The sequence below is a fragment of the Mycobacterium kansasii ATCC 12478 genome, assembly GCF_000157895.3.
In the GTDB taxonomy this organism is placed as follows: domain Bacteria; phylum Actinomycetota; class Actinomycetes; order Mycobacteriales; family Mycobacteriaceae; genus Mycobacterium; species Mycobacterium kansasii.
In genome coordinates this window covers 5,355,220-5,411,820 of the sequence record NC_022663.1, presented here as the reverse complement: position 1 = coordinate 5,411,820, position 56,601 = coordinate 5,355,220, and the positions used below count along the sequence as shown (strand labels likewise).

At 66.7% G+C, this 56,601-nt stretch carries 53 protein-coding genes and 2 pseudogenes (2 of these 55 cut by a window edge); 15 read left to right on the top strand and 40 right to left on the bottom strand.

Annotation, left to right across the window (positions count from 1 at the left end; genetic code table 11):
• The 4 genes from MKAN_RS23365 to MKAN_RS23350 form a co-directional block, all read right to left on the bottom strand.
• Positions 1-549, bottom strand: partial view of a phosphatidate cytidylyltransferase gene (locus MKAN_RS23365; RefSeq protein WP_023372357.1) — the 5' portion only. It extends 348 nt beyond the left edge of the window; 549 of the gene's 897 nt are visible here — the first part of the coding sequence; its start codon is at positions 547-549; the stop codon falls past the left edge of the window.
• 31 nt (positions 550-580) lie between these two features.
• Positions 581-1,138, bottom strand: a complete 558-nt coding sequence (frr, locus tag MKAN_RS23360) for a ribosome recycling factor (RefSeq protein WP_023372356.1) — start codon at positions 1,136-1,138, stop codon at positions 581-583.
• Between the two features lie 30 nt (positions 1,139-1,168).
• Positions 1,169-1,975 carry a UMP kinase gene (gene pyrH, locus MKAN_RS23355; protein ID WP_023372355.1) on the bottom strand — a complete coding sequence of 269 codons (807 nt, stop codon included), beginning with the start codon at positions 1,973-1,975 and terminating at the stop codon, positions 1,169-1,171.
• Positions 1,976-2,152: 177 nt separating this feature from the next.
• Positions 2,153-3,664: an FAD-dependent oxidoreductase gene (locus MKAN_RS23350; protein ID WP_023372354.1), complete on the bottom strand. Its 1,512-nt coding sequence runs from the start codon at positions 3,662-3,664 to the stop codon at positions 2,153-2,155.
• Between the two features lie 397 nt (positions 3,665-4,061).
• On the opposite strand from MKAN_RS23350, the gene MKAN_RS23345 reads away from it, so the two are divergent.
• The gene (locus MKAN_RS23345; protein ID WP_036391333.1) at positions 4,062-4,790 is read left to right on the top strand and encodes a winged helix-turn-helix domain-containing protein; all 729 of its coding nucleotides are present in this window, start codon (positions 4,062-4,064) and stop codon (positions 4,788-4,790) included.
• Between the two features lies 1 nt (position 4,791).
• Here MKAN_RS23345 and MKAN_RS23340 read toward each other — a convergent pair whose 3' ends face one another.
• Positions 4,792-5,727 carry a lysophospholipid acyltransferase family protein gene (locus MKAN_RS23340; protein WP_023372351.1) on the bottom strand — a complete coding sequence of 312 codons (936 nt, stop codon included), beginning with the start codon at positions 5,725-5,727 and terminating at the stop codon, positions 4,792-4,794.
• 110 nt (positions 5,728-5,837) lie between these two features.
• On the bottom strand, positions 5,838-6,299 hold the full coding sequence (locus MKAN_RS23335) for an MPT63 family protein (RefSeq protein WP_172836705.1): 462 nt from the start codon (positions 6,297-6,299) through the stop codon (positions 5,838-5,840).
• Positions 6,300-6,644: 345 nt separating this feature from the next.
• On the opposite strand from MKAN_RS23335, the gene MKAN_RS29995 reads away from it, so the two are divergent.
• The 4 genes from MKAN_RS29995 to MKAN_RS23320 all read left to right on the top strand — a co-directional run bounded on the left by MKAN_RS29995 (position 6,645) and on the right by MKAN_RS23320 (position 9,260).
• The gene (locus MKAN_RS29995) at positions 6,645-6,851 is read left to right on the top strand and encodes a hypothetical protein (protein ID WP_080674140.1); all 207 of its coding nucleotides are present in this window, start codon (positions 6,645-6,647) and stop codon (positions 6,849-6,851) included.
• Between the two features lie 54 nt (positions 6,852-6,905).
• The gene (locus tag MKAN_RS23330; protein ID WP_023372349.1) at positions 6,906-7,745 is read left to right on the top strand and encodes an SDR family oxidoreductase; all 840 of its coding nucleotides are present in this window, start codon (positions 6,906-6,908) and stop codon (positions 7,743-7,745) included.
• A gap of 98 nt (positions 7,746-7,843) precedes the next feature.
• On the top strand, positions 7,844-8,914 hold the full coding sequence (locus tag MKAN_RS23325) for a hypothetical protein (protein ID WP_023372348.1): 1,071 nt from the start codon (positions 7,844-7,846) through the stop codon (positions 8,912-8,914).
• A gap of 7 nt (positions 8,915-8,921) precedes the next feature.
• Complete coding sequence (locus MKAN_RS23320) at positions 8,922-9,260, top strand: hypothetical protein (RefSeq protein WP_023372347.1); 339 nt, start codon at positions 8,922-8,924, stop codon at positions 9,258-9,260.
• Here the strand turns inward: MKAN_RS23320 and MKAN_RS23315 are convergent.
• The 5 genes from MKAN_RS23315 to MKAN_RS23295 all read right to left on the bottom strand — a co-directional run bounded on the left by MKAN_RS23315 (position 9,226) and on the right by MKAN_RS23295 (position 15,617).
• Positions 9,226-9,579 carry a hypothetical protein gene (locus MKAN_RS23315; protein ID WP_023372346.1) on the bottom strand — a complete coding sequence of 118 codons (354 nt, stop codon included), beginning with the start codon at positions 9,577-9,579 and terminating at the stop codon, positions 9,226-9,228. The genes MKAN_RS23320 and MKAN_RS23315 overlap by 35 nt on opposite strands.
• Before the next feature lies 1 nt (position 9,580).
• Positions 9,581-11,071, bottom strand: coding sequence for a molybdopterin-dependent oxidoreductase (locus MKAN_RS23310; protein ID WP_023372345.1), 1,491 nt, complete (start codon positions 11,069-11,071; stop codon positions 9,581-9,583).
• Between the two features lie 23 nt (positions 11,072-11,094).
• Positions 11,095-11,595 (bottom strand): hypothetical protein, encoded by a 501-nt coding sequence (locus MKAN_RS23305; RefSeq protein ID WP_036391990.1) that lies wholly within the window; start codon positions 11,593-11,595, stop codon positions 11,095-11,097.
• 235 nt (positions 11,596-11,830) lie between these two features.
• Positions 11,831-13,618 carry an Hsp70 family protein gene (locus MKAN_RS23300; RefSeq protein WP_023372343.1) on the bottom strand — a complete coding sequence of 596 codons (1,788 nt, stop codon included), beginning with the start codon at positions 13,616-13,618 and terminating at the stop codon, positions 11,831-11,833.
• Positions 13,619-14,438: 820 nt separating this feature from the next.
• Positions 14,439-15,617, bottom strand: coding sequence for a phosphatidylserine decarboxylase (locus MKAN_RS23295; protein WP_023372341.1), 1,179 nt, complete (start codon positions 15,615-15,617; stop codon positions 14,439-14,441).
• A gap of 406 nt (positions 15,618-16,023) precedes the next feature.
• Between MKAN_RS23295 and MKAN_RS23290 the strand changes: the two genes are divergently transcribed.
• On the top strand, positions 16,024-17,583 hold the full coding sequence (locus tag MKAN_RS23290) for an aminotransferase class I/II-fold pyridoxal phosphate-dependent enzyme (RefSeq protein ID WP_080674139.1): 1,560 nt from the start codon (positions 16,024-16,026) through the stop codon (positions 17,581-17,583).
• Positions 17,584-17,697: 114 nt separating this feature from the next.
• Positions 17,698-19,065 carry an HNH endonuclease signature motif containing protein gene (locus MKAN_RS23285; protein WP_023372339.1) on the top strand — a complete coding sequence of 456 codons (1,368 nt, stop codon included), beginning with the start codon at positions 17,698-17,700 and terminating at the stop codon, positions 19,063-19,065.
• A 75-nt stretch (positions 19,066-19,140) separates the two neighbouring features.
• Here the strand turns inward: MKAN_RS23285 and MKAN_RS23280 are convergent, their stop codons facing one another.
• A complete protein-coding gene (locus MKAN_RS23280; RefSeq protein ID WP_103797799.1) occupies positions 19,141-20,013 on the bottom strand; it encodes a cyclopropane mycolic acid synthase family methyltransferase in 873 nt (290 codons plus the stop codon).
• A 381-nt stretch (positions 20,014-20,394) separates the two neighbouring features.
• On the opposite strand from MKAN_RS23280, the gene ngg reads away from it, so the two are divergent.
• Positions 20,395-22,185, top strand: coding sequence for an N-acetylglutaminylglutamine synthetase (ngg, locus tag MKAN_RS23270; RefSeq protein WP_036391330.1), 1,791 nt, complete (start codon positions 20,395-20,397; stop codon positions 22,183-22,185).
• 16 nt (positions 22,186-22,201) lie between these two features.
• Here ngg and pdxR read toward each other — a convergent pair whose 3' ends face one another.
• Positions 22,202-23,572, bottom strand: a complete 1,371-nt coding sequence (gene pdxR / locus MKAN_RS23265) for a MocR-like pyridoxine biosynthesis transcription factor PdxR (protein ID WP_023372335.1) — start codon at positions 23,570-23,572, stop codon at positions 22,202-22,204.
• A gap of 124 nt (positions 23,573-23,696) precedes the next feature.
• Between pdxR and MKAN_RS23260 the strand changes: the two genes are divergently transcribed.
• Positions 23,697-24,656 carry a class I SAM-dependent methyltransferase gene (locus MKAN_RS23260; protein WP_042313943.1) on the top strand — a complete coding sequence of 320 codons (960 nt, stop codon included), beginning with the start codon at positions 23,697-23,699 and terminating at the stop codon, positions 24,654-24,656.
• Between the two features lie 422 nt (positions 24,657-25,078).
• Positions 25,079-26,209: a glycoside hydrolase 5 family protein gene (locus MKAN_RS23255; protein ID WP_036391981.1), complete on the top strand. Its 1,131-nt coding sequence runs from the start codon at positions 25,079-25,081 to the stop codon at positions 26,207-26,209.
• A 645-nt stretch (positions 26,210-26,854) separates the two neighbouring features.
• On the opposite strand, the gene MKAN_RS23245 is transcribed toward MKAN_RS23255, so the two are convergent.
• The 5 genes from MKAN_RS23245 to rpsB form a co-directional block, all read right to left on the bottom strand.
• A complete protein-coding gene (locus MKAN_RS23245; protein ID WP_023372331.1) occupies positions 26,855-27,268 on the bottom strand; it encodes a ChaB family protein in 414 nt (137 codons plus the stop codon).
• A gap of 18 nt (positions 27,269-27,286) precedes the next feature.
• On the bottom strand, positions 27,287-27,823 hold the full coding sequence (locus MKAN_RS23240) for a DUF1360 domain-containing protein (protein ID WP_023372330.1): 537 nt from the start codon (positions 27,821-27,823) through the stop codon (positions 27,287-27,289).
• Between the two features lie 206 nt (positions 27,824-28,029).
• Positions 28,030-29,439 carry an amidase gene (locus tag MKAN_RS23235; protein WP_023372329.1) on the bottom strand — a complete coding sequence of 470 codons (1,410 nt, stop codon included), beginning with the start codon at positions 29,437-29,439 and terminating at the stop codon, positions 28,030-28,032.
• A 9-nt stretch (positions 29,440-29,448) separates the two neighbouring features.
• Positions 29,449-30,264 carry a translation elongation factor Ts gene (gene tsf / locus MKAN_RS23230; RefSeq protein ID WP_023372328.1) on the bottom strand — a complete coding sequence of 272 codons (816 nt, stop codon included), beginning with the start codon at positions 30,262-30,264 and terminating at the stop codon, positions 29,449-29,451.
• Positions 30,265-30,276: 12 nt separating this feature from the next.
• Positions 30,277-31,122 carry a 30S ribosomal protein S2 gene (rpsB, locus tag MKAN_RS23225; RefSeq protein WP_023372327.1) on the bottom strand — a complete coding sequence of 282 codons (846 nt, stop codon included), beginning with the start codon at positions 31,120-31,122 and terminating at the stop codon, positions 30,277-30,279.
• A gap of 246 nt (positions 31,123-31,368) precedes the next feature.
• On the opposite strand from rpsB, the pseudogene MKAN_RS23220 reads away from it, so the two are divergent.
• Positions 31,369-31,890, top strand: a pseudogene (locus MKAN_RS23220) (M23 family metallopeptidase); the annotation flags it as partial.
• A 215-nt stretch (positions 31,891-32,105) separates the two neighbouring features.
• Here the strand turns inward: MKAN_RS23220 and MKAN_RS23215 are convergent.
• The 8 genes from MKAN_RS23215 to MKAN_RS23180 all read right to left on the bottom strand — a co-directional run bounded on the left by MKAN_RS23215 (position 32,106) and on the right by MKAN_RS23180 (position 40,194).
• On the bottom strand, positions 32,106-33,014 hold the full coding sequence (locus MKAN_RS23215) for a tyrosine recombinase XerC (protein ID WP_023372325.1): 909 nt from the start codon (positions 33,012-33,014) through the stop codon (positions 32,106-32,108).
• A 31-nt stretch (positions 33,015-33,045) separates the two neighbouring features.
• On the bottom strand, positions 33,046-34,218 hold the full coding sequence (locus MKAN_RS23210) for a lactate 2-monooxygenase (RefSeq protein WP_023372324.1): 1,173 nt from the start codon (positions 34,216-34,218) through the stop codon (positions 33,046-33,048).
• Positions 34,219-34,241: 23 nt separating this feature from the next.
• Entirely contained in the window at positions 34,242-35,090 is an 849-nt protein-coding gene (locus tag MKAN_RS23205) for a siderophore-interacting protein (protein ID WP_023372323.1), read from the bottom strand.
• Between the two features lie 33 nt (positions 35,091-35,123).
• The gene (dprA, locus tag MKAN_RS23200) at positions 35,124-36,290 is read right to left on the bottom strand and encodes a DNA-processing protein DprA (RefSeq protein ID WP_023372322.1); all 1,167 of its coding nucleotides are present in this window, start codon (positions 36,288-36,290) and stop codon (positions 35,124-35,126) included.
• A complete protein-coding gene (locus tag MKAN_RS23195; RefSeq protein ID WP_023372321.1) occupies positions 36,287-37,798 on the bottom strand; it encodes a YifB family Mg chelatase-like AAA ATPase in 1,512 nt (503 codons plus the stop codon). The genes dprA and MKAN_RS23195 overlap by 4 nt, the downstream gene beginning before the upstream one ends.
• Positions 37,798-38,175, bottom strand: a complete 378-nt coding sequence (locus tag MKAN_RS23190) for a YraN family protein (protein WP_023372320.1) — start codon at positions 38,173-38,175, stop codon at positions 37,798-37,800. Before MKAN_RS23190 ends, MKAN_RS23195 begins: the two co-directional genes overlap by 1 nt.
• 119 nt (positions 38,176-38,294) lie before the next feature.
• On the bottom strand, positions 38,295-39,116 hold the full coding sequence (fdhD, locus tag MKAN_RS23185; RefSeq protein WP_023372319.1) for a formate dehydrogenase accessory sulfurtransferase FdhD: 822 nt from the start codon (positions 39,114-39,116) through the stop codon (positions 38,295-38,297).
• A gap of 97 nt (positions 39,117-39,213) precedes the next feature.
• Positions 39,214-40,194 (bottom strand): NAD-dependent epimerase/dehydratase family protein, encoded by a 981-nt coding sequence (locus MKAN_RS23180; protein WP_023372318.1) that lies wholly within the window; start codon positions 40,192-40,194, stop codon positions 39,214-39,216.
• A 117-nt stretch (positions 40,195-40,311) separates the two neighbouring features.
• Here MKAN_RS23180 and MKAN_RS23175 point away from each other — a divergent pair, with 117 nt between their 5' ends.
• Both MKAN_RS23175 and MKAN_RS23170 read left to right on the top strand, forming a co-directional pair.
• On the top strand, positions 40,312-41,670 hold the full coding sequence (locus MKAN_RS23175) for a WS/DGAT/MGAT family O-acyltransferase (RefSeq protein WP_023372317.1): 1,359 nt from the start codon (positions 40,312-40,314) through the stop codon (positions 41,668-41,670).
• 126 nt (positions 41,671-41,796) lie between these two features.
• A complete protein-coding gene (locus MKAN_RS23170; protein ID WP_036391326.1) occupies positions 41,797-42,495 on the top strand; it encodes a GAF and ANTAR domain-containing protein in 699 nt (232 codons plus the stop codon).
• A 52-nt stretch (positions 42,496-42,547) separates the two neighbouring features.
• Here the strand turns inward: MKAN_RS23170 and MKAN_RS23165 are convergent, their stop codons facing one another.
• The 4 genes and pseudogenes from MKAN_RS23165 to rplS all read right to left on the bottom strand — a co-directional run bounded on the left by MKAN_RS23165 (position 42,548) and on the right by rplS (position 45,001).
• Positions 42,548-42,853 carry a DUF2469 domain-containing protein gene (locus tag MKAN_RS23165; RefSeq protein ID WP_012393608.1) on the bottom strand — a complete coding sequence of 102 codons (306 nt, stop codon included), beginning with the start codon at positions 42,851-42,853 and terminating at the stop codon, positions 42,548-42,550.
• Between the two features lie 81 nt (positions 42,854-42,934).
• A pseudogene (locus MKAN_RS23160) lies at positions 42,935-43,703 on the bottom strand (ribonuclease HII).
• Between the two features lie 13 nt (positions 43,704-43,716).
• A complete protein-coding gene (gene lepB, locus MKAN_RS23155; protein ID WP_023372314.1) occupies positions 43,717-44,580 on the bottom strand; it encodes a signal peptidase I in 864 nt (287 codons plus the stop codon).
• 79 nt (positions 44,581-44,659) lie between these two features.
• Positions 44,660-45,001 (bottom strand): 50S ribosomal protein L19, encoded by a 342-nt coding sequence (gene rplS, locus MKAN_RS23150; RefSeq protein WP_023372313.1) that lies wholly within the window; start codon positions 44,999-45,001, stop codon positions 44,660-44,662.
• 342 nt (positions 45,002-45,343) lie between these two features.
• On the opposite strand from rplS, the gene MKAN_RS23145 reads away from it, so the two are divergent.
• Complete coding sequence (locus MKAN_RS23145; protein ID WP_023372312.1) at positions 45,344-46,291, top strand: serine hydrolase; 948 nt, start codon at positions 45,344-45,346, stop codon at positions 46,289-46,291.
• Positions 46,292-46,403: 112 nt separating this feature from the next.
• On the opposite strand, the gene trmD is transcribed toward MKAN_RS23145, so the two are convergent.
• The 5 genes from trmD to MKAN_RS23120 all read right to left on the bottom strand — a co-directional run bounded on the left by trmD (position 46,404) and on the right by MKAN_RS23120 (position 49,206).
• Complete coding sequence (gene trmD, locus MKAN_RS23140) at positions 46,404-47,096, bottom strand: tRNA (guanosine(37)-N1)-methyltransferase TrmD (RefSeq protein ID WP_023372311.1); 693 nt, start codon at positions 47,094-47,096, stop codon at positions 46,404-46,406.
• A gap of 15 nt (positions 47,097-47,111) precedes the next feature.
• Positions 47,112-47,645, bottom strand: a complete 534-nt coding sequence (gene rimM / locus MKAN_RS23135; RefSeq protein WP_023372310.1) for a ribosome maturation factor RimM — start codon at positions 47,643-47,645, stop codon at positions 47,112-47,114.
• A 25-nt stretch (positions 47,646-47,670) separates the two neighbouring features.
• Positions 47,671-47,913 carry an RNA-binding protein gene (locus tag MKAN_RS23130; protein ID WP_003878715.1) on the bottom strand — a complete coding sequence of 81 codons (243 nt, stop codon included), beginning with the start codon at positions 47,911-47,913 and terminating at the stop codon, positions 47,671-47,673.
• A gap of 8 nt (positions 47,914-47,921) precedes the next feature.
• The gene (gene rpsP / locus MKAN_RS23125) at positions 47,922-48,428 is read right to left on the bottom strand and encodes a 30S ribosomal protein S16 (RefSeq protein WP_023372309.1); all 507 of its coding nucleotides are present in this window, start codon (positions 48,426-48,428) and stop codon (positions 47,922-47,924) included.
• A 358-nt stretch (positions 48,429-48,786) separates the two neighbouring features.
• Entirely contained in the window at positions 48,787-49,206 is a 420-nt protein-coding gene (locus tag MKAN_RS23120) for a nuclear transport factor 2 family protein (protein WP_036391976.1), read from the bottom strand.
• 322 nt (positions 49,207-49,528) lie between these two features.
• Here MKAN_RS23120 and MKAN_RS23115 point away from each other — a divergent pair, with 322 nt between their 5' ends.
• Positions 49,529-50,413 (top strand): D-alanyl-D-alanine carboxypeptidase family protein, encoded by an 885-nt coding sequence (locus MKAN_RS23115; protein ID WP_023372307.1) that lies wholly within the window; start codon positions 49,529-49,531, stop codon positions 50,411-50,413.
• A 77-nt stretch (positions 50,414-50,490) separates the two neighbouring features.
• On the opposite strand, the gene MKAN_RS23110 is transcribed toward MKAN_RS23115, so the two are convergent.
• From MKAN_RS23110 to ffh, 5 genes are all read right to left on the bottom strand, one after another.
• On the bottom strand, positions 50,491-51,078 hold the full coding sequence (locus tag MKAN_RS23110; RefSeq protein ID WP_023372306.1) for a TetR/AcrR family transcriptional regulator: 588 nt from the start codon (positions 51,076-51,078) through the stop codon (positions 50,491-50,493).
• A gap of 1 nt (position 51,079) precedes the next feature.
• A complete protein-coding gene (locus MKAN_RS23105; protein WP_042312883.1) occupies positions 51,080-52,900 on the bottom strand; it encodes an N-acyl-D-amino-acid deacylase family protein in 1,821 nt (606 codons plus the stop codon).
• Positions 52,901-52,963: 63 nt separating this feature from the next.
• The gene (locus tag MKAN_RS23100; protein WP_023372304.1) at positions 52,964-54,661 is read right to left on the bottom strand and encodes a serine/threonine-protein kinase; all 1,698 of its coding nucleotides are present in this window, start codon (positions 54,659-54,661) and stop codon (positions 52,964-52,966) included.
• A gap of 59 nt (positions 54,662-54,720) precedes the next feature.
• On the bottom strand, positions 54,721-55,809 hold the full coding sequence (locus MKAN_RS23095; protein WP_023372303.1) for a metal-dependent hydrolase family protein: 1,089 nt from the start codon (positions 55,807-55,809) through the stop codon (positions 54,721-54,723).
• 7 nt (positions 55,810-55,816) lie between these two features.
• On the bottom strand, positions 55,817-56,601 hold the final stretch of the coding sequence (gene ffh, locus MKAN_RS23090; protein WP_023372302.1) for a signal recognition particle protein. The gene runs 811 nt beyond the window's last position; 785 of the gene's 1,596 nt are visible here — the last part of the coding sequence; the start codon falls outside the window, past its right edge — the gene reads right to left on this strand; the stop codon is at positions 55,817-55,819.

Genomic DNA, 56,601 nt, shown 5'->3' with positions numbered 1-56,601 from the left:
GACGTCGGAGGCGATGACCGCGATCATCATGGCAAACACCCAGCCGGCGCCGTGGTAGACCAGCAGCGCAGCGAAGGAGCCGAACAGCACCACCCACGCGGCCAGAAAGATGGTGGCCGACGTGTCACGCAGGTAGTTCCCCGGCGCAGCCCGCTCGGCGCCGCCGTCCGACCGCTTGTCCTGCATGAACAGCCGCCAGATCATGCAGACCACGACCATGGCGCCGAAGCCCGCCAGCACGCCTCGAGCGCCGTAGGGCCAGCTCAGCCAGATTGTCACCTGCCCGCCGACCAGCAACGGGATCACCGGGATCAGATACCCGGCTTCACGTAGTCGCCGCACCACCTCATGGCTGGCGACGGCCATGGCCAGCGCGCAGATTGCGACCCAGCCGCGCGGAGCGAGCAACAGCGTCGCCACGAGGACCGCGCCGATGCCCGAGCCCACCGCGATGGCCGCGGGCAGGTCGCGTCCGGCCCGGGAGGTCTTCTTCGGCCCGTGCGGCGGGTCGTCGGCCGGGGTGCCGGTGCTGGCATCGGTGGTTGCCACGGATCTGTACGGACTTGGCTGCTGAGCGGTCCTAGACCTCCAGCAGCTCGCCTTCTTTGTGTTTCACCAGTTCATCGATCTGGGCGACGTAGTGGTGGGTAGTCTTGTCGAGGTCCTTTTCCGCGCGGCCGACCTCGTCCTCGCCGGCCTCGCCGTCCTTGCGGATGCGGTGCAGTTCTTCCATCGCTTTGCGACGGATATTGCGTACCGAGACCCGGGCTTCCTCGCCCTTGTGCTTGGCCTGCTTGACCAGCTCCCGCCGGCGCTCCTCGGTGAGCTGCGGTATCGCCACGCGGATCAGGGTGCCGTCGTTGGTGGGGTTGACTCCGAGGTCGGAGTTGCGAATCGCGGTCTCGATGGCGTGCAGCTGGTTGGCTTCATACGGCTTGATGACGACCAGCCGTGCCTCGGGAACGTTGATGCTGGCCAGCTGGGTGATTGGGGTATTGGTGCCGTAATAGTCGATGACGATCCGGGAGAACATACCCGGGTTGGCGCGCCCGGTCCGGATGGTTGACAGGTCGTCACGGGCGACCGATACGGCCTTCTCCATTTTCTCTTCGGCATCGAAGAGAGCATCATCGATCATCGCGTCTTCCCCTTAGGTGGTGACCAGCGTTCAGGTGGTGACCAGCGTTCCGATCTTCTCACCAGCGACCGCACGGGCAATATTCCCATCGACCAGCAAGTTGAACACCAGAATCGGCATGCCATTGTCCATACACAAGCTGAATGCGGTGGTATCGGCAACTCGCAACCCCCGGTCGATTACCTCCCGGTGACTGATCACGGTCAGTAGTTCGGCCGCAGGATTCTCGCGTGGATCCTCGGCGAACACACCGTCGACCGCCTTGGCCATCAAGACCACGTCCGCGCCGATCTCCAGCGCCCGTTGCGCTGCCGTGGTGTCGGTGGAGAAGTAGGGCAGCCCCATGCCGGCGCCGAAGATCACCACCCGCCCCTTCTCCAGGTGACGCACCGCCCGCAACGGCAGATAGGGCTCGGCCACCTGGCCCATGGTGATCGCCGTCTGGACTCGGGTGACGATGCCTTCCTTCTCCAGAAAGTCTTGCAGCGCAAGGCTGTTCATGACGGTACCGAGCATGCCCATGTAGTCCGAACGGGTGCGTTCCATACCGCGCTGCTGCAGCTGCGCGCCACGGAAGAAATTGCCGCCACCGATCACGACGGCGACCTGCACCCCACCGCGCACCACCTCGGCGATCTGCCGAGCGACTTGGGCCACCACGTCGGGATCCAGTCCCACCTGGCCGCCGCCGAACATTTCGCCGCCGAGCTTCAGCAGCACCCGCTTATACCTCGACGGTGGGTGCGGAACTGCCGAAGCCGGTACGCCGTTGGTGGTTGTCGCCTCCGGCCGGGGAGCCGTCGAGCCGGCGACGTCAGTTTCCGGGGACTCCGCCATAAGACTCCTCGCATGACAGTGCCATCCCGGCGACCACGCGGGACGGCATCTGACATCCTGCCTCATCGCGGTGCCGCGGGGTAGCCGGGGTGGTTCACCTCGCCGGCGGACGGCCGCCGACGCCGGAGCCCGGACCTCGGTGGCCGGTGCGAGTTCCAGAACCCGCCTAAGACTCGCCTAAGACGAGGCGTTCAGGCCCCGGCTGGCGGGCCCCTCCAGCAGCGCGCCGTCCGGCGCAAACCGCGACCCGTGTAACGGGCATTCCCAGGCTTGAGTGGCCTCGTTCCAGTTCACGATCCCGCCGAGGTGTGGGCAGACCGGCGAAACCCGATGCTCGACGCCGTCGACCGCACACCTCGCCTGCAGGTGCCACGGTGGCCCGGTGACCACACCAGCGTCGCCGTCACCATTGGCGTCGATGCCATCGGATCGCCGGACGGCCGGCGCCAGCCAGCCTTTGGCCAGGTGATAAGCGACCTCGAGGTTGGCGGTGAGAGCCGTGGTGACCCCGCTCAATTCATGCGGACTCCACGCCGCGAACGCACGCGCCCAGTCCATCCGTCCGCCGAGAATGCGCGAACTGAGCAGCAACGCCGCGGCCACTCCGTTGGTCAGTCCCCACTTGTTGAATCCTGAAGCAACGAGCACCTTTTCATCACCCGGCAGGATGGGCCCGACATACGGCAGCTGGTCGACGGGCGTGTAGTCCTGAGCCGACCAGCGATGCGTCGCCACCGCGCCCGGGTAGTGGCGTCGTGCCCATGACATCAGCTCGTCGAGTTCGGCGATGGGACTCTTTCGCCCGACGACATGGCTGGCTCCGGCCACGATCAGCCGCTCACCGTCGCCGAACGGCGCGTAGCGTACGGATCTGGTCGGCGAGCCGGCCGAGATGAACATCGACCGGGTGATGGGGCCGGGGACGTCGAAAGCCGTGCAATAGGACCTGTTGGGTTTGAGCCGGGCGAAGAATCCGCCGCGGTCGAAGACGGGCATGCCGGTGGCCAGGATGCAGTGTCCCGCGTCGACGTCGGCGTCGCCGTCGCTCGTCCGCACCGCCAGGCGGACGCGGCCCCGGTGGTGCGACAACCTGCGCACCCGGGCCCCTTCCACAAGAAGGCCGCCACGGTCGGTCAGCTCCCGGATGAAGCTGTCCAGCAACGGCATCGGGTCGATCTGCGCCTGATCGGACAGCCGCACTCCCCCGTGGTACGGGAACGGCACGTCGGCCTCGTCGGCCCACTGCGCGCCGACTCCGGCCCGGTCGCAGGCGGCCAGGACGGCGCGCGCCGACGCCACTTCGTCGGGGCTTTGGGCATAGGTGTAGTCGTCTTCGCGCTGTACCGGAAGCTGGTTGGCGGCGCAATGCCGCAGCAGCCAGTCCTGGCCCTCCCGATTGCCGCGCACATAGTCGGCGGCCAGCCGGTCGCCGTGGCGAGCGACGATCTTCGACAGCGTGGTTCCCTGCAGCAGGCTGAGCTTTCCGGTGGTGTTGCCGGTGGTCACCGCGCCCGCGGTGCGGGCTTCCAGCACCAGCACCTCCTTGCCGGCGCGGGCCAACAGCACCGCGCTGACCAGCCCGGTGATACCGGCGCCGACGACCACCACGTCGGCCGATGTCAGCTGGCCGTTCAGCCGATCGGATTGCTGCCGGAGCCGATTGCGGCCGGCCAGCCATAGCGATGTCATTGGTCCCTAATTGCCCGCTGCGAGCAAACCCAAACGATGTCGGTGATCACACCGCTGCAGCACACAGCCGCGGCAGTTTCCGTCGGCACCCGATTGCCGATGTTTGACCAGCCGGTGCGGCGGGGAATCCGGCGCGCAGATCGAAACGCAGCCGCGCAGCGCCGGCAGGCCGACCCATAGCTTGAGGGTCCATAGCTTGAGGGAAGGGTGGACCCGGCCCGGGATACGGGCCGGGTTCATCGAGTGCGCCGAATCTCAACCGAACCGGTGGCGCTGACAGCCCGGGAATAATTTTCTTCCCAGCGGGTATTCAGGGCTTCGCTGTGAGACATCTCCCCGGGAGGTGCCTACGGATAGAGGGTGGCGGGACCGTCGCGAAGGGGTTGGGAGACGTCTGTTGGAAGTGCTGCTGATCAGCAACGAAGCCGACTTCCCCTCGGTATTGCCGAGATTGGAATCATTCGCGCGCTCGGTGCGGCGTGCCCCGCTGGACGACCACCACGCATGGCAGCTCGACGGCGCCGACGTCGCGATGATCGATGCGCGCACCGATCTGGCTGCGGCTCGCCGGGCATGCCGGCGGCTGACGGCCGACGTGCCCGCACTTGCGGTGGTCGCCGTTGTCGCGCTAGCCGATTTCATCGAGGTTGACGTCGACTGGCATTTCGACGATGTGCTGCTGGAGGCGGCCGACGCGGCCGAGCTGCGGGCGCGGTTGCGGCTGGCGATCACCCGCCGGCGCCACGCGCTGGAGGGCACCCTCGAATTCGGCGACCTGGTGCTGCACCCCGACAGTTATACGGCGTCGCTGGGCGGCAAAAACCTGGGCCTGACCGCCACGGAATTCAAGTTGCTTGCGTTTCTCGTGCAGCACGCCGGTCGGGCGTTCACCCGGACGCGGCTGATGCATGAAGTGTGGGGATATGACTGCGCCGGTCAGGTCCGTACCGTAGACGTCCACGTGCGACGGCTACGCGCCAAGCTCGGAGCCGAGTATGCAGCGCTGGTGGAAACCGTGCGCAGCGTGGGCTACCGGGCGGCGACGCCACCACAACCCCGGTGGATTGTCCGCGAGCCGGAGGTGAGTCCCGTGGCTACGGCGGCCCGGGACTCCGTCGCGCAGTAGTTCAGCCGAACAGCGGCAGGGCGCGCTTGCGTGTCAGGGCGTCCATGCCGCGCTGAATGGTGTCCTCGACTTCGCGGTACTTGCTGTCGACATAGGCGTCGTCGTCGGCGCGGGCGGGGTCGTGGTCCAAGTCGACCGCGGGCATGAACCGGGTCCGGATTTTGGCGGGCAATGGCAGCTGCGGAAGCGCCGCCGGTGCAATACCCCACGGCAGTGAGATCGCCAGCGGGAAGACCTTCAGCCGCAACAGCCGATCGAGCTGTAAGGCCCGGGATAGGCGGTCGCCGCGAATCAGCACCGGCATGGCGTCGGCGCCGCCGACCGTCGCGATCGGCACGATCGGCACCCCGGCCAGAATCGCCATTTTCACGAAGCCTTTCCGCCCGGCGAGGTTTGCCCGGTCACGCTCGGTCCAGGGCCGCAGCGAATCCACCTCACCGCCGGGCCACAACGCCACGTCACGCCCCTCGGCCAATGCCGTCGCGATGGCATCCGGGGCCGCCGGAAGGACCCCCATCGACCGGAAATATCGCCCGATTCCCGGAATCGCCATCAGCGCGTCGTGCGCGGTGCCGTGCAACGGGCGCTCCGGTCCGAACCGTCGCCACCATTGCAGACCCACGGTCCACGCGTCCCAGACGAACGGAGCCCCCGAGTGAATGCCGACCAGCAGCACCGGCGGCTCGGGAATGTTGTCCCAGCCGTCAATCTCCATCCGGAACCAATAGTCGACAAGCAAGTTCCACACAAACTTATGGCGGTGCAGAGTGGTCTCGTCCTGGCCGTCGAGATCCCATTTGCCGGCCCGTTTGGCTACCCAGCCGCTGAGACCACCATCCTGCTTGTCCCGCTTGTCCCCCATCGTCGCCCGCGCTTGATCGGCGTGGCGCCGCGCCTGTTGGCGGACTTCTTCGGGCCTGAGATCGCTAGCACTCATGGCGACGGGGTACCCGATTGAATCGGCGCCGATGCAGGCCGGCCAATTCGATTGGTAACGAGACCTCCCCGCGTCGACATTGACGCGGGGAGGTCGATGACAAGCAGCGGTTAGACGTTGCTGGTCCAGATGAGGACGTCTTGCACTCCGTCGTTGTAGACCACGCCGTTGGGCGGCTGGCCGGTCACGTCGAAGTAAATCAATCCGCTACGTTGGTCACCCTGATTGATCGGCGCCGGATTCAGCCCGTTGGGCACCGGCACCGTGTCGATCACCCGGTAGTTCTGACCGCTGGCGGAGCGGGCGTTGAAGTCAGAGACCACCGGGGTCACGACTCCGCTGACGGATTTGGCGGTGACCTCGGCCTGGTAGAGCTTTCCGTGCGGGGTGTAACCCGGAATGGTCACGTTGCTCGGCTGCAGATTGGCAACCGTGTAGGAGGTGACCATCGGCCCGTCTACCAGCTGTTCGGCGGTACCGAAGCTCTCGATGGTCGGAGGTGCCGCCGTCGCCGTCGCCGCGCCGAAGACACCCGCTGCCGCGATCGCCGCGGCACCGATACTCGTTTTCATCACCGTCGTTGTGAACTTCACGCTTATCCCCTCTCGTTCGTGTCGTTCAAAGCAGTTGTTCCCTTATTCGGGGCCCTAACCACTCCCAACGAATAACCCCGCCGTCGAAGGCCCAAACCGGGTCATCTGACAAGTTGCCTTGATCGGCGGGTCTACCTGCACGGACCATCGGGTTGACTTTTGCTCGACAACATCATTGGCAACAGTCATTAACATTCATTAACAGCGGTATCAGGTGCCACTGCACCGACCGCATTCCGCCGGAAGACGAAATGGTTGATTAGCCCGTGGTGGCCACGGGTAGCCCGTCTGCAGCAGGGGCCGCTCACGAACGGGGAGCCTGCTATGGAACGTGGGAACGCCAAGCACAGCCCGCGCGACGACGATGAGCTCAAGCATGAGCTGAGTGGCACCCTGCAGGGAAATCGATCCAGCAGGAGGGAAGAATGGCGCGATCCGGAGCCACCGGCTGACGACGATCCTGACGTGCCCACGGCCGGCCCGGGAACGCCGGAGATCCTGAACTGCTGGCACTGCTCACCAGTCAGTTGAACATTTGCGGCGCTTGACAATTGGTCAGCATGAATTACCGGAAAGGAAGTTGCCATGAGCTTTGCGGCACAGCAACAAAGCGTGCCCGGAGTGCAGGGCCGGATGAATCCTGTTCCCGACTGCGGCGAGAATAGCTATCGCGGTTCGGGAAAACTCACCGGTAAGCGCGCGGTCATTACCGGCGGGGACAGCGGCATCGGCCGGGCGGTGGCGATCGCGTATGCGCGAGAAGGCGCCGATGTGCTCGTCTCTTACCTCAACGAGCACGACGACGCGCGCGAGGTCGCACGCTACATCGAAGAGGCCGGCCGACGCTGCGTCCTGGTTCCGGGTGATCTCGCCGATCCGGCGCACTGCCGCGCGGTGATCGACCGCGCCGTCGAGGAATTCGGCGGCATCGACATCCTGGTCAATAATGCCGCCTACCAGATGATGCATGAAAGCCTCGGCGAGATCAGCGACGAGGAGTGGGACTACACCTTTCGGCTCAATGTCGGCGCATACTTTCATCTCGCCAAGGCGGCATTGCCGTACCTGGGCCCCGGGTCCTCGATCATCGGCAGTTCCTCGGTCAACTCCGATACGCCCAACCCCACGCTGGCGCCCTACGCCGCAACCAAGGCAGCCATTGCCAATTTCTCGGCAAGTCTCGCTCAACTGCTCGGCGCCAAAGGGATTCGGGTCAACAGCGTGGCGCCCGGTCCGATATGGACACCGCTGATCCCGGCCACGATGCCCGCCGACAGCGTGGAGTCCTTCGGGGACAACGTGCCGCTGGGCCGCGCCGGCCAACCCGCCGAACTAGCGCCGATCTACGTCCTGCTGGCATCCGATGACGCGAGTTATATTTCGGGCGCCCGGGTGGCCGTCACCGGAGGCCGGCCGATTCTGTAACCGCTCTCACCGGAGCCGTCGATCGTTTCCCGAAGCGACACGTGTAGCCGGACGGTTGCGGGGGTACTGCCCTTGGGGCGGTGGTGAAAGGACGGCGAGTGATCGTGGCCATCGGTACTTCTCACCAGCGGCGGTGGCGTTGGTCTGGTGCATCTGGCGCATTAGCCGCCGGACTGGTGGCAGCCGCCGGGTGTTCCGCTCCCGGGGCCACGCTGGAGAGCGCGCCGGCGGTGGAGCTGACCGCGATCGGCGCCTCGGTGCGTGATCCCGTCTGGTCGTATCGCGACCGCTCACTGCTGGGACTCACCGACGATCACCGGCTCGCCAAGATCACGGTCACCGGTTCGCCCACCGCCGACACGCGCTTCTCGGAACCGATGGACGTCGGGCGCAACCTGCAGATCAGCCAGAAGGACGATCGACACGTCTTCGTGCCACAGCCGCTGCGTGACCGGGTGACTGTCGTCGACATCGAGAGCCTGCAACGCGTCGACGAGTTCGACGCCGGGCCGGCGCCGGCTTATCTCACCGAAGATGCCGGAATGCGGGTGTTGCTGGCGCTGTCGGCGGACGGGTCTTCGGTGACGCCGGTGGATCAATACGGCTTTCGAAAATTACCGAGCGCCAATATCTCCGCAGCACCCGCAGACACCATCGACGGCGCCAACCGCGGACGCCAGATCGAGTACCACCTCTACGGACCATCCGGAATTCGCTACTACAAAGGACCGTCGTCGCCTCCGGAAGAACGCGGCTCGTTGCACATGGATGTGGCCGTGTCGGCAGGGGACGGAACGGCCGTGACGCGCAGCTACGTCGCCGGGCGCAATGACAGCGTGCTATACGCGGTCGATTCGCGGCGCGGCGGGCACGGCATGGAAGTGCTTGGCTGCGCGCAACTCTCGGCGCCGATTCGCTACCTGGGCACTGACGAAACCCGCATCTACGCCGCCACCGACCGCGACGTGGTGGTGCTGCAAACGGAGAGCTTCACCGGTTACTCGGACGGGATCATCCCGGTGCTCCGCACGATCGACTATCGGGCAGCTCTTCCGGGCGGTCCGCTCGCCACGGCGCCGCTATCCGGGATGGCGATCGGGCCGAAGCGGGTGTATCTCACCCTGCGCGGTCAGCCGTATCTGGTCAGCGTGGCCAAACCGCACCTCTAGGACAGCCATGGCAACGAGTACAGCAGCAGACACACCCCAACCGCTCGGTGTCGACGATGACCTCGAACTGCTCACCGGGCAGATCGAGGCGCTCAAAGAACTCGGCCGCTGCGACGAGGTCGACGACGGCCAGACCTACGACTTCAGCATCCGGTGGGGGGCGGCGCTCGCCGGACGACTGCGCCGGCTGGTGCATTACAGCTGCCTGGGGATGTTGGGCGAGGCTGACGAACGCCGCTTCCAATCGGTGTGTGACGAACTGCGCTCGGTGTCGGATCTGATCGAGAGGTTCGATCTGGCCCGGCCCCGGTTCACCGACACCCCGAGCCACCCCAGGTGGCGCTAGCCTGTGCCGCCCGGGCGTGGCCGGCGATGGCGCCGATGTCCGAAACTCCTTGGTAGTCGGTCAGGAATTCCTTGGCCGCCAATATAATTCCGGTGCGCGGCTTGGGGCAGTCAGGGTTGCGACACGTCAACGCCACCATGAAGGCGTCGTCGTCTTCATCGAGGAACAGGAAGCCCAGATACAGCGCATGCCCGACCTCGAAATCCTTGCCGCCGCATGCCGCACAATGCCCGCCTTTGACCGCCACCAGCTCTGACACTTGTTGTCGCTCGGTACTTTTCAGGTTGATCAGCTCCGGCCGTACCGCGATGTCGGTCATGTCAGATCTCCACATCCTTGTCGTAGTGGACGTTGTCCTCGCGCCAGCCGCCCAGGCCGTGACCGATGCCGGAGTAGTCGTCGATGAACTCGATCTGGTTGATCCACTTCGCCATTTTGAAGCCCACCTGCGTCTCCACCCGCAGCCGCAACGGCGCTCCGTGCTTGATGGGCAGCGGCTTGCCGTTCATCTCGTAGGCCAGCAGCGTCTGCGGCTTGTACGCCAGCTCGAGCTCCAGCACCTCGTAGAACTGCCCTACCCCGTCTGCACTGGGCTCGTCGCGGCCGTTGTCCTGCATGGTCAGAAAGCAGATGTATTTCGCCTGCGGCAGCGGCCGCACATGCTCGGCGAGCGAAGCCAGCGGCAGCCCGCTCCACTCACCGATGCTCGTCCAACCCTGGACACAGTTGTGCATAACCCGCTGCGAATGCCGGTCGGCCAGCGCCCGCAACCCGTCCAGATCCAGGGTGACGGGGTGCTCCACCAAGCCGCCGACCCGCAATCGCCAGTCGACGAAGTTGTGCACCGCCATCACCTTGTATTCGGTGCTCGCCGGCGGTTTGCCGTTGACCCGGTGTTCCTTGGAGATCATTCGCTGCGGGTAGTTCTGGCGCGAATTCAACGGACGCAGCAAGGTCTTACGGGCTCCGGTGACGATGGCGCCAAGGACACGACGGACCTGAACGGGCCGGCGCAGACTCCACACCGTCGCCGCGACGTGGACCGCGACGATGGCCGCAATAATCACCAACGACCATGTGGTGGCCCAGTTGGTGTTACGAATGGAACCGAAGATCATCAGCGCGGTCAACTCGCCCCAGCCCCAGAAGAACACCATCGACAGGTGGATGACGATGAAGACCAGGAACGCCACCAGCCCCAGGAAGTGCAGGCTGCGCGCCCATTGCCGGCCTCCCCACATCCGCACGTACCACGGAAATGCCGCCTCGATGGCCGGCGACTGCGCGGCACCGGTCAGGATCTGAAACGGCGCCAAGAAGAAGATGACGGCGGCGTAAGTCAGCTTCTGGATGGCGTCGTCGGGTCCGCCGGGTAGCAGCGGCGGCAGGTTGAAGCTCAGGTAGGTGACGATGTCGTTGTAGGCCTCGTGGAAGATCGACCACGAATAGGGCCAGTACCGGTGCCACTGGCCGGTGGTGAACAGCAGGATGTAGTACGACAGTCCGACGAGAATCCACCCGATGACCGAGAAGAAGTGCCAATGACGTCCCATGCCCAACTTTTTGTGGCCGGGCAACGCGATAAGTGAGCTGTAGTCCTCCTCTTCGTCGAGAGTGTCGTACAGCTTGTTGATCGGCATCTCCTTGGTGGTGAAGCGCGCCCACTCGGTACCCGGTTTGCTGTCGTCGTGCCAGTACAACTTGGGGTGAGTGGACAGGATCTCGATGCCGCTGCGGATCACCAAGGTCAGGAACAACACGTTGAGCCAATGCTCGATGCGCAGCCACGCCGGGAAGTCGAGGACGGTCATAGTCTGCGTCATTCCTGCCCGATTCAGTCGTGCCAGTTCTGCCGCCGCGGATAAGCCACGTTGATGCCCGACAGGACCGTCGCATGGACGGCGACGAAGCCCGCGGCGAACGCCGCCGCAAGCGTTCCGGGCGCCAGGTCCCAGCGGCCGGTCAGCGCGACCAGCCCGGGCAGACTGGCGAACCGGCTACCCAGATAGATAAGTAGGAAGACCCCGCTGAGGAAGCTGCCGAAATACCAACCAGCTTGCGGCACAATCGGTTTGAGCGCCAACGCCATGGCGGCGGCCGCGATCAGGCAGCCCGCGATCAGCACCGCGGCGTAGATCACGAAGTACAGCGGCAAGCCCGGCTGGGTGGCCAGCAGGTAGACGTGCACCCCTACCAGGCCGATCAGCAGTGATCCGGCTAACCCGGTCACCGTCCGCGGCAGATCGAACGCGACGTAGCCGTTCAGCGTCAGCACCGGCGATGACCACAGTCGCTGCCACGCCTTGAGCCACCGTCGCCCGAGCAGACCAGCCACCGCTGCTAAGTACCCCGCCGAATCGGGCCGCAAACCGGTGGTTTCCGGCATGGCATCCGACCGGGCGGGAGTCCCAGCGGATCCACGCCGGTCGTTGGCTGAAGACGAAGGCTTCGGCAACTGCGCCGTGGTCCGGCCTATGCGCTGGGCGCAGGCGGGGACCGAATCCCATTGGTGGGCCATTCGGTTCATCGACCTCGAGCCGAACCACCCGCCGATCATCTGGCGCACGGGGTCAGGGGTTCAATGGCGGTCTGACGGGCACCAGTGTCGTCGTCATCGGCGGTGGGACCGGTGCCAGGCTCTTGCTCGCGGGTGGGTATGGGGTCGTCGAATACGTGTTGGCCGGATTGGTGGTCGTCGGGTAGGCCGGGGGGGTGGGATATGTGGTCGCCAGGTGGGTCGTCGGCACCGGCGGCTGTGTCGTCGCCACGGTGGTTGCCGGCGGCGTCGTCACCGACTCGGTCGATTCGATAGTCGACGGAGTGACCGAGCCCGTGTTCGAGGCCGGTGGAGGTGCCGGCACCAGCTGGGACGACTCGACGGGCGGCGTGATGACCCGGGTGTTGTTGACGGGTTTGCTCTTTGCGGCACCGAACTTCACGGCCAGGACAGCGGCTATCACCAGTGCAACGGCCGCCGCACCGGTCACGCTGATGAGCACCGACGATCGCCCGTACCAATGCGTGCGTTGGGACGCATCGTCGGAATGGGCGTCGGGCCGTTCAGTGTCGGCTGTCACGCCGGCACCCGCATCGCCGTAGTCGACGCCGGGTACTGCAGGGTCGCCCGCGGCGGCTTCCTGCGACCAGGCCAGCGCGCGGTACGTCGCCGATTGGTCCCCGTCGACGGACGCTTCGCCCGCGGCCGCGCGGCTCGCCCCGACGGCCCATGCCGACGGAACCACTTCAGTAGGCGCGAGCGCCGCGGCGTCGCCTTCCGTTTCGGCGGCGGCCGTCCCGACCGCCGCGTAGCCAACCGCGCCCTGAGGAGGCGGCCCAACGGCTGAAGACCTCATCTGGGCCAGGACGGCGGCCCCGATGGCCGCGTTCAACCTGGGTTGCGCCGTGGTGACAATCGGCACCTGCAGCCGCTCCGAGAGCCGACTGGTGATCAACGGGATGCTGGCGCCCCCACCGACTGTCGCGATGGCGGCCAGCCTGCCCTGTGGAATCTGGTTGCGTTGCAACACTTCCTCGACGCACGAGATGAATAGTTGCAGCGGGCCGGAGATAAGGTCCTCGAACTCGGCGCGGGTCAGGCGGACATCCTCGCCGATACCGGGAAGCTCAGCCGGGATGACCGCGACCGTCGCGGCCGACAGTTGTTCCTTGGCACTTCGGCACTGGGCCAGCCGTCGGCTCAGCGGCGCCAGCGGTGCGGTGCCGTCGGCGTCGCCAGCCGCCACTGCCAGATGCCGCAAGATCATCTGGTCAAGCTGGTTTCCCGTGAAGTCGGTGTACCGCTGGGTCGGGGCGATTTGGCGAAAGTTCGACGCCGCATCGGTCAAGGTGACGCTGCTGCCGCTGGCGCCGAAGTCACACAGCACCACGATGCCGTCGGTGGGAAAGCCCGGTTTGGCGTACAGCGCCGCCAGCGCGGCGGCGGCGTCACCGATCAATGCCGGTTGCACCGCGCCTGGCGCTAAATCAGGATGGCCCCGCAACGCCTCGCGCAGCGCGCCGACCTGACGCTCGCCCCAATGCGCGGGAACCGCGATGGCAACCGGCGCCCCGTAACCGACGGTGCCTGCTATCGCATCGAGCGCTCCGGCAGCAATAGCCGCGCCGGAGTGGGCCGATCCGTCGGCCGCTATCAACGGCTCGTTGTCTGCGACCCGCTCGACGAATCCGCTCAGCGCAAGCCCGGGCCCGGCCGCATTAGGGTTTTCCTCCGGCGTGCCCACCTCGGGTGCGCGCTGGTTGAACAGTGTCAGCACCGAGCTGCGGGTCACCGGGGCGCTGCCCGTTCGCGCGGCGACGAGGTTTGCCACCCCGACCGACAAGCCGAGCGGCTCGGTCATCTCCCCCTGCATCCTTTCTGTCGGGACCACCGGCCGGCCCCTCCCCACCGTTGCCACCTGCACCACGAGCGCCCGTCGCGGTAATCCGTCTCACCGCGTCGTCGATGGACACCATGGCCGGGCAGCCGAATGATTTCGCGAGCCAACGGACGACGGGACGCGCTAATCGCCAACCGGTGTGTGGTGCACCGCGTAGGGGGTACCGCACCGACGACCGAATGAAACGGACTTTGGTCATTTGATTGCAGACTGCCGGCAGGGGTGACCGTTATGGCTGGGCCGACTGGTGCTGTCGAGAGCTGTTCGTTGCCTCGCCCTGCCGGGACCGAATTCGGCCGATCTGCGGAAGCTGCCGATGCGGGCGCCTTTTCACGTTCGGCGGCGATTTGTCCCTGCGATCCATGGTCGCTTCAGTAGGCTCGCGTGCGCGGCGACTTCGAGCCGGTCGACGCGCTGACCCTAACCGGCCGGCGGCTCATTTCGCCGATGATGCGGTACCGCGTGACGGCGTAGCGCGCCTGCCATCGACGCGGTCCAGACTCCTGCCGGGGAGGATGTCGAGCTCCTCCCCGGTGGGCCCAAGCATGTCCGATGGGGGCCGGAACCGGGTTGCCTGGTTTCTGCCGCGTGGCCGTGACGTATATGACGTATATGTCGCGCAAGCGCGGCGAGGACCGCGGGTGCTGCTCAACAGCCCGGCATATCCGCAGCGTCGAACGACCCCACGGGGCTGGGTGTTACCGGCCGCCATGCCGGCTACCTGCGCGATCCGCAGGGCGGCAACAATTTTCGGCATGACCTAGACGGTCTCCGGCAGTGGTCAGGCAGAGCGCAGCCGGCAGCGCGCCACGGGTGTGCCGACGAGCCGAAACTCCGTGCTGGTGTCGATCTCGCGGGCCGCGCCTTCCTGAAACAAGACGACGATGTCGGAGCCGCCGAACTGGAAGTAGCCGAATTCCTCTCCCTTGGCCATATGCTTGCCCGCCACCGAGGTGAGCACCACCGACGAGACATGCGCCATTCCCACCGGGATGACCGCGACAATGCCGATGTTGCCGCAATCGGATTCGGCGGTGTCGACGGTGACTACTCCGCGTGTCTGGGAGAACTCATATCCGCTGGCGGCACTGTCGCTGGACTGCAATTCGTGATTCTCGATGCCCACCTGCATGAACACTTTGCCGTTGATCCGGAACGATTCCTTGACCACACCTGCCACCGGCAGGTGGTACCGGTGGTAGGCGTGCGCCGGAAGCATGTAATGCACGAAGGTGCCGCGGGCGAAGCTTTCGCTGTAGGCGCTGCCTTCCAAGAGTTGCTTGATGTTGCCGTACTTGCGGTTCTTCACCGTCGTGGCCGGCATGTTGGAGTCGGCGTCGATCTCGTAGGCGTGCTGATAACGACAATCGGCCGGCGAGGTGGCGACCACATTGCTGGCCGGCTCGGCGATAGGCCGTAGCCCGCCGTTGATTTCGCGCGCGATGAACTGGTTGGCCGTCAGCCAGCCGCTAGGCGCGTTCGGAACACCGTCCACCAGAGATTCCTCGATGCGGTATTCCGGCGCGTTGTCGATGAACGACTGCAACACTTGCCGACTGAATGACTCCGGCGTATCAAGGAAATTGCCCCACTGCCGGGCGAACTCGGTCATCCAGTCCCGGAACGCCTCGGAGTCCTGTGGCGCCTTGCCGTCGGCCTTTTGGTCGACCAGGAAGTAGAAATGCCCCATCCGGTCGCTGACCTCCTGGGCCTGGCGCTGCCCATTCTTCCAGGCATCGGCATCCGATTGCTGCGGAACCCATCTGAGGTAGCGCTTCAGATAGTCCTGGTACTCACCGATATCGGTGGGCCAGTCCAGCGCCGCGAACAGTTGCGGATTCAGCTCTGCCGCTGCCCATTTCCGCGCCTTGACCAAAGATTGCTCGAGCAGGCCGGCAAGGTCTCGCTCCGTGTCGAGGATGTCCCGCAGTTTCTTGATGATGGGTTCGGGTTCGCTCATCCGGCTTTCCTTAATCTGGCGGCCGACACAGTCCAGCGCGGCGGCGCTGGCAAAACCGGCTGGCGACGCAGCGTCACTGGCGGCGGCCGGTTAACGGTCGTCGTTCACGGGTACTGACCTCCTAGAGGTACCCCGAAGCCGGCGGGGTAATCCCATGGATACTTCGTCGTCGAGACCGCTCGCCGGTCGCCCAAGCGAATCGGAGGACCGGGTGGCCCGCTGGACCGACTCCGTGAACGGTTGTCGGCCAAGATGATTCGCGCCTCAACCCACGTCGGGTTCGGTAATCGGCCGCATCGGACTGACGAACACCGCAGCGACGGACGGCCGGGTTGCATACCGGTGGTGAACAGCGGGTACTCATGGCCACGAAACGAAACGGAGTGGCGATGAGAGAAGTCCGATCATGACAACCGCAAAGTCCTTCTCCGCACGCGTGGATCAGCAGCGCCGCAAGAACATCAAGAAAGCGCAAGCAGAGGCCGAGGCCGGGCCGGCCCGCGCCGAGCCCGACGCCACGCCGATCGGCGACGCGATTCAGGCATTCCACCGGCGAGGCGACATCGCCTTCGGTATCCCGGCCCACCGGTCGGGCACCGGCCGGATGCCACCGCTCGCGGCCCGCTGGATGGGCTCCGAGGCGTTTCGCGCCGACGTCACGATGAACAAGGGCGTCGACAACCGGCACCAATCCTGGCAGGTGGAACCGACCGCCATGCAGCTGTTTGCCCAAGCCGTCGGCGCCGACGAAACATTGTTCTCCGCCAACGGCAGCACGGAGAATGTGCATGTCGCGATGATGGCGGCCGTGCGCCCCGGCGAGACGTTGGTGATGGCGCGCAACGGCCACAAGTCGGCGTTTTCGGCGCTGGTGCTTTCCGGTGCCATGCCGGTGTACGTGGAGCCCGACTACGACGAGCGGTGGCAGATCGCCCATGGCGTCGACCCCGATCGGCTGGAGCGGGTGTTGCAGGAGCATCCCGAGGCGGTAGCCGCGATGGTGTTCACCCCGACCTACTACGGCATCAGCGCCGACGTTCGCCGGCTCGCCGAGGTGGCGCACGGCCACGACATCCCGTTGATCACCGACGACGCGTGGGGACTGGACTACAGCTTCTGCAGCCGGCTACCGCCCTCGGCGCTCGAGTGCGGCGCGGATCTGTGCATCGGCAGCGTCCACAAGTCACTCAACGGTCTGCAGCAGACCTCGGTACTCAGCAAGCAGGGCAACCGAATTGACTCGACGCGGTTGTCGCTGGTGTTCGAGCTGGAGCAATCCACCAGCGCGTCGACGCTGCTGTTGTCCTCCATCGACGCGGCCCGGCGTGAGTTCCAGGAAAACGGCGAGCGGCTGCTGGGCGACGCGATCGACGTGGCGCTGCGCATCAGATCGGCGATCGCACAGCTGCCCGGACTGGACCTGATCGGCGACGAAATCCTCGGCAGCGCTGGCGCTTTCGCGTTCGACCCGACCCATGTCACCATCGATGTGGTGGGGCTTGGCCTGACCGGTTTCCAGGCCGCTGACTGGTTGCGGGAGCACCGCGGCATCCATGTGGAACTGTCCGACCACCGCCGGGTGATGGCGCTGATCACCTACGCCGACACCGACGCCACCGCGCAACGGCTCATCGACGCCATGGCGGCGCTGGCCGAAGAACACGCGGGCGCCAAACCCCGTCCCGTCGACGACGTACCGTCGTGGTCGCAGCTGCGCACCGAGACCGTCGTGTTGCCACGCGACGCCTTCCTGGGCGCTACCGAGATACTGCCGTGGCGGCAGGCGGCCGGTCGCGTTTCCGCGGAAATGATCTGCCCCTATCCACCCGGCATCCCGGTGGTTGCCCCGGGCGAGCTACTCACCGACACGATCGTCGACTATCTGCAGTGCCAGGCCGCCCAGGGAGTGATGGTCGAGGGCGCCGCGGACGAGTCGCTGGCCGAATTCCGCGTGGTGGCAAGCTGATAACGCCTCGCTGTGGCCGGCGACGGAACGACGTCGACGTTCGCTGAGAGAGAAACATGGAGTCGCTTTGCTCGACGGTCATTTCTGTCGGAGGGTCGGCGTAGTGTTTCGAACATGGGTTCGAGTAGTCGTGAGGAGGTCGTCGCGGCCTTTGACGCGCTGCAGGCGACCCTGTCGCGGCTGCAAGAGCTCTCCTTCGACGCGTTGACCACCCCCGAACGGCTTGCGCTGCTCGAGCGGTGCGAAACGGCTCGGCGCCAGCTGCCCAGCATCGAACACGCACTGGTCAATCAGCTCGCCGAGCAGGCCAGCGAGGAGGAGTTAGGCGGGCGACTGCCCGCGGCGCTGGCCAACCGGCTGCGCATCACCCGCGGCGAGGCCGGCCGGCGAGTGGGTGAGGCGGCAGACCTGGGGCCGCGTCGGGCATTGACCGGGGAGCCGTTGCCTGCGCAGTTGACGGCCACCGCGGCGGCCCAGCTCGAGGGCCGGATCGGGGAGGCCCAGGTGCGGGTGATCCGCGATTTCTTCCGCCGGCTGCCCGCCAGCGTGGACGTAGGAACCCGGGTGGCGGTCGAGGCGCATCTGGCCAAGCTGGCCACCCAGTACCGGCCCGACCAATTGGCCAAACTAGCCGATCTGTTGATGGACTGCCTCAATCCCGACGGCGCCTTCACCGATGAGGACAGGGCACGGCGACGCGGTCTGACCGTGGGCAAGCAGGGGCTGGATGGGATGTCGCGGATCAGCGGCTACCTGAGCCCGGAAGCACGCGCCACCCTCGACGCGGTGTTGGCCAAGCTGGCCGCCCCGGGCATGTGCAACCCACACGACGAAAGCCCGGTGGTCGACGGCCCGGCACCCGAGGCGGCCGCCCAGCCTGACAGCCGCTCGCAAAGCCAGCGCAACCACGACGGGCTGCTGGCCGGGCTACGCGGGCTGCTGGCCAGCGGTGAGCTGGGCCAACACAACGGCCTGCCGGCAACCATCATCGTGTCCACCACACTCGACGACCTCGAAGCCGCCGCCGGCAAGGCACTGACCGGCGCCGGCACGCTATTGCCGATGAGCGATGTGATCCGCCTGGCCCGCCACGCCCACCACTACCTCGCACTCTTCGACAACGGCAAACCCCTGGCCCTCTACCACACCAAACGCCTCGCGTCGCCCGGACAACGAATTGTCCTGTACGCCAACGATCGTGGCTGCAGCGCACCGGGATGCGACGTACCGGGCTATCGCTGCGAGGTCCATCACGTGCGGGAATGGGCCACCACCGGTCGCACCGACATCGACCAACTCACCCTGGCCTGCAGACCCCACCACAAACTCCTCGACAGCGGCTGGACCACCCGCAAAAACGCCCACGGCGACACCGAATGGATACCGCCGCCGCATCTAGACCACGGCCAGCCCACCACCAACACCTTCCACCACCCGGAGAAACTCCTGCGCGACGGAGACGACGACGAGGACGCGGCATAACCAGGGGTGGTGCGTGGGCATGCGATGAGCCGGGCAGCGCTTCGCCCGAGGCGCAGTGTGACAAGCGTGGCGCGCTCAGCCCTTGGTCAGGGTGAACTGCGCGACGTCGGTGTAGCCCTCGCGGAACAGCTCGGCGCAGCCGGTCAGGTACTTCATGTAGCGGTCGTAGACCTCTTGGGATTGAATCGCGATGGCCTCATCGCGGTGCGACTGCAGCGCGTCGGCCCACGTGTCGAGGGTGCGGGCGTAGTGCAGTCGCAACGGCTGGACCAGTTTGACGGCGAAGCCGGCCTGCTGCGCGTGCTCCTCGACGACCTTGGCGCTGGGCAGGTCGCCACCGGGAAAGATCTCGTCCATGATGAACTTCATGAACCGCAGCTTGGTCATGGTGATCGGCAGCCCGCGTTCGGCGAACTCCTCATCGCTGGGCTTGATGATGGTGTGCAGCAACATCATCCCGTCGGCCGGGAGCACCCGGTAGGCCATCGCGAAGAAGTCGGTGTAGCGGTTCCGGCCGAAGTGCTCGAAGGCGCCGATCGAGACGATGCGGTCCACCTTTTCGTCGAACTGCTCCCAGCCCTGCAGCAGCACGCGCTTGCTTCGGGCGCTGGGATGCTCGTCAAGCAGTCGCTGTACGTGGGCATGCTGGTTGCGACTCAGCGTCAGACCTACCACGTTGACGTCGTAGCGCTCGAGTGCCCGGGCGATTGTCGCGCCCCAGCCGCAGCCGATGTCGAGTAGCGTCATGCCCGGTTGCAGCCCCAGCTTGCCCAGCGCGAGCTCGATCTTGGCCAGCTGCGCCTGCTCGAGGGTCATGTCCTCGCGTTCGAAGTAGGCGCAACTGTAGGTCTGCGTCGGGTCCAGGAACAGCCGGAAGAAGTCGTCGGACAGGTCGTAGTGGGCCTGCACATCGTCGAAATGTGGCTCTAGGCTGTCGTTTTCACGCATATTGTCGGGCAAAGCTCACCTCTGACGTTGATCCTTGTCGAGCTCAGCTACGACGACCGGGCGCCGCGGCCGAATCGGCCGTGGCCGATACGTCGACCGACCGCAACGGGTGGCTCGTCGGCATGATCGCCTCGTGAGTAAACCACACTCTGCGCATTCGGGGTAAGGCCACGGTCGCAGGAGATCAGCGACGTCACCAGGTGGCTTCGCGCGTCTGGATCCAGCTCAGAACCGTGCGGACTGGTGATGTTGGTGGTCGTCCCCAAGACGGGTAAACAATATGACGATGGCATATCCAGTGGCAGGTCTGGTCGTGTTCCGCGATCGCGAATCGGGTGAGCTGGCGGCCGTCCGCTTATTGCCGTGTCCCGGCGGGCCGGCATGAGCGGCGCCGATCCCTCGCAGAACCATCCCGAGCCCATCACTCTCGGTCTGCATGAACCCGCACCGCCGGAGCTCATGGAATCGATGGCCAACGACGTCGAACTCGATTTAGGTTGGGGCCGGCTGATTTTCGGCCAGACCTTTGCCGATTCCGCCGCACTGGCCGACGTGCTGCGCCAGGAGGCCCCCGGGCGGCGCGACATCTGCATCTACGCACGAGAGCCCCACGTCATCGTCGCCGAAGCGCCGAATGAGTTGTTCATCGACCCCAGCCACACCTATCGGCTGCGTTTCGCCGACGACTCGGAAAACGAGGATCCGGCGTCCGCTCCGGCGGGCGTGACAGTGCGCACCCTGCACGTCCCCGCCGACGCCGATGCCATGAATCGCGTATTCGTCCGGTGCGCAATGGTTCCCGCACCGGTCGAGACCATCTGGCACAACCATCTGCATGCCGATGCGGTGACCTACCTGATCGCCGTGCGTGACGACGACGGCGCGGTGGTCGGGACCGTGACCGGTGTCGACCACCAGGTGCTGTTCGCTGACCCGGAGCGCGGCTCGAGCATGTGGACCCTGGCGGTCGATCCGGCCGCCGGGCTACCCGGAATCGGGGTGGCTCTGACCCGGGCCATGGTTGACCACTGTCGCGACGCGGGGCGCGCCTACCTGGACCTGTCGGTGGCGCACGACAACGGCGCCGCCATCGCCCTGTATGAGAAGCTCGGGTTTCGCCGCGTCCCGGTGATGGCGATCAAACGCCGCAACGCCATCAACGAACCGCTGTTCACCTCACCGCCGGAGACGGTCGACGACCTCAATCCCTACGCGCGGGTCATCGCCGATGAGGCGCTGCGGCGCGGAATCTTCGTCGAGGTACTGGATGCCGACACCGGCGAGATGCGGCTCACCCACGGAGGGCGCAGCGTGATCACCCGCGAGTCGCTGTCCGAATACACCTCGGCGATTGCCATGTGCCGCTGCGACGACAAGCGGTTGACGCGGCGCCTGGTCAAGGAGGCCGGCATCAACGTCCCTCGGGTGCGCCTGGCCAGCTTCGACGACGACGACTACGCGTTTCTCGCCGAAGTCGGCGAGGTCGTCGTCAAACCGACCCGCGGCGAACAAGGCAAGGGCATCACCGTGGGCGTGACCGCCGACGACGGTCCCGACGAGCTGAGCGCGGCTTTGGCACGGGCGCGTGCGGAATACCCCGAGGTCATGATCGAGCAACGAGCACCAGGAGACGACCTGCGTTTGGTGGTCATCGACGGCCAGGTGGTTGCCGCCGCGCTGCGGATCCCTGCGGAGGTGATCGGCACGGGCAACCACACCGTCGGTGACCTGATCGAGGCTGAGAGCCGCCGACGATCCACTGCCACCGGCGGCGAATCGCAAATTCCCTTGGACGAAGTCACCCAAGCCACCGTCGCCAAGGCCGGCTGGCAGCTCGATGATGTTCTGCCCGAAGGCATTCGGCTGCAGGTACGGTCGACCGCCAACCTGCATCAGGGCGGCACGATCCGCGACGTCACCGAAAAGGTGAACCCCGAACTTTGCCGAGTCGCCGTCGAGGCCGCCGAGGCGATCGGTATCCCGGTGACCGGAATCGACCTACTCGTGCCCGATGTCACCGGCACCGACTACACCTTCATCGAAGCCAACGAGCGCCCCGGATTGGCCAACCACGAACCGCAACCCACGGTCGCGGCTTTCATCGACTTCTTGTTCCCGGGCCAGCCCGGGCAACGGCCGGCCTGGGCTCCGGAAGAGTCGCGGCCACGTTGATTCGCCAACCCGGTGCTCATGCGGTTGCGCGCAGCAATGTCGCGAGGCGGCGCAGTGCGGCGGGGTACTCGCGTTCGGGCGGCGCCCCGTAGCCCACGACGATCCCCGAGATGGAGCCCGGTTCGCGGTGCCAGAACGGCGCCATGCCCGTGAGGGCGATCTGGCGTTCGTGGGCGCCAGCCACGACGCCGGCCTCCGCGCTTGCGTCGGGCAGTGATACGACGGCATGAAGACCAGCTGCGGTGCCATGCACCGACATCGCCGGCGCGTACCGCCCCAGCACGTCGATGAGCGCATCGCGGCGCTGCCGGTAGCGGCGGCGCATCCGGCGGATGTAGCGGTCCAGGGCTCCCGAGGCGATCAGCTCCGCGAACGCCAGTTGGACGAGAATGTCGGTGCCGCGGTCGGTTCGGCGCTTGGCCTCGACCACGGCGTCGAGCAGGCTGGCGGGCAGGACCAGCCACCCCAGTCGCAGCCCCGGAGCCAGGCTCTTACTGGCGCTGCCCGCGTAGACGACCTGCTCGGGGGCCAGACCCTGCACCGCCCCGACGGGATGGCGGTCATAGCGGAATTCGCCGTCGTAGTCGTCTTCGATCACGTAGCTGCCGTGCTGAGCGGCGATCCTGGCGAACCGCGCACGCCGGTCCGCCGACAGCGTCGTCCCCAACGGCGCTTGATGGGCCGGAGTCAGCACCGCCGCGGCAACCCCGGACGCGTCGAATCCGTCGGGGCGGGCACCGTCGCGGTCGACAGGCAACGCCATGACGTCGAGCCCGCTGGCCAGTGCTGTCAAGCGGTGGTCGGGAAGGCAGGGATTTTCCAGCGCGATCGATCCGGCTCCCTGCGCGGCCAGTGCGTCGCACACCAGCCGCAACCCCTGGGTGAAGCCGCTGCAGATGACGATCCGCTCGGCGGTGGTGGACACGCCGCGTACCCGGCCCAGGTAGCTGGCCAGGATGGTACGCAACTGCGATGATCCGCGCGGGTTCAGCGGACCAAGCTCGGAATGCGGGGTGACCTGGAAGGCGCGGCGCAAGGCGCGTAACCAATCCGCGCGCGGAAACATCGTCAGGTCGGGCCGGCCCAGGCGGAAATCGGCGGCGATGCGGGGCGCAACCGGTTCGGCGCCGGGGTGCGGTCGGACACCGGGCCCATGAGCCACCTCGGTGACCGCGCCGGGCCGGGTGCGCAGATAGCCCTCGGCCGTCAGTTGCGCATAGCTTTCGACGACCGTCCCGCGGGCGACGCCGAGTTGCCCGGCCAATGCCCGAGACGACGGCAACCGCTCGCCGGAAGCCAGCCGCCCGTCCCGGATGGCTTGCCGCAGCGCATCTTCGAGCGCCGCGCGGCGGCCGCGGTTGGGCGGCAGCTCGAGATGCAGGTCCACATGGGCTCCGCTACTGGTCCACAAAATAGGTGTTGAATTGGACCTTACTGGCATACCGGTCACCGGCCTAACGTGAGAGTCCGTCATCGCTTTTACACCGATGGGACAACCCATGTCGCAAGCCATGTCGCAAGCCTGCGGATATCCCGACCTTCGACGGCGCCCCGGCACCGGGGCCACCGGCCGGCGGCTTGACCGCAAGGCAAGCCTGACCGCTCAAATCAACGCCGCCCAACGCGCAGCCGAGACATTGCAGCCGCCCGCTCGTCGCCTGCTCGACGATCCGTATTCCCGGCACTATGCCCGCCATCCCATGTTGCGGGCCATGTTGGCCCACCGTTGGCTCGCCGGCGTTGCTCTGGGCGTGTTCGACCGCCGGTGGGGCGGGCTCCACGCCCATATCGTGCTGAGGGTCCGTTACGCCGACGACCTGTGTATGGCCGCGATCGCCGAGGGCATCGATCAGCTGGTGTTGCTGGGCGCCGGCTTCGATACGACGAGCCTGCGCTTGGCCGGGCAGCCGGTGACGATCTTCGAGGTGGACGCGCCGACGACCCAGGCTGCCAAACGCTCGACAACCGAACGGCTGCTGCCGCGGCAGGCCAACAGCCGGACCGTATGGGTGCCGGTCGATTTCGAGCACGGGGCGCTGCGTGAACGACTCCTAGCCAGCGGGTTCGACCCCGAGCGACGCAGCGTGGTCGTCTGGGTGGGGGTCAGCATGTACCTCACCGCCCGCGCTATCGACGCCACACTTGCCGATCTCGCCACGGTATGCGCACCGGGCAGCCGCCTGCTCGTCGACTACATCGATGCGGGTGTGGCCACCGCAACCACTCGGTGGGCAAGTGCCCGACGGGTGACCCGAGTGGTCGCGCGCCGCGGGGAACCGTACCGAAGCGGCTTCACCGCGAACGAAATACACGATCTGCTTGCGGCTCACGGATTCGAAAGCCAGGACCACGCGACGGTCCCCACGCTGCTGCAACGTTACGATCCGACCCAGGCCCGCGGATTGGCCGACGACGACTGGCTGGCCGTGGTGTCCGCCCGGCGCGCAGGCGTGCGCGCAGTCTCGATGTAAGCACTGACCCCGGTATTCGACGCGCGTCACTCCCGCGCATCCAATCACGTTTGGCAACACAGGGATTCGGGAACGCTGCACTCGGCGGCGGGAACCAGTCAGTGAGCACGTCAGTCCATGGCAGAACGCCGTCGACGACCGCCACCGACGTCAACTGCCTGGCAGCTGCCAACCCGTTGCATTTGGCACCGCGCACGGCGCCAAACCGATAACCTGGAAATGCTAACGGCGCCAACGCAACGGCTGATGAACTGGCATCGACCGACGGGCGGACAGCCCTTCGGTCGGTGGGTGGCTGGGCGTGCCGGCGTGCCCGCCCGATGTATCCAGACCTGGGATAGAGCTGTTCGACACGGCAACTTCCACCGGCATCCGATGAAGGGCCCGATAGTGTGATTCCTGCAAGAAGTCGAGGTCACACCATCCCGCGCCGAACCGTGCTCACACTGCCGCTGGTGTCGCTGGCGGGTCTCGCCCTGGCTCATGCGCCCCGGGCATCCGCGGCTGGAGCAGGGCAGTGGTCACCCGACCGCGCCAACACCTGGTACCAGGCGCAAGAGCGGCTCGTCGGCGCGAATTACATCACCTCGAACGCAATCAATCAGCTCGAGATGTTCCAGGCCGAGACCTTTGCCCCCCAACAAATCGATACCGAACTGCGCTGGGCTCGGTTGTGCGGGCTCAACAGCGTGCGCGTGTTTCTCCACGATCAGCTTTGGGCCCAAGACAATCGGGGCTTCCAGCGCCGTCTCGCACAGTTCGTCGCCATCGCCGCCCGCCATCACATCAAGCCGCTTTTCGTCTTCTTCGACTCCTGCTGGGATCCGCTTCCCCATCCGGGTCCGCAACCAGAGCCCAGGCCCGGGGTGCACAATTCGGGTTGGGTGCAAAGCCCGGGCGCTGAGCACCTCGACGACCGCGGCTACCGCCCTGTCCTGCACGACTACGTCACCGGAGTGCTGAGCCAATTCCGCAGCGATGACCGGGTATTGGGTTGGGACCTGTGGAATGAGCCCGACAATCCCGCCCGCCCATATCGGGCCGTAGAACGGGCGGACAAGCAGGAACGAGTGGCAGAACTACTCCCGGAGGTGTTCCAGTGGGCGCGCTCGGTGGACCCGAGTCAACCGCTGACGAGCGGCGTGTGGCACGGCCAGTGGGCGAATCCGCGGCGTCGCAGCACGATCTGCGCCATTCAATTGGACAACGCCGACGTGGTCACATTCCATTGTTATGGAAACCCGGCTGTCTTCGAATCCCGCATCGCTGAGCTTTTGCCGCTGCGCCGGCCCATCCTGTGCACCGAGTATCTGGCCCGTCCGCTGGGCAGCACCATCGGCGGGATCCTGCCAATTGCCAAGCGGTACAACGTCGGAGCATTCAATTGGGGATTGGTTGCCGGCAAGACGCAGACCTACCTGCCCTGGGACTCCTGGGACCACCCCTACCCGACGGTCCCCAAGGTGTGGTTCCACGACTTGCTCTATCCGGACGGACGGCCCTACCAGGACAGCGAAATTCGGATCATGTCGGCAGTCGATCGGATGAACTGACGCGTCACAGCACCTGCAGGCCCAAGACGGCGCCGAGCAGGGTCACGGCGGCGCACATCCAGGCAACGTAGTCGCCGACATGGCCGGAGTGAGCCGCTTGCTTCCTCGCACAACAACTTTCCCAACGCGGTGCCGAACGGCGGCAACCCGGCCAGCGCCAGCGCGGCAAGCAGGTACAGCCCAGCCAGCTGCCACCGGCCGCGGCCACGTCCGGACAACTCCAACTCGTCCACCCGTCTGGTGACGGTCCAACAGAATCCCCACGATCAAGAACGACGCCGACTTGGCGCCGGCATGAGCCAGCACGTAGCGCGACCACGCTTCCGCTGACGCCGACCAGCGTCACGGCCACCACGACAAGTGCGGCCCTGATGGTCGCGGAACGCGAGGTGAACCGATGCGCCCACACGCCAACGGCCTGTGGCAGCATGTCGCGCGCCGCCGTCGCCAACCAGCCAGCCGATCCGGAACCGCCAGCGGCCGGCGTTCGTGCGCCGCGCCGATCGCGCCAGCACCGCGACCGGCAGCATGCACCCCGCCAGCACCGCCAATTCCGCTGGCGTGCGCGCGCTCAGTGTGGCCAGCCAGACACCGGCGGTCAACACCCACCAGAGGCCGGTCTCACCGAGAAACTGGGGCAACCACTTACTTGCCCCGGACACGGCGATTGTGCTTCTTGATCGCGTCGACCAGCTCAGACTTGGTCATCGTCGACCTGCCGTGCACATCGAGCCGCCGCGCGACGTCGAGTAGGTGTCTCTTGCTGGCGTTGGCGTCTACACCCTCCGCCGAGCGGCCGGTGTTGCGCGGCCCACCGCCCTTGGCGAGTTCATCCGACGGGCCCTTCTTCTTCTTGGGCTCCCAATGGTCGCCGACTTTTTCGAAGCTGTGCTTGAGGGCGGCGTAGGCCACCCGGTGGGCGCGTTGCTCGCTGCCGTACTCCTCGGCGGCGGCGTCGTGGGCTTTGGCGAACGTGCGTTGCGCCTTGGCGTTGGAGCGCTGCAACGTGCTGGGCAACTCACTCTTCTTCGGCTTGCCGCCCTTGGTCGTCTTCGGCATTGGATCTCCTCCTTTTCCTCAGCCCTCGGCTGCCTGCTGGGCCGTCGCGTAGGCCAGCTGCAGGAAGTCGGCGCCGGCCAGCGCGGTGAAAGTGCCCGCGACCAAACGGGTGAACCTCGGCGCGAAGATCAGCCCGATCACCAGGGCGGTGGCCACCCACATGTCCAGACAGAAGGGGCAGGTCAACAGCTCTCCGAGGCTGTGCCGCAGCGCGCCGTCGTCCCGGACATCCTCGCGCACCTCGGCGGGACCACCGGTACCGGCGTAGCGGGCAAAGGGCGCCCGCAACGGGCTGGTGACCGCATCTTTGGTCAGCGAACGGGACAACTTGTGGGTACCGACGGTGACCGTGAATAGATCCTGCGCCCGCCAGCGCCTTGGCAGCCTTTTACCGGTGGCCGCGGCGACAACGGCGGTAAGCGCGACCACCACACCGTAGATGGCGAGGACCATCAGGTAGCCGCCAAGTGGACGCGGATTGTCGCCGCGATAGGTGTCGGCCGTCCGCCGTGCCCGCTCGGCCACAGCGGTGGTGACTTCGGTCGCATCGCCCACAATCGCTCCTCAACGGTTGGGATCTGGACGTCGATTACCCCGAGTCGGGGCCTGGCAATCCCACCGATGGGGTGCGGAACAGCGGACGCGCGCTTTCGGCCGCACTGATCATCCGCAGGCCGGACGCTGAGCCGGCATGGGTCGGGTGATTCACATACTCGCCGGACTGACGTGGGCTCGGGCGTCGCTCCGCCCTGGTTCCTCAGTTATTTGGAGGCGTGGATCCGCACCCAGGGGCGAGCCTCTTCGAGTTCATAGGCCAGCTCCAGCAGCCGGTCTTCCCGCCCCAGGTCGGCTGACAGCATCATGCCCACCGGCAGCCCGCTGGCGGACTGGGCCATCGGCAGCGAAATCGCCGGCTCCCCGGTGACGTTTTGCAGCGGTGTATATGCCACCCAATTGGCCATCCGGTCCATGACCTGCTGATAGTCGGTGGGAGCGAGATAGCCGACGCGCGGCGGCGCATCGGCGAGGGTAGGCGTGAGCACAGCGTCGTAGGTACCGAATAATTGCGCGGTGTGCCGCCGGACTCCGCGCAACCGAACGATCGCGGCCGGGAGCAGATGAAAATTGCGCCGGGCATTACGGGCCAGACCCAGAGTCAAGCTGTCCAGCCGGGTCCGGTCGAACGTCTTGCCGAACGTGAGCCGACCGGAGCGCACCTGCGCCAGCGCCATCAGTCCCCAATACAGCACAAAGTCGTCGGTGAAACTGGACGGGACCGGCGGCTGGTCCACCTGCTCGACATGGTGACCGAGCTCTTCGAGCAAAGCAGCCGACTTCAGCGTGAGTTCACGCACCTCAGGGCTCGCCTCCACGTGAATCGAGCGCGTGATCACTGCGATCTTCAGTCGTCGCTTACCCGGGCTGGTCACATCGCCCACCGGAGGCAGCTTGGGCGGGCGCCACAGGCGCTCGGCCTCGCGATAGAAAGCGGCGGTGTCGCGCACCGACCGGGTCAGCACCCCGTTTGCGACGATGCGTATCGGCAGCCGCCGCAACTGTGGGTCCAGCGGCAGCCGGCCGCGCGACGGCTTGAGCCCCACCAGGCCGTTGCAGGAGGCTGGAATGCGGATGGAGCCGCCGCCGTCGTTGGCGTGCGCAATGGGTACCACCCCGGCGGCGACCAACGCTCCCGACCCCGATGACGAGGCGCCCGCCGTGTAGTCGGTGTGCCAGGGGTTACGGACGGGTCCCAGCCGCGGGTGTTCGGCGGCGGCGCTGAACCCGAACTCCGACATCTGCGTCTTGCCCAGCGCGATGAGACCGGTGGACAGCAGGAGTCGGGTGATCTCGCTGTCGTTGTCCGCCCGGTGCGGCGTCCACGCATCGGTGCCCCGCATCGTCGGCAGCCCGCTGACGTCGACGTTGTCCTTGATATAGCTGGGCACGCCGCCGAAATAGCCGTCGGCCATCCCGCGCCGGGCCGCGTCGCGCGCCATGCCGAAGGCCTCGTACGCCACGGCATTGAGCTTTGGGTTGACGGCTTGGCTTCGCGCGATCGCTGCCTCGGCCAGCTCGGCCCGGTGCACCTGACCGCATCGGATGGCCTCGGCGAGGGCGACGGCATCGAGATCGCCCAGCGCGTCGTCACCGAAAGCGTGTATGCGGGTCATGGGCTGTTGCTAAGCCTGACCCACCTCGAAACGGACGAACCGGGTCACCGTGACCCCGGCTTCGTCCAGCAGAGCCTTGACCGACTTCTTGCTGTCGGACACCGATGGCTGCTCGAGCAGGACGGCGTCCTTGAAGAAACCGGTCAGCCGGCCTTCGACGATCTTGGGCAGCGCTTGCTCCGGTTTGCCCTCCGCCTTCGCGGTCTCCTCGGCGATGCGGCGTTCGGTGGCCACGACGTCCTCGGGCACATCGTCGCGCGACAGGTAGCGCGCCTTGAGCGCGGCTATCTGCAGCGCGACGGCATGAGCGGCATCTTTGTCCCCACCCTGGTACTCCACCAGCACACCTACCGCGGGCGGCAGATCGGCCGAACGCCGGTGCAGGTAGGTCTCGACAGTGCCGTCGAAGTTCGCCACGCGGCGCAATTCGAGCTTCTCGCCGATCTTGGCCGACAGCTCGCCGATCGCCTGCTCGACGTTCTTGTCACCCGCTTGAACCGCCTTGAGCGCGTCGACGTCGGCAGCTTTCGACGACACGGCCGCCGCCACGATCTGATCGGCCAACGCCTGGAATTCCGCGTTCTTGGCGACGAAGTCAGTCTCGCAATTCAGCTCGATGAGCACGCCCTCCTTCGCCGCGACCAAGCCTTCGGCGGTGGCTCGCTCGGCGCGTTTGCCGACGTCCTTGGCGCCTTTGATCCGGAGCGCCTCGACGGCCTTGTCGAAGTCGCCGTCGGCTTCGGCCAGCGCGTTCTTGCAGTCCAGCATGCCGGAACCGGTGAGCTCCCGAAGCCGCTTGACATCGGCAGCGGTGAAGTTCGCCAATGATCAGCCTTCCTATGAGGGGTCAGTGGTTGATTCGGTGGGGGTTTCGGCCGTCGGGTCGCCAGCCCCGGCCGTCACCGGAGTTGTCGCCGCCGCCAGCAGCTCCTGCTCCCATTCGGCCAGCGGCTCGGCGGTTTCGGCCTCCGGCTTGCCGTCGCCGCGGCCCAGCCCGGCGCGCGCTTGCAGGCCCTCGGCCACCGCGGAGGCGATCACCTTGGTCAGCAGCGCGGCCGAACGGATCGCGTCGTCGTTGCCCGGGATCGGATAGTCGACCTCGTCGGGGTCGCAGTTGGTGTCCAGGATCGCGATCACCGGGATGCCCAGTTTGCGGGCCTCACCGACGGCGATGTGTTCCTTGTTGGTGTCGACGACCCAGATCGCCGACGGCACCTTGGACATGTCGCGGATACCGCCGAGGGACCGCTCCAGCTTGTTCTTCTCCCGGGTCAGGCCCAGGATTTCCTTCTTGGTGCGGCCCTCGAAGCCGCCGGTCTGCTCCATCGCCTCGAGTTCCTTGAGGCGCTGCAGCCGCTTGTGCACCGTGGAGAAGTTGGTGAGCATGCCGCCCAGCCAGCGCTGGTTGACGTACGGCATGCCGACGCGAGTGGCTTCGGCGGCGACGGACTCCTGCGCCTGCTTCTTGGTGCCGACAAACAGCACCGTGCCGCCGTGTGCGACGGTCTCTTTGACGAACTCGTACGCCTTGTCGATGAACGTCAGGGTCTGCTGCAGGTCGATGATGTAGATGCCGTTGCGGTCGGTGAAGATGAACCGCTTCATCTTGGGGTTCCAGCGACGGGTCTGATGCCCGAAGTGGGTGCCGCTGTCAAGCAGCTGCTTCATGGTGACTACGGCCATTGCCGGTATTCCTTTGTTGTCGGTTGTTCGCCCGGCATCGGGTGAAGCCGGGCCCTGGCGGCTGCTGCGATGCCGGACCCTGTTACGGGACCGCCCGGCACGCGGCGCGAATTCCTGAACAACGGGAGTCGCGGTGCAGACGCGCGAAGTCAGCCCGCGAAAGACGAGCTGCGACGAGCAGTTTACACCCCGTGGGCTCATGGCTTTCCCCAGCCGGGGAGTACTCCCCAGAACCTCCGCCGGTGACTGGTGCCGCGGTTGGCGTGGCGCTTCACTGAGCCGGTGCGACGGTTGGCACTGATCCTGTGCTGGACGCTGGCCAGTGCTTCGCCGGCAGTCGCAGACGATTTTCGGCTGCAATGGCCGCTTCGGCCGGCTCCCGCCGTGGTACGCGGCTATGACGCGCCCGCGCCGAATTGGCATCCCGGACACCGCGGTGTGGACCTGGCGGCTGCTCCCGGTCAGCCCGTGTACGCGCCCGGCAGCGCGACGGTGGTCTTCGCCGGGTTGCTGGCTGGGCGGCCGGTCGTTTCACTGGCTCATCCGGGCGGCTTGCATACCAGCTACGAACCGGTGCACGCGACGGTCCGGGCCGGGCAGCTGGTGACGGCGCAAACGGTGCTGGGGACCGTGCTGGCCGGCCATCCCGGGTGCACTGGGCAGGCGTGCCTGCATTGGGGTGCCATGTGGGGCCCGGCTTCGCGTGCCGACTACGTCGACCCGCTGGGGTTGGTGAAATCAACACCGATAAGGCTCAAGCCGCTGACAGGCTGAGTTTTTGATGTTCGCGGCAAGCAGTCGACAAACGCCACACCGGTAGCAGTAGCCACAGGAGTCTCCGACTCCGGCGGCACTCTTGTGGCAGGTGTGATTGGCGTGACCTGGGACCGACATGCGGACTGCCCGCCTGTCCCGAGGAGCCGGGCTCGGCCGGATTGCCCTGCTGCTCCGCACGCCGCCGCACGGCGTGTGGAGCAGCAGGGCTAAGCCCGGGGATGGGCCTGATCGTGCACCGCCCGCAGCCGGTTTACCGCGACATGGGTATAGAGCTGCGTGGTGGCCAGACTGGAATGGCCCAGCAACTCCTGGACAACCCGCAGGTCGGCACCACCTTCGAGGAGATGTGTGGCTGCACTGTGCCGCAGCCCGTGCGGCCCTATATCAGGCGCGCCGTTCACCGCGGCGACGGTCTGGTGCACCACAGTGCGCGCCTGCCGCGCGTCGAGCCGCCGTCCCCGAGCGCCCAGCAGTAGAGCCGGCCCAGACTCGGCCGTGACGAGCGCGGGACGGCCGTCGGCCAGCCAGGCTTGCAACGCCTCGGCAGCGGGCCGTCCGTAAGGCACAGTGCGCTGCTTGTTGCCCTTACCGAGCACCCGCACCACCCGATGCCCGGTGTCGACGTCGTCGATGTCCAGACCGCACAGCTCGCTCACCCGAATTCCGGTGGCATAGAGCAACTCGACGATCAACCTGTCCCGCAACGCCAGCGGATCACCCTGCTCGGCGCCGGACTTCGCGGCCGTCATCGCCGCCAACGCCTGATCCTGCCGCAGCACGGCGGGCAACGTGCGGTGCGCCTTCGGAACCTGCAACCGGGCGGCCGGATCGCCGGTCAACAATCCACGCCGGACCGCCCATGCCGTGAATGCCTTGACCGCGGACGTGCGCCGGGCCAACGTGGTGCGTGCGACTCCCGCGCCGGATGCACTGGCCAACCATGCCCGCAGCAGCGGCAGGCTCAGCGTTTCCAGGGCGGACCCGCGGTCGGCCAGAAAGGCGAACAGCAACCGCAAGTCGCCCAGATATGCCCGGCGGGTGTGCGCCGACCGTCCGCACTGCAGCGCCAGGTAGTCGTCGAACTCTTCGAGGATTGCGTCGTGCTTATCCGGCACGTCCCCACCGTCGCAGACGCGGCGCCGCGATTCAGTCGACGCGCCGCAGTGTGTCCGGGGTGAGATCTTTGCGCGTCGGGTAGCCGTCGACGGCCATGATCAGGTCGGCTTCGGCAAGCATCATGCGCAAAACGTGCACGATGCCGTCGACTCCGCCCAGCGCCAGACCATAGGCGTAGGGGCGGCCGACGCCGACGGCGGTCGCGCCCATCGCGAGCGCCTTGATGACGTCGGCGCCGCTGCGAATCCCGGAGTCAAACAGCACCGGCAGCCCGTCCGCGGCCTCGACAACGGCCGGCAAACAGTCCAGCGCAGGCAGGCCGCCGTTGGCTTGCCGACCGCCGTGGTTGGAGCAGTAGATGCCGTCGACGCCGCCGTCCTTGGCGCGCCGGGCGTCGTCGGGGTGGCAGATGCCCTTGACGATCAGTGGAAGTTCGGTCAGCGAACGCAGCCAGCTGAGGTCGTCCCAGCAAAGCGGCTGTCCGAAGACCTGCGCCCAGCGCAGCACCGCACCCTGCCGGTCCTCTTCCGGCGGGCGCGGCAGGCTGGCGCGGAAAACCGGGTCGCTGGTGTAGTTGGCAAGGCAGTGACCGCGCAGCTGCGGGAAGTTCGCCGTGCTGAGGTCGCGCGGCCGCCAGCCGGTGACCCAGGTGTCGAGGGTGACGACGATGCCTTTGAAACCAGCCGCTTCGGCGCGGCGTACCAGGCTGGCAGCCAACTCGCGGTCGGTCGGTGTGTACAGCTGAAAGAACCCGGGCGTATCACCGAACGCGGCGGCGACGTCTTCCAAGGGGTCGACCGTGAGAGTCGAGGCGACCATCGGTACGCCGGTGCGGGCGGCCGCACGTGCAGTGGCCAGGTCGCCGTGGCCGTCCTGGGCGCACAACCCGATGACCCCGATTGGTGCCATGAACAGCGGCGACGCCAAGGTCAGGCCGAACAGTTCGGTGGACAGGTCGCGTGTGGCGGCGCCGACGAACATGCGCGGCACCAAACCCCAGCGGTCGAAAGCCTCGCGGTTAGCCCGCTGGGTGCGCTCGTCGCCCGCTCCCCCGGCGACGTAGGACCACACCGACGGCGGTAGTGCCACCCCCGCCTTGGCCTCCAGCTCCGCGAACACCATCGGCAGCGGCGGCACCACCCCGGCCAGGCCCTGGAAATAGATCTCGTTCTGGTAGTCACCGAAGTGGGGCCGGTATGCCATGGGATGAGAATGCCAGCCGGCGTTCAGTTGCCCGCTTCGGCCTCAGCCAGTTCCTTCTTCCATTGTCGGAAAGTTTCTTCGGTGCGTCCGCGCCGCCAGTAACCGGAGATCGATGACGCCCATTTGGCTTCCACGCCGCGCTCTTTGCGGATGTAGGGCCGCAAGTTGTGCATGACGGCTTGCGCCTCACCATGGATGAACACCTGAACCTGACCTGGCAGCCACTGCGCGGTGGTAACCGCCTCGATCAGTGGTGCGTGATCGCCCGCACGGTCCTCGGGAACCAGATCCGCGCGACCGCCGCGGTAGACCCAGTGCACGTCGACCGACTGCGGTGAAATCAATTCGATCTCGTCGTCGGGGCCGGCCACTTCGATGAATGCCTGGCCAACCGCTTTGGCGGGCAACGTCTCCAGCGCGGCGGCGATGGCTGGTAGCGCGGATTCGTCGCCGGCCAGCAGATGCCAGTCGGCGGCCGGATCGGGTGCGTAAGCGCCGCCCGGCCCCATCAGGTACATCTGCTGACCGGGTGCAACCGCAGCCGCCCATGGGCCGGCCACCCCGTGTTCGCCGTGCATCACGATGTCGATCGCGATTTCGCGCGCCGCGGTGTCGACTCGGCGGACGGTCATGGTGCGTACCGAGGGCTGCTTGGCGGGCGGGAGGCCGGCAAAGCTGTCCAGGGTCAGCGGCCGGGGCAGTTCCGCGACATCGACATCGTCGGCGACGAACACCAGCTTGACGTAGGAGTCGGTGAAATCGTTGGGAACGAATGTGTCGAAGCCGCTGCCGCCGAGCCGCACCCGGACCAGGTGCGGCGCGAGTTGCCGGGTGCCAACGACGTCGAAGGTGTGCAGTGGTCGACCTGCCACGTATCCTCCTGTCCAAACCCGACCCTTTGTCGACTATACGAGCCGGCCTGAGAAACCCGCCCGGGCCCGATCGGCACGGACGATGCGCCACCGGCCGTCGTCGCGCCGAGCCAGCCCGGTCACCTCGAGGATTGCCAGCTGTCCAAGCACCTGCTCCGGCAGCAGCCCCGAAGCGGCGGCGATCTCGTCGACAGTTGCGGCGCCACGGCCGGGCAACGCTTCGTACACCCGACGTTCGGCCTCGCTCAGGCCGTCGAAGAGCGTGCCGGGCCGCGGCTGTTCGGCGGCCAGCTCACCCATGTGACCGACCAGCTCGACAATGTCGTCAGCTCGGGTGATCAATTCCGCGCCGTCACGCAGCAGCACATGGCAGCCGGCCGAAGCCGACGACGTCACCGACCCCGGGACCGCCCCCACCGCACGGCCCAACGCCCGGGCCCAGGCCGCGGTATTGGCCGCACCGCTGCGCAGGCCCGCTTCCACCACCACCGCCGCACCCGCGACGGCTGCCACCAGCCGGTTGCGGGTCAGAAACCGGTACCGGGCCGGACGCACACCAGGCGGGTATTCGGTGATCAGCAGCCCATGCTCGCCGATGCGGTGCAGCAGCGACGAATGCCCAGCCGGATAAGGGACGTCGATCCCACCGGCCAGTACGGCGACGGTGGTGCCGTCGCAATTGAGCGCTGCGCGGTGGGCTGCGCCGTCGATGCCGTACGCTCCGCCGGAGATGACGGCAACGTCATGCTCGGCCAGTCCAGCGGCCAGATCTGCCGCGATGTGCTCGCCGTAGGCAGTCGCGGCCCGGGTTCCGACGATAGCGGCACCGCGTGACACCACCTCGTCAAGGCGCGCGGGGCCCCGCGCCCACAACACCATCGGCGCACCGCTGTACGGCTTGGCGCGTGCTGCAGAGCCACCGAACGCGGCAAAAGCGAGCACCGGCCATTCGTCGTCGTCGGGCGTGATCAGTCGTCCGCCGCGTCGCATGAGCAGGTCGAGGTCTGCCGCCGCCCGGTCGATTCCGCGCCTGGCCTGGGTGTGGCGCGCCAAGTCGCCGTCGACTTGCCCGCGCCGCACCCGATCTGCCGCCTCCAGCGGGCCGACACGGCGCACCAGGGCGGCGAGTTCCGCACAGGGCGGCTCTGCCACTCGGGACAGGTAGGCCCAGGCTGCCAGCACGTCGGCCACTGCGGTCATCGCGAGACTCCCGGTTGCCGAAAGCTCAGCGCGGTGGCGACATCCTCGAGGCTCGGCGAGACCCGGCCGGCCAAGTCCGCCAAACTCCACGCGACCCGCAACGTGCGATCCACGCCGCGAATGCTCAGCAGTCCACGATCCAGGGCCTTGCGCAGTGGCTCCATCGCCGCATTGCCGGGGCGGAATTTGCGCCGCAGCAACGGTCCGCTGACCTCGGCGTTGGTGGCAAAGCCATGCGGTCGCCACCGCTGCGCGGCGGCGTCTCGAGCGGACGCCACGCGACCGCGAACCTGCGAGGTCGGCTCCCCGTCGACGGCCGACATCGCCCCCGCCCGCACCGGATGCATCTGCACCCTCAGGTCCACCCGGTCCAGCAATGGTCCCGACAGCTTCCCCAGGTAACGCCTCTTGACGGCGGCCGCGCAGATGCAGTCCGCTGGATCCGCCGGCGCACACGGGCACGGGTTGGCAGCCAGCACGAGTTGAAACCGGGCTGGGTAACACGCCACGCCGTCGCGCCGAGCAAGGCGAATCTCGCCGTCCTCCAAGGGGGTTCGCAGCGCCTCCAGCGCGCTGACGCTGATCTCGGCGCACTCGTCCAAGAACAACACGCCACGATGGGCCCGGCTCACCGCTCCCGGACGGGCCATCCCCGAACCCCCGCCGACAAGGGCCGCGACGCTGGAACTGTGATGCGGCGCCACAAACGGCGGCCGGGTGATCAACGGCGTGTTCCCGGACAGCAGGCCGGCCACCGAGTGGATCGCGGTGACCTCCAGCGACTCGCTTTCCGACAACGGTGGCAGCAGTCCCGGAAGACGTTGCGCCAGCATGGTTTTGCCCACTCCAGGCGGGCCGGTCAACATGACGTGGTGGCCGCCGGCCGCCGCCACCTCGACCGCGAACCGCGCTTGCGATTGGCCCACGACATCGGCCAGATCAGCCGATCGCTCCTCGACAGTGGCTGCCGGCGCGAGCCGGTCGCCCAAACCGGCTGAACCGTTCAGCCAGCTCTGCAGTTGGCCCAGGGTATGGACACCCCGCACGTCGATACCTTCCACCAAGCTGGCCTCCGCGAGGTTGTCCGCCGGAACGACGACGACCGGCCAGCCGTCGCGCTTGGCGGCCAGCACAGCAGGCAGCACGCCACGCACCGCCCGGACCCGACCATCCAGCGACAACTCCCCCAACAGCACTGTCTTCTCCAAGCGGTGCCATGGATTCTTGCGCTGCGCCGACAGCACCGCGGCCGCCAGGGCCAGGTCGTAGACCGATCCCATCTTCGGCAGCGTCGCCGGCGACAGGGCAAGCGTCAGCCGCGCCTGAGGCCAGCTGTTGCTGCAATTGGTGACGGCGGCACGGACCCGGTTGCGCGACTCCTGCAAGGCCGCGTCGGGCAGCCCGACCAGATGAACACCGGGTAGCCCTGAGGTGATGTCGGCTTCGATCTCCACAATTTGGCCGTCCAGTGCGCACACCGCCACCGAAAACGCACGTCCCAGCGCCATCAGCCGATCCCCTTGAGGTGGGTGAGCTCGGGTACCCGCCGCCGGCCGATGCGCACGCCGATCACATCGATGCGGACCGCTGCCCAGCGTTGGTCCTGCCCGGCCAACCACAGCCCGGCCAGCCGACGCAGCCGACGAACCTTCGGCTCGGTCACCGCGTGCGCCAACCCGCCATAGCCGTCGCCGGTGCGGGTCTTGACTTCGACAAACACCACCGATCGGGCGCCCGGATCGCAGGCGATCACATCGAGTTCGCCGTATCGGCAGCGCCAGTTGCGGTTCAAGATCCGCAATCCCAGGCCGGTCAGATGGTCCACCGCCAGTTGCTCACCCAGCGCCCCAAGCTGGGCCCGCGTCAAAGTCCTCTGCGTCGTCATGCCGGTCAATCTGCAGGCCCGTCCCGACAGCCGGGGCGGCGCCGGACCCCGCGGCAGCCAGGAACGGCGCAGTTATCCACAGTCGCGCGCTCATCCCCAAGGACGCCGATCACATCCAGCTAAGTGATGCGGTCGGGGCGGGTGTAGACGTTCATCGAGTCCTCCCGCAGGAATGCCACCAGCGTGATCCCGGACTCCTCGGCCAGCGAAACCGCCAGCGACGACGGCGCCGAAACCGCGGCCAGCACCGGAATCCCGGCCATCACCGCCTTCTGGGTCAGCTCGAACGACGCGCGGCCGCTGACCAGCAGCGCCGACGCCGCCAGCGGCACCCGGTCCTGTTGCAGTGCCCAACCGATGACCTTGTCGACGGCGTTGTGCCGGCCGATGTCCTCGCGCACGGCAAAGATGGTGCCGTCCACGCCGAACAACGCCGCGGCGTGCAGCCCGCCGGTGCTGGCGAACACTTTTTGGGCGGCGCGAAGTCGGCCGGGCATCTCCTTCAGGGTCGCGACGGTGACGGTGGCGGAATCCTCACCCGGAGCGAACCGACTGATCAGCCGCACCGCTTCCAGGGACGCCTTGCCGCACACCCCGCAGGACGAGGTGGTGTAGAAGTTGCGGGTGACGTCGAGGTCGGGCCGGCCGACGCCGGGTGCCAGTGTCACGTCAACAACGTTGTAGGTGTTGGTCCCGTCCGCGCCGCGGCCGTCGCAGTAACGAACCGTCAGCACGTCGTCACGACCGGCGATCACCCCTTCGGTAAGCAAAAACCCTTGGGCCAGTTCGAAATCCGAGCCGGGCGTGCGCATGGTGACCGTCACGGGCGCACCGTCGACGCGGATCTCCAGCGGCTCCTCGACCACCAGGGTGTCCGGTCGGGTGCTCACTTGATCGGCGGCGAGGTGCCTAACCCGCCGGCGTGCCGTTACGCGCCGCACCGGGCCATTTCAGGTCCCGCCGACGCAGCGGTCCAGCGCGCAAACACGGGCTCAACGTACCCGATCACGCGCCGGCCGTCGCGCCGGCCGACCGGCGTCAGACTGCGGAAGCCAGCGCCGCCAAGGTCTCCGCCGACGAGTGCGTGGGGCGCCAACCGAGATCCCGCTTGGCCTTGGTGGTGTCCATCACCACCGAAGTGCGTGCCACATGTAGCCATTCGAGCATGGACGGAACCACCGGCAGTCGAGAAATTGCCGCCGATGCCGCCGATGCCGCGGCGGCGGGCACCCTTACCGGGCGCCCGCCCAGCGCCTTGGCCACGTCGGTCACCGTCACCGTGCCATCGGCGGCGATGTTGTATGCCCCCGGCGGTACCGGAGCGGTGGCGGCCAGCGCAATAGCGGCCGCGACGTCGTCGTGGTGCACCAGCTGCAACGGAAAACCGGGATCGGGCACGATCGGCTTCAACATCGGCAGCGCCTTGCTCAAGGCCCGCACCGGGGCCGGCAGCTGGTTGCACGGCATCGCCTCGGCCAACGCGTGAGCCTCGGGTCCGGCGACGATGCATGGCCGCAGGACGAACACTTGCAGCGACGAGCCTTTGGTGATTTCGGCCAGTTCGGCCTCGCAGGTCGCCTTCTGTTCGGAGTAGTAGTGCTCGGGCGATCCGCGGGCGGGCGTGTCCTCGGTCAGCGGTACCGGGTTGTCGGAGTGGTAGCCGTACGCGGCTACCGAGGACGTATATACCAGCCGCCGTGGCCGCCGCGCGGCAACCGTGGCCGCGAACACGTTTCGGGTGCCCTCCAGGTTGACCCGGGTACTCTCCGCGCGTGAGCCCATGATGATGAACGCCAGGTGGACTACCACGTCGGCCTGTGCGACCAACGCGTCTACCATGTCGCGATCCAGGATGTCGCCCTGCTGATAAACGGTTTTCGTCCACCCGTGCACCGTCGGGTCGAACGGACGGCGCGCCATCCCGACAATCTTCTCCACCGCCGGTTCGCGCTCGAGCGCCGTCACCGCCGAGATGCCGATCTCTCCGGTCGGCCCGGTAACGGCGACGGTAACTCCCATTGACCTTGGATTCCCCCGCGACGCCGGCGCCCAAACGCTTCGACCGGGTCCGACTAATGTGTGCCACACGCTGCGGGTGGCTATCCCGCTTGTACCGGCCTACCGCGGGAGACGGACATGAAGCTGATAACACCGACCGATTCGATGTTCCTGCTCGGCGAATCACGCGAACATCCGATGCACGTCGGCGCCCTGCAACTCTTCCAACCGCCCGAACATGCTGACGAAAATTTCGTGACCGAAGCCTATGAAGCCATGCTCGATTGCACCGATGTCCAGCCGATGTTCCGCAAGCATCCCGCGTTCTTCAGCGCTGTCACCAACCTCGCGTGGACTTTCGACAAGAACGTCGAACTCGACTACCACTTCCGCCGGTCCGCGCTGCCTCGGCCGGGCCGGGTACGCGAGCTGCTGGAGCTGGCCTCGCGGCTGCACGGCAGCCTGCTCGACCGGCACCGGCCGCTCTGGGAAGCACACCTGGTGGAAGGCCTCAACGACGGCCGCTACGCGGTCTTCGTCAAATTCCACCATTCGCTACAGGACGGTGTGTCGGCGCAGAAATTGATGCAGCGGGCATTGACCACAGACCCCGACGACGACGAGATCCGGGTGCCGTGGACGCTCAAGCCGCGAGAACGCACCAGCACCGGCCGGAAATCTTCACCGCTTCGGCTGCTCACCCAGACGGTCGGATCGGCGGCGGCCCTGGCGCCGTCGACGCTGTCATTGGCGCGTGCCGGCTTGCTCGAGCAGCAACTCACGCTGCCGTTCCGGGCTCCCAAGACCATGTTCAACGTCCGGATCGGCGGAGCGCGGCGGGTTGCCGCACAGTCATGGTCGCTGGATCGAATCAAGGCGGTGAAGAACGCCGCCAACGTGACCGTCAACGACGTCGTGCTGGCCATGTCGGCCGGCGCCCTGCGCGCCTACCTGATTGACCAGCGCGCGCTGCCCGACGCGCCGCTGATCGCCATGGTCCCGGTGAGCCTTCGAAAGGAAGGCGACGCCGAGCGCGGCGGAAACATGGTGGGCACGGTCTTGTGCAACCTCAGCACCCATGTCGAGGACCCGGCGGTGCGCCTGTACGCCATCAACCAGTCGATGCGCGACAACAAGGAAGTGTTCAGCCAGCTGCCCCGCGTCCAGCAGTTGGCATTGTCGGTTTTTCTCACCGGCGGTCTGGTCTTCGGACTGATTCCCGGCTTCGTTGCCACCGCTCCGCCACCGTTCAACATCGTCATTTCGAATGTGCCGGGTGCCGCCGACCCACTGTATTGGCGGGGCGCACAGCTGGTCGGCAATTATCCGTTGTCCATCGCGCTCGACGGTCAGGCGATGAACATCACGGTCACCAACAACGCCGGTAATCTGGACTTCGGGCTCGTCGGGTGCAGACGCAGCGTGCCACATCTGCAGCGCATGCTGGGCCACCTGGAAACATCGCTGAAAGAGTTGGAACGTGCTGTCGGCGCTTGAGCACATAACCGTGGCCGGTAGTGTACGGCCAGCACGTCGGGGCGACGGTCCCGGCAGCTGAAGTGAGGGAGGGACGTGGCGGGCACACCGAAGCGCAGCTCCCAGGGCTCGACACCGGGCGGGACGATGGCCGATCCGGCCACCGTCTTCTCCGCGCTGGCCGAGATCATCTATCAAGGAGCAAATCCGTCCGAGATCTACGCCGCCATCTGTGTCGCGGCGACCTTGATCGTTCCCGGCTGCGACCACGCCAGCATGCTGGTGAAGACCAATGACCGCTACGTCACGGTCGGCGCCAGCGACCGGCTGGCACAGCGCATCGACGAAATCGAACGGCGCGCCGGCGACGGCCCGTGCATCGACGCCATCGAGGAAGAAACCCCGCAGATCGAAACGGACCTGACCACGCCCAGCCAGTGGCCCAAGTTCGCGGCCGCCCTGGTCGCCGATACGCCGGTGCGCGGCGCCATGGGCTTCCGGCTGCAAATCGACAAACGCAAAGCCGCCGCGCTCAACCTGTTCGCCGACGCCCCCAACCGCTTCGACACCGAATCCGCCGGGCGAGCGGCAGTGCTGGCCTCGTTCGCCAGTGTGGCCGTCAACGCCATCGCCCACGGCGAAGACGCCGCCAGCCTGCGCCGAGGGTTGCTCAGCAACCGGGAAATCGGCAAGGCGGTTGGCATGCTGATGTTGCTGCACGACATGACCGAGGACCACGCGTTCGACGTACTGCGCCGGCATTCCCAAAGCCTGAATATCAAATTGGCGGACGTGGCGCGCAAGGTCATCGAGAACCGGGGCCAGCTGCCGCCCCACGATCAGTAATCAGCAGCCCTCTGCCGATCAGCCGCGCGGCCACACTGCTGTTATTCAGCGGTTATTCGGGCAACCGCAGCTCAGGCTTCTCGACTTCCTCGATGTTGACGTCCTTGAAGGTGACCACCCGTACCTGCTTGACGAACCGGGCGGGCCGGTACATATCCCATACCCAGGCGTCGGCCAGCCGCAGCTCGAAATACACCTCGCCGTCGGCGTTACGCGGCACCATCTCCACGCTGTTCGCCAGGTAAAAGCGTCGCTCCGTTTCCACGACGTAGCTGAACTGGCCGACGATGTCCTTGTATTCGCGGTACAGCGAGAGCTCCATCTCGGTTTCGTACTTTTCGAGATCCTCTGCACTCATCTGCCACTCATCTGCTCAGACGTCCTTCTCCCAGCCAATATGCCTGACTTCCCGGCCCAGGGTCCCGCCGAGCCCTGAGTGCTACACGGCGCATAACGTCGCCGGGCGGGAACTCGCGCACCATCTTTCCTCACCGGACTTCGCCGCGCTCTGCCGGAGGGCCCGGATCGCACTCGGCCACCACCCGGACATCCGATCCGTCCGCAACCCGGCGGACGTTGATAAAGGAGTAACGATGCTCCGGGCAAGGACCCAGCCGGGCCAGCGCGAGGGTGTGCGCGGGCGTGCTATAGCCCTTATGTTCGGCGAAACCGTATCCCGGGTACTGCGCGTCCATCGCGACCATCAGTCGGTCTCTGCTGACCTTCGCCAGCACGCTGGCCGCGGCAATGCACGCGGCCGCCGCGTCGCCCCCGATCACCGGCAGCGACGGCATGGGCAACCCGGGCACTCGGAATCCGTCGCTCAGCACGTAGCCGGGTCGCACCGCCAGCCCGGCCACCGCGCGCCGCATGCCTTCGATGTTGGCCACGTGCACACCGCGCCGGTCGACCTCGACCGACGGGATGAACACCACGTGGTAGGCCAGGGCATAGCGGCAGATCAACGGAAACAGCTTCTCTCGAGCCTTCTCGGTAAGCTTCTTCGAATCATCCAGGGCAGCAAGGCTTTCCAAGCGATTCGGGCCCAGCACGCACGCCGCCACCACCAGCGGGCCGGCGCAGGCGCCGCGCCCAACCTCGTCCACTCCGGCCACCGGACCCAGTCCGCTGCGGTGCAGCGCAGACTCCAGGGTGCGCAAACCCCCAGATTTGCGGATTACCGTCCGTGGTGGCCAGGTCTTATTCATACTCCGGCCACGGCTACTGCCCTTGTTGCGGATTCACCGACCGCACCACACCCCATCGCGACGGCGGCCACACGATGAAGCGGGCCTTACCGATCACGTTGGATATCGGCACGGTGCCCGCGGTGGGATCCCCGGTGCACATCATCGGGCAATGAGCGCGTGAATCCGCCGAATGGGTCCGATTGTCGCCCATGACCCACAGTCGCCCGGGCGGAACGGTCACCGGGCCGAACTCGCTGCCCAGGCAGGGGTAGACCGACGGGTCGGCCATCATGGTGGCCGGATCCAGGTATGGCTCCTTGAGGGGTTTGCCGTTGACCGTCAAGCCGGTGTCAGAGCGGCACTGGACCGTTTGCCCACCGACCGCGATGACACGCTTCACCAGGTCGTTTTCGTCGGGGGGCACGAAACCGATGAACGACAGCGCGTTCTGCACCCAGCGGACGAGGGTATTGCTCGAACGAATCGACTTGTAACCCACGTTCCACGAGGGCGGTCCCCTGAAGACGATGACGTCGCCCGGTTTGGGCGAGCTGAAGCGGTAGGTGAGCTTGTCCACCAGAATCCGGTCGCCGACGCAGGTCGAACACCCGTGCAGGGTGGGCTCCATCGATTCCGAGGGAATCAGGTAAGGACGCGCCACGAACGTCAACATGACGTAGTAGAGCACCACCGCGATCACCGTCAGAGTGGCAAGTTCCCGCAACGTCGACTTCTTGGCCGGCTTGGATGCGCCGCTGTCGGATTCTGCGGACTCGGCCGCGCCGGCTGGCGGGGCTGTCTCGCCGGTGGTGTCAGATTCGGGGCCAGATGCCTTCGGTTCCGGCTGACCAGCGCCGGGCTCGCGCTCAGACGGGGAGTCCGTGGTTTCGGTCACGGGATCAGCGTAGCCAGCACACGCCGTGTCCTTTGCGACTGGCGTGTCGGGGCCGCCCCGGTCACCACGCCGGCGCCGGTCAGCGCTTCTCCTTGATCTTGGCCTTCTTGCCGCGCAGCTCGCGTAAGTAGTACAGCTTGGCGCGGCGAACGTCGCCGCGCGTCACCACCTCGATGTGGTCGATGTTCGGCGAATGCACCGGGAAAGTCCGTTCGACGCCGACACCGTAGCTTTCCTTCCGCACCGTGAACGTCTCGCGGATACCTCCGCCCTGCCGGCGGATCACCACGCCCTTGAACACCTGGATACGCTCCTTGGCGCCCTCGATGACCTTGACGTGCACGTTGATGGTGTCACCCGGGCTGAAGGCCGGGATGTCGTCGCGCAGCGACGCCTTGTCGACGAAGTCCAGCCTGTTCATGGAAAGACACTTCCTCCGGTTCGCGGCCTGGTGAACGGCCGACACGCAGGCGTGCGGCGCTTGTCAAGCCGATGGATACGGGCTTATGGCTGTATGCCGCAGCAGGCGAGTACACCCGGCCTGCGCGGACAACTGGTCAATTGTGCCAGACGCCGTCCGTGCCACGAAAATCACAGGAAATCACCGCGGTTCACACCCGTCCGCAAGCACCGCGAATGGTACATATGAACGGGGTCAAACCGCATGAGTCGGACCCGCACTTTTGCGTGATGCCCGGACACATGGCAATGCGGCCGCCCACCTGCACGTCTTCGCGATGCCGGAAGATGCAAGAGGAGAAGGATGCGAGCACGGCCGCTTACGATGCTGACCGCCGCGGCGGCGGTGGCGTTGGTCGTGGTTGCGGCTTGTGAGGCGAAGGTGCAGGCGAAGGCATACAGCACGCCCGATCACAGCGCGTCCCACTACCCCGCCCAGCCGCAACAGCAGCTCGTCGAGCTGTTGTTGCGGGCGATCGCCCCGCCCGGCGCACCGGATGCGCTGCTGCCCGGCGCCGGGTTGAGCGGAGTGCAGCAACGCATCCAGCAGGCGACCGACGAGGCCGCCGCCAAGGGCGCCACCTTGTCGGTCGCGGTACTCGATCGCGCGACCCGGCAACTGGTCTCCAACGGCAACACCTCCATCATCGCGACCGCCTCGGTCTCCAAGCTGTTCATCGCCGACCAGCTGCTCCTGCAGGAATCACAGGGCAAACTCGCCCTCACAGCGGACGATCACCAGGCTCTGGACCTCATGTTGCGGTCATCCGACGACGGCGCCGCCGAGAGGTTCTGGAATCAGCTCGGCGGCGACGCCACCATCACCCAAGTCGCCGCCCGATATGGACTGACGTCGACCATGCCGCCCAGCGACGGACGCTGGTGGAACACGATCAGTACCTCATCCGACCTGATCCGCTACTACGACATGCTGCTCGACGGCACGGGTGGACTGCCGCTGGACCGCGCCGGGTTCATCGTGAACGACCTGGCCCGGTCCACCCCGACCGGAGTCGACGGCTACCCCCAGCGGTTCGGCATTCCCGACGGGTTGTACGCGGAGCCGGTCGCGGTCAAACAAGGCTGGATGTGCTGTATCGGGGCGAGCTGGATGCACCTGTCGACCGGTGTCGTGGGCTCTGACCGTCGCTACATCATGGTGATCGAGTCGCTGCAAGCTTCCGACGAGGCCACTGCGCGCGAAACCATCACCCAAGCCGTCAGGACGATCTTCCCCAACGGCCGTATCTGATCCGCTCCGGCGCTCCGGCGCTCGGTGGGGCGCGAGCAGACACACAATCGCACAGATCCGGCTTCCCGTGTGCGAGTCTGCGGCTGCTCGGCAGCCTCAACTCCGTGGGGTCTCATTCTGGTGGGGCCAATTCGGGTCGCCGCTCGCGAGTGCGTTGTAGCGCGACCTGCCGACGCCAGGCGGCGATCCGGGCGTGGTCACCGGAGAGCAGGACCTCAGGCACGTCCAGACCACGCCAACTCGGTGGCCTGGTGTAGCTGGGGCCCTCCAGCAGCCCGTCCAGACCTGGCGAGTGCGAATCAAGCTGGACGGAATCGGGATTGCCCAGGACTCCGGCCAGCAACCGCAGCACGGTTTCGATCATGACCACGGCCGCCGACTCCCCACCGGGTAGTACGTAGTCGCCGATCGAGACCTCTGCCACGCGCATCCGCCGGGCGGCGTCCTCGACGACTCGCTGGTCGATGCCCTCGTAACGGCCGCAGGCGAACACCAGATGCTGCTCAGTGCTCCAACGTTGCGCGGTGGCCTGGTCGAACAGCACACCAGCCGGCGTGGGAACTACCAAAAGCGTTTCAGCAGAACATATTTCGTCGAGCGCCGCACCCCATACCGGCGCCTTCATCACCATTCCCGGGCCCCCGCCGTACGGCGTATCGTCCACCGAGCGGTGCACGTCGTGGGTCCACCGCCGTAGGTCGTGTACCTGCAAGTCGACCAGCCCTGAGGCAATTGCCTTGCCCGGCAACGACTGCCGCAGCGGGTCCAGGTAGCCAGGGAAGATCGTAACTATGTCGATTTTCATGTCGATACGCCTCTGCTAGCTCAGATCCAGCAATCCGTCGGGCGGATCGATCTGCAGAACACCGTCCTCCAACGACACGGAAGTGACGATGGCGCGGACGAACGGCACCAACACCTCGCCCTCTTGGCTGCCATCCGCAGGCCGCACCGCCAACAGTTCGCCGGCAGCGGTGTGCAGCACCTCGGCGACGACACCGACGTCCTGGCCCGTCGCCGTGCGGACTCGCAGACCCTCCAGCTGGTGGTCGTAGTAGGTGTCGGCCTCCTCGATCGGCGGCAGGTCGTCGGAGTCGATGACGAACACACTGCCGCGCAGCGCGTCGGCCGCATCACGGTCGGTGACGCCGACCAAACGCACGAGGAGCCGCGCGCCATGGTCGCGCACGCTGTCGATCACATAGCTGCGCTCGTGGCCCGGGTCGCGGGAACTCTTGGCGCGCAACAGCGTTCCGGGGGCGAACCGGTTGTCCGGATCGTCGGTGCGGATTTCAACGACGAGTTCGCCGCCGATGCCGTGCGCCTTCACCACACGCCCGACTACCAGCTCCATGGGTGCTCCATGAGCATGGGCTCAGCTACTGGTCGGTGTCCACCACGTCGACGCGGATGCCCCGGCCGCCGATACCGGCGACCAGCGTGCGCAGCGCGGTCGCGGTACGCCCCCCGCGACCGATCACCTTGCCCAGGTCGTCGGGGTGCACGTGAACCTCCACCGTTCGTCCGCGACGGCTGGTCACCATATCCACCCGCACATCGTCGGGGTTGTCCACGATCCCGCGGACCAGGTGTTCGACAGCGTCGACTACCACCGTGCTCATGGCGCCGGTCAACTTTCGGTCGGCTCGGACTGTTGGGCACCCTCGGCGGGCGCTTCTGTCTTCTCGGCCGCGGCACCGGCTTCAGGGGTGGCGCCGACTTCTTGGGCACCCTTGGCAGCCTTCTTGGCCGGCGACTTCTTCTTCGGTTTGGCGGCCTCGGTGGTGGGACCGCCCTCTGCGGCGGCCAGCGCAGCGTTGAACAATTCGAGCTTGCTGGGCTTGGGCGGGGCAACCTTCAACCGGCCCTCCGCACCCGGAAGTCCCTTGAACTTCTGCCAGTCGCCGGTGATCTTGAGCAGCTTGAGGACAGGTTCGGTAGGCTGAGCACCCACCGACAGCCAGTACTGGGCGCGCTCGGAGTTGATCTCGATCAGGCTCGGCTCTTCTTTGGGGTGGTACCTGCCGATGACCTCGATTGAGCGGCCGTCGCGGCGGGTACGAGCATCGGCGACGGCGATGCGGTACTGGGGATTGCGGATCTTGCCAAGCCGGGTGAGCTTGATTTTCACAGCCATGATTAAGCGACTTCTCCTGTGTGTCACGCTGCAATTCAGCGACCAGGGCGGGATGCCGGGGTCCGGTTTTGCCTCGCGTGTCTGACCGCCGTGCGAGCACTTCGACAGAGGTGGGTCGCGCGCCGGACAGCCGCCTATTGTGCCAGAAGGCGCTGACCCCGGGAAATCCGTGGCGATCGCAAGCGCGGCTCGGTTGGACCCGGGCCGGGCGCAGCGGGTCGCCACCATCGTTCCCGTGGCGATCGCAAGCGCGGCTCGGTTGGACCCGGGCCGGGCGCAGCGGGTCGCCACCATCGTTCCCGTGGCGATCGCAAGCGCGGCTCGGTTGGACCCGGGCCGGCGCAGCGGGTCGCCACGGTCACAGCACCTTCTGGAACACCTTCGATTCGACTCGGCGTGTCATCCGCCAGCCCTCGGGGGTGCGCACGAACTCGTCGTCGTACCACAGCCCGCAGAACAGGACCTGCTGCTGGTCGCCCGGCAGCACCATCGGGTTGAAGCAGATCACCCGCGACGATGCGGTATCGCCGTGGATGCGCACCGAGAAGTTGCCGAGCATGTGCGCGTACACGGGAAAGTTCGGCAGCACCTCAGCTAGCCACTTCTTCACTTCGGGATATCGACCGTCGATACCGCCCAGTGCGCGGTAGTCGATGTACGCGTCAGGGGTGAACACCTTGTCAAGATCGTCGAATCGGCGCGAGTCGATCGCTGTGGAGTAGTCCACCAACAGTTGCTGGATTTCCAACCGGTCAGAAATTTCGGCCAGGCTCAACACGGTTTGATTCAACACCGCCGACCTGACGGAGTTTTTAGTCGGTAGCCATCCCACCCTGCATGGCGTCCCGGAAGTTGCGATCGGTATCGCTGCGGCGCTCCGGGTGACCCCACTTCGGCGGGCAGACCCGTGCCCTGGGACGGGGATGTCTGCCGCGGCTACTACCGCGGCTACTACTGGGACTCCTACGGTGTCCATGACATCGGCACCGGAGCTTTCTACTCCTGGCGAGACATGCCGTGGCCGTAGGCATTCCCGCTGACGCGCCGGGCGCCCCGCCGCATTGGGCCTCACGTAGCACTGGACGATAAGCTTTGCGCCCATGCGGAAGGTCATGGCTGCAGTCGCGGCGGTGCTCGCGGTCGCCACCGTCAACGCGGCCGCCGGCTCCCCGGTCTCGAGGGCAGATACCGACGTCCAGCCTGCCGGCTCGGTGCCGATCCCCGACGGTCCGGCCCAGACCTGGATCGTGGCCGATCTCGACAGCGGCCAGGTATTGGCCGAACGCGACCAGAATGTCGCCCACCCGCCCGCGAGCACGATCAAGGTGCTGCTGGCATTGGTTGCGCTGGACGAACTCGACCTGAATTCGACCGTCGTCGCCGACGTCGCCGACACCCAGGTCGAATGCAATTGTGTCGGCATCAAGCCGGGCCGCACCTATACCGCGCGGCAGCTGCTCGACGCGCTGCTGCTGGTTTCCGGTAACGACGCCGCCAACACACTGGCGCAGATGCTGGGCGGTCAGGACGTCGCCGTCGCCAAGATGAACGCCAAAGCCGCTGCCCTCGGTGCGGGAAGCACCCATGCGGCTACCCCGTCCGGCTTGGACGGACCCGGCGGTTCCGGCGCCTCGACGGCGCACGACCTCGCCGTCATCTTCCGGGCCGCAATGGCCAACCCGGTGTTTGCTCGTATCACTGCCGAACCCTCGGCGATGTTCCCCGGCGATAACGGTGACCAACCGATCGTCAACCAGGATGAGCTGCTGCAACGCTATCCGGGCGCGATCGGCGGCAAGACCGGGTTCACCAACGCCGCGCGCAAGACATTCGTCGGCGCCGCTGCGCGAAACGGCCGTCGGCTGGTGATCGCCATGATGTACGGGATGGTCAAAGAGGGCGGCCCCACTTATTGGGATCAGGCCGCCAGCCTGTTCGACTGGGGATTTGCCCTCAGCCCGCAGGCCAGCATCGGCTCTCTCTAGTACCGCCGGCTACCCGCGAGGAGACACAAAATCGTCCCTATTTCAGCGAAAAGGGGCGATTTTGCGTCTACTCGCGGTCACAAGCCGCCGGTCAGCAGGGCGGTGAGCACGGGGATCCGCAGCTCCTCGATCTCCGGCTGTGGCAGTATCCCCTGCACCACGGCGGCTCCGTCGAACACGTTCGTCAGCAGTGCCACGATGACCGGAAACGTCTCCTCCGGGAAGCTCTGCGCACCCGGCAGCGCCCGGGCCGCATCGTAGATCTTCGCTGAATACTGGCCGAGTTCCTGCTGCAATGTGTCTCTGAGCTTGTCGTCGGTGCGCGCGGCGATCAGCAGTTCGTACAGCACGGCGTTCGTCGGACCGCTGGTGATGTCCCGCAGGATCGCCAGCGCCGATTCCAGCGCCGGCCGGTCGGCCGGTATCTCGGCGACGCGCTTGGTGAACGTCTCGAGCTGACGGCGCAGCACCTCCGAAGCCGTGGCCGCCATGAAGTCGCCCATCGTGTCGAAGTGGCGGAACAGTGCGCCTACCGACACCCCGGCACGCTTGGTGATCATGGCCGCGGATGCCCGGGCATAGCCCACTTCGATGATGATGGCGATACAGGCGTCGAGAAGACGTCCGACGGTTTCTTCGCGGCGTTGCTGCTGGGTACGCGCCATCTCAGGCGCCGGCCCTCATGGCTTGGCGCTCACCCGCTCGCAAGTACCGTCCCGATTGCACGGTCTGCCCGTAACCGTCCCGGAACTGACCTCCGCGGAACACGACGGCGCCGTTGACCCCGGTTGCGACGACGGTCGCGTCGTTGCGATTGACCATGCGCCGCAAGCCGCCGTAGAAGGAAGCCTCCGCCTCGTGGTATCCCTCCACCGATTCGTCGAGATGGGCCGGGTCGATCACCACGAAGTCAGCGCGGTCGCCCTCGCGCAGCGTGCCGGCGTTGATACCGAACCACTCGGCCACTTCACCGGTCAGGCGATGCACCGCACGCTGGATGGACAGGAATGGCTTGCCGGCTCGGTCGGCGTCTCGCGTCCGCTTGAGCAACCGAAGCGGGAAGTTGTAGAAGGCCATGTTGCGCAGGTGCGCACCGGCGTCGGAGAAGCCCATGTGGACGCTCGGGTCGGCGGCAAGCTTGTTGAGCTCGTTGGGCCGGTGGTTGGCGACGGTGGTCGTCCAGCGCACGTTGCGTTCACCGTTGTCCACCAGCACGTCGAGAAACGCGTCGAGCGGATGCAGTCCACGTTGGTCGGCGATTTGCCCAAAGCTCTTGCCGATCAACGACTTGTCGGGGCACTCGACGATCACCGCGTCGTGGAAGTCGCGGTGCCACAACGTGGGTCCGAGCTTGATGCGGTCGAACTCGCGCCGGAACCGCCGGCGGTAGGACTCGTCGGCCAGCAATTCGTTGCGTTCCAATTGCTCACGCAGATGCAGCGCCGCCGTGCCGGCGCCGAATTCTTCGAAGACCGGCAGGTCGATTCCGTCGGAGTACAGCTCGAACGGGACCGGCAGATGCTGGAAGCGCACGCTGGCACCCAGCAGCTTGTTGAGGATGCGGGTGCCGAGCCCGAAGGTGTGCACGGCCAGCGGCATCGACTTGGCGTCCGCCGACACCAGCATGCTCATCCGAACTCCCTTGCGGCGATTGAGGATTCGGCTGCTGGCCAAGAAGAACAGCAGTCCGGTCGCCGGCCTGTCGAGGTCGGGCGCGCTCTGCAGGATCCGGCCGCGCTTGCGCAACACCGAGATGAGCTTGCGCCGCTCACGCCAGGTCGCGAAGGTGGACGGCAGCGCGCGGGACCGGAAACGGTCGCCGTCGAGCTTGTCGATCGCCGCGTCCATCCCGGACATGCCGAGCATTCCGGCGTCGAGCGCCTCATCGAGCAACCCCGCCATCGTCTCCAGTTCGGCATCGGTGGGCCGGACGGTGGCATCGGTGGCGCGGTCAAGCCCGAGCACCGCCGCTCGTAAATCCGAATGGCCAAGCAGCGAGCCCACATTCGGGCCCAGCGGCAGGCTGTCGATGGTCTTGATGTATTCGGCTGCCGTGGACCACGTCCGGTTGGTGTCCAGGGCACCGTAGACGAACTCGCGCGGCACCGCTTCGACGCGGCTGAAAAGGTCGGCGGCGTCCTCGGAGTTGGCGTACACCGTCGACAGGGAACAGTTGCCCAGCAGCACCGTGGTGACGCCGTGGCGCACCGATTCGCGCAGTCCGGGATCGAGCAGCACCTCGGCGTCGTAGTGGGTGTGCACGTCGATGAATCCGGGCACCACCCACTTCCCCGCCGCGTCGATCACCTCCGAGCAGCCGGTTTCGTCCAGCGGCCGGTGGGACACCGTGGCCACTACTCCGTCGCGGATGCCCAGGCTTCGGGTCTGCGGCGCGGAGCCGGTGCCGTCGAACCACAGTCCGTTGCGAATGATGACGTCGTAGCTCACAGTTCCTCCGGGTCGTCGAGTTGCCACGAACCGTAACATAGATAGTGATCGCTCACAATCTTTTGGGGCGCGGGTTCTCCTGCCGAAGCGGCGGCCGTGGTCTCAGCGGCCCGGGCCGGACGGCAGCGTGGTTGGCGTTGTGGTTGCCGGTGGGTTTTCGGGAATGGTCACGGGATCCGGCACGTTGACCGCGGGCGGCAGATCACCGCTGCGACTGGCCACCGCCGGGATGCGGATGACCGCTCCCTGTTGACCGCAGTCGTTGCTGTGCACGGTGACCACCATCTCGCCCACAAGGTCCCCGACCGGTTGGGGCCGCAACGACAGCACCTGGGTGGTGGCCTGGGTGCTGGCCGCGCCGTTGGGCCCGATGCACGCGAACTGCACCGCCTCGGACCGGGACTTCCACTGGCCTTGGCCGAATTCCAAGACCAGCGGGCGAACACCCGATTTTGCCTGCGTGTGGTCGTTGTCGTCGAGCATGGTGGCGGCGGCCAGACAGCCCGTCGGTGTGCACGAAGACCGGATCGCCCACCAGGTGTTGACGTCCGGAGGCTGCGGGCTCGGGGTGTAGTCGTAAGTCTGCTTCGAGCGTTGGACCTCGATTTGGTAGGTGCCGTCGAGGGGGGCCGGCGGGGCGGCCGGGTCGCTGGTCGCCGGCATGCTGGATGCACTGGATGAACTGGTCTGCGGCCCGGCCGCCTGACGATGGTCGCCGGTCGTCTTACGGCCGATCGCGATGCCGACACCGAGCAGGCCAACGAGCAGTACTACGACGGCCGAGCCGAGCAGGATCCGGCGTGATCTGCGCTTGCCCGGTGCTTGCGTTGATCGGGAGAACGCGTCGAGGCGCCGGGCCAACGCCGCAGCCGCCGACTGCAGCGGGGTGCCGCGGCGTTGCTGTATCACCGGTTCGGGGGCCGGCGGTGGGGTCGGTGGTGCTGGTGGGCTCTGCGGCCAGTCGTAGACCGGGTAGTCGACGACATAGGCGGGTTCGGCAACGGTGGCGGCCGACCAGGCCGTCACTGGATCTACAACCTCCGGGCGCTGGTCGACCGGCGTGACCCCGGCCTGCTCGTTGAGCGCATCGGCGAACTCGCGGCAGCTCGCGAAACGACCGGCGGGATCGGCGCTGAGCGCCCTGGACAAGGCCGTATCGAGTCGCGCCAAGTCCGGCCGCAGGTCGCTGAGCTTGCCCGGCACGTCGACCGGCGACGTGCCGGTGAACAGCTGAAAAGCGGTAGCCGCCAAGGCGTACTGGTCGGCGCGCCCGTCGGCCTCGGTACCCGTCGCCTGTTCCGGCGCGCGCCCCGCAATCCCGAAGTCGCTCAACAGGATCCGCGGCTCACCCGGCCCCGCGCTGGTCACCAGGATGTTGGCGGGCTTGACGTCGCCATGCAGCACTGCACGCTGATGGGCGTAGTCGAGAGCGGCGGCCGTGGCACTGATGATGGCGAGCACCTCGCCGACCGGTAAGACCGCCGGAAACCGCTCGCGCATCAGCTGCGCGGCGCTGATGCCATCGATGTAGTCCATCGCGATCCACAGCCGGCCTTCGAACTCGCCGCGCTCATGGACCTCGACGATGTTGGGGTGATAGAGGTTCGCGGCGACGGCGGTCTCCCGGTGGAATCGCCGGCGGAACTCGGGGTCCGACGACAGGGCCGGCGAGAGAACTTTCAGCGCCGCCGACTGCGCCGAGCGTGGGTCCTCGACGAGATAGACCTCGCCGGTCGGGCCCGACCCCAGAAGTCGCACGATTGTGTAGGCGGCAAAGGTCGCGCCGCCGGCCAACGCCATTCCGCGATGGTAACCGCCGCCGCGACAGCACGCCCGACAAGCGTCCGGCTAACAGTCGGTTAACACTTGGCCCGAAACGGCTTGCCGCGCAGGATTATCACATCGGGCCGGTTCAGCACGGCGGGGCCGTGCCGCGGGTCCTCGCCGTAGCACAACAAATCAGCCGACGCTCCGTGGTCCAGGCCGGGCCGGCCCAACCAGCGCCGGGCATCCCAGCACGCCGCGCCCAATGCTTCGGTCGGACTCATCCCGATGTTCTTGAGTGCCTCGACCTCGTCGGCAATACGTCCATGTCGGACCGTGCTGCCGGCATCGCTGCCGGCATACACCGCTACTCCGGCCTCCCGCGCTGCGGCCACCCGTGGGTAGGTGCGGGTATACAGGTCGCGCATGTGGGCGGCGTAGGTCGGATAGCGGGTCGCCGAATCCGCGATACCCGGGAAGTTTTCGACGTTGATCAGCGTGGGCACCAATGCGGTGTGGTGTTCGAGCATCAGCGCGATGGTGTGGTCGGTCAACCCCGTGCCGTGCTCGATACAGTCGATTCCGGCGTTGATCAGACCCGGCAGTGCATCCTCACCGAAGACGTGAGCGGTGACCCGGGCCCCGTGCGTGTGCGCGGCACCGATGGCCGCCTCGAGGACGTCGTCGGACCACAGCGGGGCGAGATCGCCGACTTGGCGGTCGATCCAGTCGCCGACCAGCTTGACCCAACCGTCGCCGCGGCGGGCCTGCTCGGCCACCGCGGCCGGTAGCTGCGACTCGTCCTCGAGTTCGATAGCGAAACCGGGGATGTAGCGCTTGGGCCTGGCCAGATGCCTGCCGGCGCGGATGATGCGAGGCAGGTCGTGGCGGTCGTCGAGACTGCGGGTATCGGTCGGTGAGCCGCAATCACGCAGCAGCAGTGCGCCCACGTCACGTTCGGCCTCGGCCTGGGTGGCCGCCTCGTCGAGGGCGATGGCGCCGTGCTGCCCGAGCCCGACGTGGCAGTGCGCGTCCACCAGGCCCGGCAGGATCCAGCCGCCCCCGGAAGCACCGAAGACGGTGTCGGCGCCGGCAACGGGCTCGGTGCTGATGCGACCGTCGACGATCCACAGGTCGATCGGGTTCTCGTCGGGCAGCGCCAGGCCTCGCACGTGCAGGGGCACGGCGTGGCTACTTCTTGCCGGGGTTGCCCGGGAACTTGAGCTTGGAAAGGTCGAAGTCGGCCAGCCCGGGCGGCAGCTCGTCGAGGCCTTCAGGCATGTGCGACAGGTCCGGGAATCCTGCCGGCATACCCGGCATACCCGGCATGCCCGGCATACCCGGCGTGCCGAAGGGGCTCTTGACCTTCGGCGGTGTTGGACCGCGGGCCCCCTTCTTGCCCTTCTTGCCGGCTTTTCCTCGGGCCGCCTTGGATTTACGTGTCGCGGATTTGCGGCCCAGACCTGGGATGCCCATGCCGCCGAGCATCGAGGACATCATCTTGCGGGCTTCGAAGAATCGGTCGACGAGCTGGTTGACCTCGGAGACCGTCACGCCCGAGCCGTTGGCGATGCGCAGCCGCCGCGACGCGTTGATGATCTTGGGGTCGGCCCGCTCTTCGGGGGTCATCCCGCGAATGATGGCCTGCACCCGGTCGAGTTGCTTGTCGTCGATCTCGGCCAGCGCTTCCTTCATCTGACCCGCGCCGGGCAGCATGCCCAGCAGGTTGCCGATGGGGCCCATCTTGCGGACGGCGAGCATCTGCTCGAGGAAGTCTTCCAGGGTCAGCTCGCCGGCGCCGATCTTGACCGCGGCTTCCTCGGCCCGCTGGGCGTCGAAGACCTGCTCGGCCTGTTCGATCAGGCTCAGCACATCGCCCATTCCCAGGATGCGGCTGGCCATCCGGTCCGGGTGGAAGACGTCGAAATCCTCCAGCTTCTCCCCGGTGGAGGCGAAAAGGATTGGCACACCGGTCA

Excerpts from the sequence above, each read along its gene's own strand:
- MKAN_RS23295 (WP_023372341.1), bottom strand. The coding sequence starts at position 15,617 with ATGAGCGAACCCGAACCCATCATCAAGAAACTGCGGGACATCCTCGAC.
- MKAN_RS23190 (WP_023372320.1), bottom strand. The coding sequence starts at position 38,175 with ATGACGACGCAGAGGACTTTGACGCGGGCCCAGCTTGGGGCGCTGGGT.
- MKAN_RS23110 (WP_023372306.1), bottom strand. The coding sequence starts at position 51,078 with ATGGCGCGTACCCAGCAGCAACGCCGCGAAGAAACCGTCGGACGTCTT.
- MKAN_RS23130 (WP_003878715.1), bottom strand. The coding sequence starts at position 47,913 with ATGAGCACGGTGGTAGTCGACGCTGTCGAACACCTGGTCCGCGGGATC.
- rpsB (WP_023372327.1), bottom strand. The coding sequence starts at position 31,122 with ATGGCCGTAGTCACCATGAAGCAGCTGCTTGACAGCGGCACCCACTTC.
- MKAN_RS23175 (WP_023372317.1), top strand. The coding sequence starts at position 40,312 with ATGAAGCTGATAACACCGACCGATTCGATGTTCCTGCTCGGCGAATCA.
- MKAN_RS23245 (WP_023372331.1), bottom strand. The coding sequence starts at position 27,268 with ATGCCGAAGACGACCAAGGGCGGCAAGCCGAAGAAGAGTGAGTTGCCC.
- MKAN_RS23170 (WP_036391326.1), top strand. The coding sequence starts at position 41,797 with ATGGCCGATCCGGCCACCGTCTTCTCCGCGCTGGCCGAGATCATCTAT.
- rpsP (WP_023372309.1), bottom strand. The coding sequence starts at position 48,428 with ATGGCTGTGAAAATCAAGCTCACCCGGCTTGGCAAGATCCGCAATCCC.
- MKAN_RS23260 (WP_042313943.1), top strand. The coding sequence starts at position 23,697 with ATGTCGCAAGCCTGCGGATATCCCGACCTTCGACGGCGCCCCGGCACC.
- MKAN_RS23285 (WP_023372339.1), top strand. The coding sequence starts at position 17,698 with ATGGGTTCGAGTAGTCGTGAGGAGGTCGTCGCGGCCTTTGACGCGCTG.
- MKAN_RS23210 (WP_023372324.1), bottom strand. The coding sequence starts at position 34,218 with ATGGCATACCGGCCCCACTTCGGTGACTACCAGAACGAGATCTATTTC.
- MKAN_RS23235 (WP_023372329.1), bottom strand. The coding sequence starts at position 29,439 with ATGACCCGCATACACGCTTTCGGTGACGACGCGCTGGGCGATCTCGAT.
- MKAN_RS23320 (WP_023372347.1), top strand. The coding sequence starts at position 8,922 with ATGGCAACGAGTACAGCAGCAGACACACCCCAACCGCTCGGTGTCGAC.
- MKAN_RS23280 (WP_103797799.1), bottom strand. The coding sequence starts at position 20,013 with ATGCGTGAAAACGACAGCCTAGAGCCACATTTCGACGATGTGCAGGCC.
- MKAN_RS23315 (WP_023372346.1), bottom strand. The coding sequence starts at position 9,579 with ATGACCGACATCGCGGTACGGCCGGAGCTGATCAACCTGAAAAGTACC.
- MKAN_RS23145 (WP_023372312.1), top strand. The coding sequence starts at position 45,344 with ATGCGAGCACGGCCGCTTACGATGCTGACCGCCGCGGCGGCGGTGGCG.
- MKAN_RS23300 (WP_023372343.1), bottom strand. The coding sequence starts at position 13,618 with ATGACCGAGCCGCTCGGCTTGTCGGTCGGGGTGGCAAACCTCGTCGCC.
- frr (WP_023372356.1), bottom strand. The coding sequence starts at position 1,138 with ATGATCGATGATGCTCTCTTCGATGCCGAAGAGAAAATGGAGAAGGCC.
- trmD (WP_023372311.1), bottom strand. The coding sequence starts at position 47,096 with ATGAAAATCGACATAGTTACGATCTTCCCTGGCTACCTGGACCCGCTG.
- MKAN_RS29995 (WP_080674140.1), top strand. The coding sequence starts at position 6,645 with ATGGAACGTGGGAACGCCAAGCACAGCCCGCGCGACGACGATGAGCTC.
- MKAN_RS23105 (WP_042312883.1), bottom strand. The coding sequence starts at position 52,900 with ATGTTACGGTTCGTGGCAACTCGACGACCCGGAGGAACTGTGAGCTAC.
- MKAN_RS23310 (WP_023372345.1), bottom strand. The coding sequence starts at position 11,071 with ATGACCGTCCTCGACTTCCCGGCGTGGCTGCGCATCGAGCATTGGCTC.
- MKAN_RS23165 (WP_012393608.1), bottom strand. The coding sequence starts at position 42,853 with ATGAGTGCAGAGGATCTCGAAAAGTACGAAACCGAGATGGAGCTCTCG.
- MKAN_RS23330 (WP_023372349.1), top strand. The coding sequence starts at position 6,906 with ATGAGCTTTGCGGCACAGCAACAAAGCGTGCCCGGAGTGCAGGGCCGG.
- MKAN_RS23180 (WP_023372318.1), bottom strand. The coding sequence starts at position 40,194 with ATGGGAGTTACCGTCGCCGTTACCGGGCCGACCGGAGAGATCGGCATC.
- MKAN_RS23115 (WP_023372307.1), top strand. The coding sequence starts at position 49,529 with ATGCGGAAGGTCATGGCTGCAGTCGCGGCGGTGCTCGCGGTCGCCACC.
- dprA (WP_023372322.1), bottom strand. The coding sequence starts at position 36,290 with ATGACCGCAGTGGCCGACGTGCTGGCAGCCTGGGCCTACCTGTCCCGA.
- rplS (WP_023372313.1), bottom strand. The coding sequence starts at position 45,001 with ATGAACAGGCTGGACTTCGTCGACAAGGCGTCGCTGCGCGACGACATC.
- MKAN_RS23350 (WP_023372354.1), bottom strand. The coding sequence starts at position 3,664 with ATGACATCGCTATGGCTGGCCGGCCGCAATCGGCTCCGGCAGCAATCC.
- MKAN_RS23100 (WP_023372304.1), bottom strand. The coding sequence starts at position 54,661 with ATGGCGTTGGCCGGCGGCGCGACCTTTGCCGCCTACACAATCGTGCGA.
- MKAN_RS23335 (WP_172836705.1), bottom strand. The coding sequence starts at position 6,299 with ATGAAAACGAGTATCGGTGCCGCGGCGATCGCGGCAGCGGGTGTCTTC.
- ngg (WP_036391330.1), top strand. The coding sequence starts at position 20,395 with ATGAGCGGCGCCGATCCCTCGCAGAACCATCCCGAGCCCATCACTCTC.
- pyrH (WP_023372355.1), bottom strand. The coding sequence starts at position 1,975 with ATGGCGGAGTCCCCGGAAACTGACGTCGCCGGCTCGACGGCTCCCCGG.
- rimM (WP_023372310.1), bottom strand. The coding sequence starts at position 47,645 with ATGGAGCTGGTAGTCGGGCGTGTGGTGAAGGCGCACGGCATCGGCGGC.
- MKAN_RS23340 (WP_023372351.1), bottom strand. The coding sequence starts at position 5,727 with ATGAGTGCTAGCGATCTCAGGCCCGAAGAAGTCCGCCAACAGGCGCGG.
- MKAN_RS23195 (WP_023372321.1), bottom strand. The coding sequence starts at position 37,798 with ATGGCGCTGGGACGTGCGTTTTCGGTGGCGGTGTGCGCACTGGACGGC.
- MKAN_RS23290 (WP_080674139.1), top strand. The coding sequence starts at position 16,024 with ATGACAACCGCAAAGTCCTTCTCCGCACGCGTGGATCAGCAGCGCCGC.